A 55324-nucleotide genomic window follows, 5' to 3' on the forward strand; every position below is an offset into this window, starting at 1 on the left:
CGCCGATGCTCCGCATCGACTCCCTCCTCCGCCTTGCGATGCACGGCACCAGACGCCGCTCCCTGATCCGGCCTGATCGACGAGACACCCCCTAGCGGGCACTCCCCTTGCCGGGGACGTACGGCCCGAGCCTCGATGGCATGGTCCGAGCCTTTACGGCATGGTCCGAGCCTTGACCGAACGGTCCGAGCCGCGCCAGTACCGTCCCGCGCCAGTACCGTCCGACACCGAGGTCCGCGCCACCAGGCACCGGGGCCCCGCCCCTCCACAGCGACCCGCCCCCGCCCCCAGACCCAGTAATCCGTTCGGCCCACCCCACGACGCACACGAGTGCCTACAGGTGCGGGACCGTCGAGGAGAACAGACGCTGGAATCCGCAGCATCCGGCACGGACGGCGAGGGGCGATGATCGTAACGGTGGTGTCGATGCCGGAGGCGACGATCACGCGTGCGGATGTCGCGGAGGCGAGGGAGAGGCTGGCGACGGAGCGGTTCGTGCTCGTCGACATCGAGTTGCCGGGGGAGGGGCCGGAAGCCGGGTCGGTGGCCGAGGAGCTGGGGCTGGAGGCCGAGGGGCTGGACTGGTTCGGCAGGGCGGACGAGCCGCCACGGGCGGAGTATCTGGGGGACAGGGCGGGACTGGTCGTGCCGGTCGTCCAGGGGGAGCGGATCGCCCTCGTCCATGTGCTGGTGACCGAGCACTTCCTGGCCACCGTGCACCGGGGGCAGGCCGGGCTGGCGATTCCCATGACCCGGGCGCTGACGCACGAGCGGCCGTCCGACGCCGTGGCGGTGCTCTTCCTCATGCTCGGGGAGGCACTGGGCACGTTTCGCCGGGCGGCCGTGCAGGCACTGCTGGAGACCGAGGAGCTGGAGGACGACATGTTCGAGGAGCGGCTTCCCGAGCAGGTGCGCGAGCTGGCGCGGCTGCGACGCCGTTCCGCCCTCCTGCATCACTTCCTGCGGCCGTTCCTCGAACTGACCGACGAGATGCTCACCCGCCGGATGATGAGCCCCACCTTCCCCGAGCAGCGGCAGCGGCTCGCCCGGGAGTTCCAGACCAGCGGGCGACTGGTGCTCGCGGACCTCGAGTCGTTGCAGGAGGCCACGCGCCGGGCGTTCGCCAGTTACTCCTCGCTGGTGGCCGGTGAGCAGAACGGGGTGATCAACCGGCTGGCCATTGTGTCGGTGGTCTTTCTGCCGCTGTCGTTCCTGACCGGGTTCTTCGGCATGAACTTCACGTTCCTGACGGACAAGCTGGAGAGCCGGGACGAGTTCTGGCTGTTCGCCATCGGACTGCAGTTGCTCGTCCTGCTCCTCTCCCTCTACGTGCTGCACCGCACCAGGATCTGGCGCAGGCTGCGCGAGGGTGACTGACCGGACGGCGACGGACCGGACGGCCGTGCCCGGGTATGCCGAAGGCCCCGCCCGGCACCCTTGGGGAAGGGGTCGGACGGGGCCTTCGGTTGAAGATTCTGAACTCGCACCCGCGTGGCGAACGCAGGCCGCGTGCGAGTTCGGGGGCCGGTAGGGGGCGGATGAGAGAGGGCCCGCCCTGGGTCCCGCCGGCGTTCAGATCAGGTGAGAACTCAGCCCTTGAGGTCGGTGACCTTGGCGGCCAGCGCCGACTTCTTGTTGGCGGCCTGGTTCTTGTGGATGACGCCCTTCGAGACGGCCTTGTCGAGCTGACGCGCGGCAGCGCGCTGGTACTCGGTGGCCTTCTCGACGTCACCCGCGGCAGCGGCCTCACGGGCCTTGCGGATCGCGGTCTTCAGGGAGGACTTGACGGCCTTGTTGCGCAGGCGCGCCTTCTCGTTGGTCTTGATCCGCTTGATCTGGGACTTGATGTTCGCCACGAAAGGAGCCTTTTCAGGTTCAGGCACGGGACCGCTCGGGCCCCGGACCGGTGATCCAAGGATTTCAGTACGTGCCTCGCGCTGAGAGGGCATGAGGCACAGCCATCAACAGTACCAGTGGCCGCCTCGGCGGCCCAAAACGCCCCCCGGTCGCTCTCCGTGGGACCATGGAGACTACGTATCGATCCGACCCGAGGCATAAGGCGCCTCAAGAGACAGGACCCTGCGTGCCCGCGACCCCTAACCATGTGCCCGAGCCGAGCCGTACCGACCCGGCTCTGATCCGCAACTTCTGCATCATCGCGCACATCGACCACGGCAAGTCCACGCTCGCCGACCGGATGCTCCAGCTGACCGGTGTGGTCGAGCAGCGGCAGATGCGTGCTCAGTACCTCGACCGGATGGACATCGAGCGCGAGCGCGGCATCACGATCAAGTCCCAGGCGGTGCGTCTGCCCTGGGCCCCGACCGAGGGCCCCGACCAGGGCGCGACGCACATCCTCAACATGATCGACACCCCGGGGCACGTCGACTTCACCTATGAGGTCTCGCGGTCGCTGGCCGCCTGCGAGGGAACCGTCCTCCTCGTCGACGCCGCCCAGGGCATCGAGGCGCAGACCCTCGCCAACCTCTACCTGGCGATGGAGAACGACCTCACGATCATCCCGGTGCTCAACAAGATCGACCTGCCGGCCGCCCAGCCGGAGAAGTTCGCCGAGGAGCTGGCGAACCTCATCGGGTGCGACCCCGACGACGTGCTCAAGGTCTCCGCGAAGACCGGCATGGGCGTCGAGGCGCTCCTCGACCGGGTCGTCGAGCGGATCCCGGCACCGGTGGGCGTCAAGGACGCCCCCGCCCGCGCGATGATCTTCGACTCGGTCTACGACTCCTACCGGGGTGTCGTGACGTACGTCCGTGTCATCGACGGCCAGCTCAACAAGCGCGAGCGCATCAAGATGATGTCGACCGGCGCGACCCACGAGCTGCTGGAGATCGGCACCAACTCGCCCGAGATGCTCCCGGCCGACGGCCTGGGCGTCGGCGAGGTGGGCTATCTGATCACCGGTGTGAAGGACGTCCGCCAGTCCAAGGTCGGTGACACCGTCACCAGCCAGGTCAAGGGCGCGACCGAGGCCCTCGGTGGCTACAAGGACCCGAAGCCGATGGTGTTCTCGGGCCTGTACCCGCTGGACGGCTCGGACTACCCGGAGCTGCGTGAGGCCCTGGACAAGCTCCAGCTCAACGACGCCGCCCTGGTCTACGAGCCGGAGACCTCCGCCGCCCTCGGCTTCGGCTTCCGCGTCGGCTTCCTCGGCCTGCTGCACCTGGACGTGATCCGGGAGCGCCTGGAGCGCGAGTTCGGCCTCGACCTGATCGCCACCGCGCCCAACGTGGTCTACCGCGTGGTCATGGAGGACGGCAGCGAGCATGTCGTCACCAACCCGAGCGAGTTCCCCGAGGGGAAGATCAACGAGGTCTACGAGCCGGTCGTGCGGGCCACGATCCTCGCGCCCACCGAGTTCATCGGCTCGATCATGGAGCTGTGCCAGACCCGGCGCGGCACCCTGCTCGGCATGGACTACCTCTCCGAGGACCGGGTCGAGATCCGCTACACGCTGCCGCTCGCGGAGATCGTCTTCGACTTCTTCGACCAGCTGAAGTCCAAGACCCGCGGCTACGCCTCGCTGGACTACGAGCCCACGGGCGAGCAGACCTCCAGCCTGGTCAAGGTCGACATCCTGCTGCACGGCGACAAGGTGGACGCCTTCTCGGCGATCACCCACAAGGACGCCGCGTACGCGTACGGCGTGCGGCTCGTCGCCAAGCTGCGCGAGCTGATCCCCCGGCAGGCCTTCGAGGTGCCGATCCAGGCCGCCATCGGTTCGCGGGTCATCGCCCGCGAGACCATCCGCGCCATCCGCAAGGACGTCCTCGCCAAGTGCTACGGCGGTGACATCTCCCGTAAGCGGAAGCTGCTGGAGAAGCAGAAGGAAGGCAAGAAGCGGATGAAGATGGTGGGTTCCGTGGAGGTTCCGCAGGAAGCCTTCATCGCGGTCCTCTCCAGCGACGACAGCGCGGGATCGGGCAAGGGCAAGAAGTAACCGCGCGCGGTACCGGGCCGTACACGCAATTCCGGGCACATGGGGCTCGTCGCACACAAGTGCGGCGGGCCCCTGCGTGTACGGGGCGTCGCTCTGCGTGGACGTTCCGCGGGGTCCTGTGCGGAAGTCGCAGGCCGCGTCCCCTTACGCGACGGCCGGTAGCGCCTTACCCTGATCCCTGCCCATAGTTACTCGCGAGTTAAACAACAGGCCGTACCCGTTCGAACACCCACGTGAGTCAACCCAGCCGCACCGAGTCAGCCGCACCGTCGCGGGCCCCGGAGGATGTCGTGAGCGACACACAGACCCTGATCGAGAACCGACCGCCCTCCGTGGCGGCCCTCTTCCTGGAGCGCGTGGCGGCGACACCGGACGCCGAGGCGTACCGCTACCCCGTCCCGTCCGCCACGGGCACCGGTCCGGACGAGTGGAAGTCGCTGAGCTGGAGCCAGGCCGCCGAGCGCGTGTACGCCATCGCGGCCGGCCTCATCGAACTGGGCGTCGAGCCCGAGCAGCGTGTGGCGCTCGCCTCCTCGACCCGGGTCGAGTGGATCCTCGCCGACCTCGGCATCCTCTGCGCGGGCGGCGCCACCACGACCGTCTATCCGCAGACCAACTCCGACGAGTCGGCGTTCATCCTCTCCGACTCCGAGAGCCGGGTGCTGATCGCGGAGGACGCGGCCCAGGTCGCCAAGGCGGCCGAGCGGCGAGCCGAGCTGCCCGCGCTCACCAAGGTCGTCGTCATCGACCCCGAGGGCGTCGAGACCGACGACTGGGTGATCACCCTCGCCGAGCTGGAGAAGCGCGGCGCGGCCTATCTGGCGACCCACCCCGAGCTGATCAAGGAGCGGGTCGGCGCGATCACCGCCGACCAGCTCGCCACCCTGATCTACACCTCCGGCACCACCGGCCGCCCCAAGGGCGTGCGGCTGCCGCACGACAACTGGTCGTACATGGCGAAGGCCATCGCCGCGACCGGGCTGCTCGGTCCGGACGACACGCAGTACCTGTGGCTGCCACTCGCCCACGTCTTCGGCAAGGTGCTCACCTCCGGGCACATCGAGATCGGCAACGTCACCGCCGTGGACGGCCGCGTGGACAAGATCATCGAGAATCTGCCGGTCGTGCGGCCGACGTACATGGCCGCCGTGCCCCGCATCTTCGAGAAGGTCTACAACGGCGTGGCGGCCAAGGCCCGCGAGGGCGGCGCCGCCAAGTACAAGATCTTCCAGTGGGCCGCCGAGACCGCCCGCGAGTACGCCAAGGCGTCCCAGGACAGCTTCCGGCGCACCGGCACCGCCTCCGTGCCGTTCGCGCTCGCCGCCAAGCACAAGGTGGCCGACGCCCTCGTCTACGCCAAGATCCGCGAGGCGTTCGGCGGCCAACTGCGCGCCTGCGTCTCCGGCGCCTCCGCCCTCGCCCCCGAGATCGGCTACTTCTTCTCCGGCGCCGGCATCCACATCCTGGAGGGCTACGGCCTCACCGAGACCTCCGCCGCCTCCTTCGTCAACCCGGGCGAGGCGTACCGCACCGGCACGGTCGGCAAGCCGCTGCCCGGCTGCGAGGTGCGCATCGCGGACGACGGCGAGATCCTGCTGCGCGGCCCCGGTGTCATGCAGGGCTACCACCAGCAGCCCGAGAAGACCGCCGAGGTCCTTGAGTCCGACGGCTGGTTCCACACCGGGGACATCGGCGAGCTGTCGGCCGACGGCTATCTGCGCATCACCGACCGCAAGAAGGACCTCATCAAGACCTCCGGCGGCAAGTACGTCGCGCCCGCCGAGGTCGAGGGCCAGTTCAAGGCCGTGTGCCCGTACGTCTCCAACATCCTGGTCCACGGCGCCGACCGGAACTACTGCACCGCCCTCATTGCCCTGGACGAGCCCACCATCCTCCAGTGGGCCGCCGACAACGGCCTGGAGGGCAAGTCGTACGCCGAGGTCGTCGCCGCGCCGCAGACCGTCGAGCTGGTTGCCAGGTATGTGAAGCAGCTCAACGAGGGCCTGCAGCGCTGGCAGACGATCAAGAAGTTCCGGCTGCTGCCCCGCGACCTCGACGTGGAGCACGGCGAGATCACCCCGAGCCTGAAGCTGAAGCGGCCGGTGGTCGAGCGGGAGTACCGCGGGCTGATCGACGAGATGTACGCCGGGGCGCGCGAGAACTGACCGGGCCCCCGGACCTGGACCCGGACCCCGTACCTCCGTGGCCGTACCTCCACAGCCGCACGCACACGCACCCGCGGAACGGGCGTGAACCCCCCGAAGAGGGGAGTTCGCGCCCGTCTGCGCTCGAAAGTGTCCGTCTTCTGGCACACCAGTAGCACAGTTCCCCCGCACGACCGCTCATTTCGGTGACACCCCGCTTATGCGCGCCCCCTGTCTGTCACCCTGGCCGCATGGACATGGCGGCCATACCGACCCAGCGGGCGACCGACGCCCCCGTCGGTGACACGCCCGCGCACCCCGGCGCGGGTCCGCTCGGCGAAGGGCGGGCCACCCTCGCCGGGAGCCTCGCCGCGCCCGGCTCCGCCCGCACCCTGGTGCGCGGCGCCTTCGCCGAGTGGGCGGCCCTCGGACTGACCGGACCGGACGGCGACGCACGGCTGACCGACGACGCGATGGCCGTCGTCAGCGAACTCGTCACCAACGCGGTCGTCCACGCGGGCACCGAGGTCGAGATCGCCTGGCGCCTGGAGGCGACCGGCGCGTTCACCGTGGAGGTCCACGACCAGCACCCCGCGCGCGCCCCGCGCGACCCCTCCGACACCGACGCGCCCCCGGAGATGCCCGAGCACGGGCGCGGGCTGCGCCTGGTCGCCACCCTCGCGGAGACCTGGGGCGTCACCTACCACGCCCGCGGCAAGACCCTGTGGGCGCGGCTGCCGCCCGGCGGCAAGGAGGAACCCGAGGGCCCCGCGCCCGTACCCGCCCTGCGCTCCGCCGAGGCCCTGGCGCCGCAGCCGCAGCGCCCCGGCGGCGACCGGGACTGGCTGGGCCGGGGCGCGCTGTCCTTCCTCGCCGAGGCGTCCGACCTGCTCGCGGGCCAGCTCGACGAGAACCTGGTCGCCGCCCTCACCGGCCAGCTCCTGGTGCCCCGGCTCGCGGACTGGTGCGCGGTGTGGCTGGAGGACGAGGCGACCGTGCGCACCGGGTGCGGCTCCGGGCCCGTCCGGGTCTGGCACGCCCACGAGAGCCGCAGCGAGGAGCTGCTCCGCGCCCTGGAGAAGGACCCGCCGCGCCCCGACGGCGTGCGCTCGGGCCCGGAGCCGTACCCCTGGCCGGGTGCCGCGCTCGGCCCCGAGGGCACCCAGGGCACCGCGCTCGCCTACCGGCTCATCGCGGGCGGCCGCCCGCTGGGCACGCTGGTGATCGGCCGCTGCGGGCTGCTCCGCTTCCCCGACGAGGTGACCGGGCTGGTCGAGGACCTGGGGCGCCGGGTGGCGCTGGCCATCGGCGCGGCCCGGCAGTACGCCCGCCAGGCCACCATCAGCGCTGTCCTCCAGCGGGGTCTGCTGCCCGGCGCGGTCGCGGAGATCCCGGGCATGCGCAGCGCGCTCGTCTACGAGCCCCGCGACAAGGGCGGCCCCAGCGGCGACTTCTACGACCTGTTCCCGGCGGGCGACGGCCGCTGGTGCTTCGCCGTGGGCGACGTCCAGGGCAAGGGCCCGGAGGCGGCGGTGGTGATCGGCCTGGCCCGGCCGTGGATCAGGCTGCTGGCCCGCGAGGGCTACCCGGTCGCGGGCGTCCTCGACCGCCTCAACCAGCTCCTCCTGGACGACGCCACCGAGGCCGCCGACGCGGCCGCCCGCGCGCTGGTCGCGGCGGGCGGCGGCCCCATCGCGCCGGGGGAGGGCCCGCAGAGCCGTTTCCTCTCCCTGCTCTACGGCGAGCTGACCCCGCACGCGAACGGCGTCACCTGCGTCCTCGCCTCCGCCGGGCACCCGCTGCCGCTGGTGCTGAGCCCCGACGGCACGGTCCGCAGCGCCGCCCGGCCGCAGACCCTGCTCGGCGTGGTCGAGGACGAGACCTACACCAGCGAGAGCGTCGAGCTGGAGCCCGGCGACAGCCTGCTGTGCGTCACGGACGGGGTGACCGAGCGCCGCTCCGGCTCCCGCCAGTTCGACGACGAGGACGGCCTCGCGCTCGCCCTCGCGGACTGTGCGGGGCTCGACGCCGAGCGCATCGCGGAGCGCATCCACGACCTGGTGCTCGGCTTCGCCGCCGACCTGCCGGACGACGACCTGGCGCTGCTGGTGCTCCAGGCGGACTGAGGCCGGACGGGTGCCGTCCCGAGTACGGGACAATGGAGGACATGCCTTCCGCACTCCCCGACGGCGAGCCCGTCCCCACCGACGGCGCGCTGCCCGCCTCCGCGCTCGCCGGGGCCGCCGACCGGCCCCTCGGGTTCTATCTGCACGTCCCGTACTGCGCGACCCGCTGCGGCTACTGCGACTTCAACACCTACACCGCCACCGAACTGCGCGGCACCGGCGGCGTGCTCGCCTCCCGGGACAATTACGCGGACACCCTCACCGAGGAGGTCCGCCTGGCCCGCAAGGTGCTCGGCGACGACCCGCGCGAGATCCGCACGGTCTTCGTCGGCGGCGGCACGCCGACCCTGCTGGCCGCCGGGGACCTGGTACGGATGCTGGGCGCGATCCGCGACGAGTTCGGACTCGCGCCGGACGCGGAGATCACCACCGAGGCCAACCCGGAGACGATCACCCCCGCCTACCTCGCCGAGCTGCGCGAGGGCGGCTTCAACCGGATCTCCTTCGGCATGCAGAGCGCGAAGCCGCACGTCCTGAAGATCCTCGACCGCACCCACACCCCGGGCCGCCCCGAGGCGTGTGTCGCGGAGGCCCGCGCGGCCGGGTTCGAGCACGTCAACCTCGACCTGATCTACGGCACGCCCGGCGAGTCCGACGACGACTGGCGCGCCTCCCTGGAAGCGGCCCTCGGCGCGGGCCCCGACCACATCAGCGCGTACGCCCTGATCGTCGAGGAGGGCACCCAGCTCGCCCGCCGCATCCGCCGGGGCGAGGTCCCCATGACGGACGACGACGTCCACGCCGACCGCTATCTGATCGCCGAGGAACTGCTCTCCGCGGCGGGCCTCCACTGGTACGAGGTCTCCAACTGGGCCACCTCCGAAGCGGGCCGCTGCCTCCACAACGAGCTGTACTGGCGCGGCGCCGACTGGTGGGGCGCGGGGCCGGGCGCCCACAGCCACGTGGGCGGGGTGCGCTGGTGGAACGTGAAGCACCCGGGCGCGTACGCGGCTGCGCTGGCTTCGGGCCGCTCTCCGGGCGCCGGCCGCGAACTCCTCTCGGAGGAGGACCGCCGCGTGGAGCGCATCCTGCTTGAGCTCCGGCTGCGGGAGGGAGTCCCCCTGTCCCTCCTGAAGCCGGACGGGCTCGCGGCTTCCCGGCGGGCACTGGCGGACGGTCTGCTCGATTCTGGTCCGTACGACGAGGGGCGCGCGGTGCTCACGCTGCGGGGGCGGCTGCTGGCGGACGCGGTGGTGCGGGACCTGGTGGACTGAAGGACCGACCCCCGCAACGGCGGGGACCACGACTTGCTCGGCCGCGTGGACGAGCTGATCGACGGATCACCTCCGCATGCGCGGAGAGCAGCCCACCAGGCACGATTTGCTCAACGAACCGGCAGCGATCAGGGCACGGTCACGTGATCGATCAGCCGCTCGACCGAGCCCAGCAGCTCAGACTCCAGCTCCCGATAAGACGTCACCTTCGCCAGAATCGCCTGCCACACCGCCCCCGTGTTGTCCGAAGGCCAGCCCAGTGCCCGGCACACCCCCGTCTTCCAGTCCTGGCCGTGGGGAACCCGGGGCCACGCGGAGATGCCGAGGGCGGACGGCTTCACCGCCTCCCAGATGTCGATGTACGGGTGGCCGACCACCAGGGCGTGGTCGCTGGTCACCGACTGGGCGATGCGCCACTCCTTGGTGCCGGGGACCAGGTGGTCCACCAGGACGCCCAGGCGGGCGTCGGGGCCGGGGGCGAACTCCGCGACCACGGAAGGCAGATCGTCCACGCCCTCCAGGTACTCCACCACCACCCCCTCGATGCGCAGGTCGTCGCCCCAGACCTTCTCGACCAGTTCGGCGTCGTGGCGGCCCTCGACGTAGATGCGGCCGGCGCGGGCCACGCGGGCGCGGGCGCCGGGGACGGCCACGGAGCCGGAGGCGGTGCGGGTGGGGCGGAGTGGGGTGGCGGAGGGGCGTACGAGGGTCACCGGGCGCCCCTCGAGCAGGAAGCCGCGCGGCTCCAGGGGGAAGACGCGGTGCTTGCCGAAGCGGTCCTCCAGCGTCACCGTGCCCGCCTCGCAGCGGATCACCGCCCCGCAGAACCCGGTGCCGGGCTCCTCCACCACCAGACCCGGCTCGGCGGCGACCTCGGGCACCGGCTGCGGCTTCTTCCAGGGGGCGGTCAGATCGGGGGAGTACTCACGCATTCTGATGACGATAGGAGAACTCGCCCCAGCCCCCTCACGACACGCCGAAACGGGCTGCCAGGGCGTCGCGTTGGCGTCGTACGAAGTCCGCGTCGACCACCGCTCCATGACCGGGGACGTACAGCGCGTCCTCGCCGCCGAGGGCGAGCAGCCGGTCCAGGGCGGCGGGCCAGCGGGCGGGTACGGCGTCCGGGCCCGCCTGGGGTTCGCCGGACTCCTCGACCAGGTCGCCGCAGAAGACCACCTCCGGCGAGCCGGGGACCAGGACCGCGAGATCGTGGGCGGTGTGGCCGGGGCCGACGTTGGCGAGCAGCACTTGACGGCCGCCGCCGAGGTCGAGGGTCAGTTCCCCGGAGACGGGATGGAGCGGCACGGGCAGCGAGGCCGCGGACTCGTCCGCGTCGGCGACCGGCAGCCCCTGCTTGATCGCGTCCAGCCGCAGTTCCCCGGCCTCGTGCGCGAGCAGCGCGTCCATGCCGACCGGCGCGTACGCCTCGGCCCCGCCGAACGCGGCCGCGCCCAGCACATGATCGAAATGCGGGTGGGTCAGCGCGAGATGGGTCACATCGTGGCCGGTCAGCTCCCGCACCGCCGCCTTCAGCCGCGCCCCCTCCGCGAGGCTCGCCCCCGCCTCCACGAGCAGTGCCGTACCCGCCCCGACGACCAGCCCCGCCGTACAGTCCCAGCCCGGCAGCCGGCACCGTCCGACGCCCTCGGCAAGTCGCTCCCACCCCAGGTCTTCCCAAGTCACGCTCATACCGGGACGCTATCGGCAAGAAGCCGGTGCAGTACCGCTGACCTTGCCCGGGCGGTACCCCGCGGCCGTACACTGGGCCGGGGAAGTCTGGCACTCGCATGAGCAGAGTGCCAGGGGAAACAAGCCGAGTGCCGTGGGGCGACAAGATGGAGGTGCGCGCCGAATGCTGAGTGAACGCAGGCTTCAGGTGCTGCGCGCCATCGTGCAGGACTACGTGGGCACCGAGGAGCCGGTCGGGTCGAAGGCGCTCACCGAGCGGCACAACCTCGGCGTCTCCCCGGCCACCGTGCGCAACGACATGGCCGCCCTGGAGGACGAGGGCTTCATCGCCCAGCCGCACACCAGCGCGGGCCGCATCCCCACCGACAAGGGGTACCGCCTCTTCGTCGACAAGCTCGCGGGCGTCAAGCCGATGTCCGCGCCCGAGCGGCGCGCGATCCAGAACTTCCTGGACGGCGCCGTCGACCTGGACGACGTGGTGGCCCGTACGGTCCGGCTGCTCGCGCAGCTGACCCGGCAGGTCGCCGTCGTGCAGTACCCCTCGCTCACCCGCTCGACCGTGCGGCACGTGGAACTGCTCTCGCTCGCCCCCGCGCGCCTGATGCTCGTGCTGATCACGGACACCGGCCGGGTCGAGCAGCGCATGGTCGACTGTCCGGCGCCGTTCGGCGAGTCCTCGCTCGCCGATCTGCGCGCCCGGCTCAACAGCCGGGTCGCCGGACGCCGGTTCTCCGACGTGCCGCGACTGGTCGAGGACCTCCCCGATGCGTTCGAGGCCGACGATCGCGGTACCGTCTCCACAGTGCTCTCCACACTGCTGGAGACACTGGTCGAGGAGAACGAGGAACGGCTGATGATCGGCGGCACCGCCAATCTCACCCGTTTCGGACATGACTTCCCCCTGGTGATCCGGCCCGTTCTGGAGGCACTTGAGGAGCAGGTCGTGCTGCTCAAACTCCTCGGCGAGGCCAAAGATCCGGGCGTCACCGTGCGTATCGGGCACGAGAACGCCCACGAAGGACTCAACTCCACGTCCGTCGTGTCGGTCGGCTACGGTTCGGGCGGCGAGGCGGTTGCCAAGCTCGGCGTGGTCGGACCGACCCGCATGGACTACCCGGGAACGATGGGAGCGGTACGCGCAGTGGCACGGTACGTCGGACAGATCCTGGCGGAGTCGTAAGTGGCCACGGATTACTACGCCGTTCTCGGCGTGCGCCGCGACGCGTCGCAGGATGAGATCAAGAAGGCGTTCCGCAGGCTCGCACGCGAGCTGCATCCGGACGTCAACCCCGATCCGAAGACCCAGGAGCGGTTCAAGGAGATCAACGCCGCCTACGAGGTGCTGTCGGACCCGCAGAAGAAGCAGGTCTACGACCTCGGCGGCGACCCGCTCTCCCAGGCGGGCGGTGCGGGTGCGGGCGCGGCCGGCGGCTTCGGCGCCGGTGGCTTCGGCAACTTCTCCGACATCATGGACGCGTTCTTCGGCACGGCGTCGCAGCGCGGCCCGCGCTCGCGCACGCGGCGCGGCCAGGACGCCATGATCCGGATCGAGGTCGAGCTGGACGAGGCCGCCTTCGGTACGACCAAGGACATCCAGGTCGACACCGCGGTCGTCTGCAACACCTGCAGCGGCGAGGGCGCGGCCCCCGGCACCACCGCGCAGACCTGTGACATGTGCCGCGGCCGCGGCGAGGTCTCCCAGGTCACCCGGTCCTTCCTGGGCCAGGTCATGACCTCGCGGCCCTGCCCCCAGTGCCAGGGCTTCGGCACCGTGGTCCCGACCCCGTGCCCCGAATGCGCGGGCGACGGCCGGGTCCGCTCCCGGCGCACCCTGACGGTGAAGATCCCGGCCGGTGTCGACAACGGCACCCGCATCCAGCTCGCGGGCGAGGGCGAGGTCGGCCCCGGCGGCGGCCCCGCCGGTGACCTGTACGTCGAGATCCACGAGCTGCCGCACTCCACCTTCCAGCGGCGCGGTGACGACCTGCACTGCACGGTCACCATCCCGATGACGGCGGCGGCCCTCGGCACCAAGGTGCCGCTGGAGACGCTGGACGGCATGGAGGAGGTCGACATACGGCCCGGCACCCAGTCCGGCCAGTCGATCCCGCTGCACAACCGGGGCGTCACGCACCTGCGCGGCGGCGGCCGGGGCGACCTGATCGTGCACGTCGAGGTCATGACCCCGACCAAGCTCGACCCCGAGCAGGAGCGGCTGCTGCGCGAACTGGCCAAGCTGCGCGGCGAGGAGCGGCCCACGGGCCAGTTCCAGCCCGGCCAGCAGGGTCTGTTCTCGCGGCTGAAGGACGCGTTCAACGGCCGCTGACCGCGAGCGTCGGTGGGGAGGGGGGTGCCCGGCACCCCCCTCCCTCCGTTTCCGGGACCCTCCCTCCGTTTGCGGGGCAGGGAGCCCGGCCCGATTCGGACTCGCGCGGCGGACGTGACACGATGCGGACATGCCCCGCACCCTCGCCGATCTCCTCGTGCTTCCGATCGTGCAGGCACCCATGGCGGGCGGCGTCTCCACGCCGGAACTGGCCGCCGCCGTCTGCGAGGCGGGCGGCCTCGGCTTCCTCGCCGGGGGCTACCGGACGCCGGACGCGCTGCGCGCGGACATCGAGCGGCTGCGCTCACTGACCGGCCGCCCCTTCGGCGTCAACCTCTTCCTGCCCCAGCCGCAGCCCGCCGACCCCGCCGCCGTCGAGCCGTACGCCGCCGGCCTCGCCGGGGAGCGCGAGCGCTACGGCACCGCGACCGGCGACCCGTACGGCCCGGGCGAGGACGGCTACGACGCCAAGCTGGCCTTTCTCCTCGCCGACCCGGTCCCCGCCGTCTCCTTCCACTTCGGCGTGCCCGAACCCGAGGTCCTGGCAGCGCTGCGCCGGGCCGGGACGGTCACGCTGGTCACCGCCACCACCGCCGAGGAGGCCCGCGCGGTCCAGGCTGCCGGGGCCGCCGCCGTCATCGCGCAGGGCGTGGAGGCGGGCGGCCACCAGGGCACCCACCGGGACGACCCCGCGCGCGACGGCGCCGGACTCGGACTCCTCGCGCTGCTCGCGGAGGTCACCGAGGCCGTGGACATCCCGGTCGTCGCGGCCGGCGGACTCATGCGCGGCGCACAGATCGCCGCCGTGCTCGCCGCCGGGGCCAGTGCCGCCCAGCTCGGTACGGCCTTCCTCGCGACCCCCGAGTCCGGCGCCCCCGAGGTGCACAAGCGGGCGCTGACCGACCCCGGCTTCCCGCACACCGAGCCGACCCGCGCCTTCACCGGACGCCCCGCGCGCGCCCTGGTCAACCGCTTCCTGCGCGAACACGGCGCGGACGCCCCCGCCGCCTACCCGGCCGTCCACCACCTGACCGCCCCGCTGCGCCGGGCCGCCGCCGGGGCCGGGGACGCGCAGGGCATGGCGCTGTGGGCGGGACAAGGACACCGGCTGGCCCGCGCGCTGCCGGCCGGACGCCTTGTGGAGGTACTGGCCGCCGAACTGCGCGCGGCGACAACAGAGTTGGCTGACGGAGGTGGTGCGGGATGACCGCTCCCGTGTTCGTGGTGGAGGACTTCGGCCCGGAGGGCGGACCGTTCGTCCTGGACGGGCCCGAGGGACGGCACGCCGTCTCCGTGAAGCGGCTCCAGGCGGGCGAGGAGGTCGTCCTCACCGACGGCGCCGGACGCCATGCCGTGGCCGAGGTGACCGGGACCGAGGGCAAGGACCGGCTGCTCGTGCGCCTCGGCGCGGTGATCCGGGAGCCGGAGCCCGCCCCGCGCATCACCGTGGTCCAGGCACTGCCCAAGGGCGACCGGGGCGAACTCGCCGTCGAGACCATGACCGAGGTCGGCGTCGACCGGATCGTGCCCTGGCAGGCCGCCCGCTGCATCACCCAGTGGAAGGGCGACCGGGGTCTGAAGGCGCTCGGCAAGTGGCGCTCCACCGCGCGCGAGGCGGGGAAGCAGTCCCGCCGGGTCCGCTTTCCCGAGGTCGCCGAGGCGGCCACCACCAAGCAGGTCGCCGCACTGCTCGCCGAGGCCGACTTCGCCGCCGTGCTGCACTCCGACTTCGAGCACGAGAGCGCGCCGCTGGCCACCGTCGACCTCCCCGCGACCGGCGACATCGTGCTCGTCGTCGGACCCGAAGGCGGCGTCTCCCGCGACGAGTTGGCCCTCTTCGAGGAGGCCGGCGCCCGCGCCTGCGTCCTCGGCCCGTCAGTCCTGCGCACCTCCACCGCCGGAACGGCGGCCGCCGCCCTCCTGCTGGGCCGCACCGGCCGCTGGTCCTGACCCGACGGCGGCGGGGAGCAGTTCCCAGCCGTCCAACTCCCCGGCGGTGACCCCGCGTCGGCGTACCTCGTCCACGAAGGCCCGTACGACGGCGGGCCGGTGCAGATTCGCGCTGTGGCCGTGCTCGTCGCACACCAGCCCGGAGTGGGCGTAGGCCGCGCCGGTGCCCAGCACCCGTCCCGGACGGTCCCGGAAGACGATCCGCAGGACGGCACCGTCCCGGCTCAGGGTCAGCACCTCCTGGCAGCCCGTCTCCGGTGTGTGCCGGTGCCGCACGGTCCACCGGTACGCGGTGCCGTCGGGGAGGACCAGGCGTCTGCGTCTGCGGGCGTCGCGCATCGGGGGAAGGTAGCACGCACCGCGGGCGGGGGAACCGGCGTGCGCCGCACGTTCGGGTGACGGGGCGGAGGCGGTCTTTCGCCGGGCCGGAGTCGGTGGCACGCTGAGAGGCATGGGGGCTTCGAGGTGGAATCGCCGCTCCGTACGGCTGTTGGCCGTGAGCGGGCTCGCGGCTTTGGGATTCGGCACGGTGACGGCGTGCCAGCCGACCGACCTGGGCTCCGCGACCGTCGCCTACACCACCGACTCGACCGCCACCGCCGAGCTGAACCGGCGCCATGTGGACGTGAGTTGGCTGACCTGCGTCGGGCAGCAGGGCGACAGTGCCACTGCGTCCAGGGCGAGTTCACCCTCCACGGCCACCGTCGTCGGCGTGGACTGCCAGGGCCGCACCAAGGACGGCAAGAAGATAGCCGTCACCGGTGAGGTGACCCGCGCGGTCAACGGCGCCTGCGTACGCGGCAACCTGACCGCCACCGTGGACGGCCGCCGGGTCTTCCGGCTCAGCGGACTCGGCGACTGCGACGCCACGCCCAGCCCCGTCTTCCCCCCGCCCGCCACCTACCGCCCGCCGGGACAGCCCCGGCCCACCGTGACGGTCACCGTCACCCGGACCCTGTGGTGCAAGGGCGATCCGACCTGCTGGCCCGTCGAAGGAAAGTGATCCAAATCCGGCGCCACGACGCCGGACCGCGCGTAAGGTGACCGCGTGACTCAGGGTGCTGGCAAGGACATCACGGCAGACACGACGACCACGACGACCTCGGGGTATCTCCGATTCCCGCACATCCACGGGGACTTGGTGACCTTCACCGCCGAGGACGACGTCTGGGTGGCCCCGCTCGACGGCGGCCGCGCCTGGCGGGTGAGCGCGGACAACGTCCCCGTGAACCACCCCCGCATATCCCCCGACGGCACCACCCTCGCCTGGACCTCGACCCGCGACGGCGCCCCCGAGGTGCACATCGCCCCGGTCGACGGCGGACCCGCCAAGCGGCTGACGTACTGGGGCAGTTGGAAGACCCAGGTGCTCGGCTGGACCCCGGAGGGAGAGGTCCTCGCCGTCAGCACCCAGGGCCAGGCCAGCCTGCGCCGCACCTGGGCCCGCGCGATCCCGCTCGACGGCGGCCCCGCCACCACCCTGCCGTACGGCCCGGTCGGCGACATCGCGTACGGCCCGCACACCGTCCTGCTCTCCGCCCCCATGGGCCGCGAGGCCGCCTGGTGGAAGCGCTACCGGGGCGGTACGGCGGGCAAGTTGTGGATCGACCGGGACGGCGACGGCGAGTTCGTCCGGCTCCACGAGGACCTGGACGGCAACATCGAGGCCCCCCTGTGGGTCGGCGACCGCATCGCCTTCCTCTCCGACCACGAGGGCACCGGCGCCCTCTACTCCTCCCTCGCCGACGGCACCGACCTGCGCCGCCACACCCCCCTCGGGGGCTTCTACGCCCGCCAGGCCGCCACCGACGGCACCCGTGTCGTCTGGTCCAGCGCGGGCGAACTCTGGCTCCTGGACGACCTCGACGGCGCCGAACCCCGCCGCCTGGACATCCGCCTCGGCGGCGCCCGCGTCGACCTCCAGCCCCACCAGGTCGGCACCGCCCGCTGGTTCGGCTCCGCCTCCCCGGACCACACCGGACGCGGCAGCGCCGTCGGCGTGCGCGGCACCGTCCACTGGGTCACCCACCGCGGCGGCCCCGCCCGCGCCCTCGCCGCCGAGCCCGGCGTGCGCGCCCGGCTGCCGCGCACCTTCCGCGCCGACGGCGAGGAGTGGGTGGTCTGGGTGACCGACGCCGAGGGCGAGGACGCCCTGGAGTTCGCCCCCGCCACCGGCCTCGCCCCCGGCGCCGTACCCCGCCGGATCGCCGCCGGACAGCTCGGCCGTGTCCTCGCCCTCGCCATGTCGCCCGACGGCAGCCGGGCCGCCGTCGCCTCCCACGACGGACGGCTGCTGCTGGTCGAGCGGGAGACCGGCGAGGTCCGCGAGGTCGACCGCAGCGAACACGGCGACGTCCACGGCCTGGCCTTCTCACCCGACTCCGGCTGGCTCGCCTGGGCCCACCCCGGCCCGCGCCCGCTCTCCCAGATCCGTATCGCCAGTACGACCGACCTCACGGTCACCGAGGCGACCCCGCTGCGCTTCCAGGACTACGCGCCCGCCTTCACCCTGGACGGCAAGCACCTCGCCTTCCTCTCCAGCCGCTCCTTCGACCCCATCTACGACCGGCACGTCTTCGACCTGGCCTTCGTCGACAGCGTCCGCCCGCACCTGATCACCCTCGCCGCGACCACGCCGTCCCCCTTCGGACCGCAGCGCCACGGCCGCCCCTTCGGCACCCCGGACAAGGACGAGACCCCGGAGAGCGAGGGCGCCCCGGTCACCCGGATCGACCTCGAAGGCCTGGCCGACCGCATCGTGCCCTTCCCGGTCGAGGCCGCCAGCTACACCAACCTGCGCGCCGCCCGCGACGGCGTCCTCTGGCTGCGCCACCCGATGCGCGGTGTCCTCGGCGCCGCCCGCGCCACGCCCGACGCCCCCGACCCCAAGACCGAGCTGGAGCGGTACGACCTCGCCCAGCAGCGCCTGGAGCACCTGGCCGCCGACGCCGACCACTTCCGGGTCAGCGGCGACGGCAAGCGCGTACTGCTCTGGAGCGAGGGGCGGCTGCGCGTCGTACCCGCCGACCGGCGCGCCTCCGACGACGAGGAGAGCGACTCCAACATCGTCGTGGACCTCGGCCGCATCCGGCACACCGTCGACCCGGTCGCCGAGTGGCGCCAGATGTACGAAGAGACCGGCCGCGTCATGCGGGACAACTTCTGGCGCCCCGACATGAGCGGCGTCGACTGGGACGGCGTACTCGACCGCTACCGCCCGATCCTCGCCCGCCTCGCCACCCACGACGACCTGGTCGACCTCCTCTGGGAGGTGCACGGCGAACTCGGCACCTCGCACGCCTACGTCACCCCCGGCGGCGGCTTCGGCGGCGGACCCCGGCAGGGTCTGCTCGGCGCCGACATCTCCCGTCACGAGGACGGCAGTTGGCGCGTGGACCGCATCCTGCCCTCCGAGACCTCCGACCCCGAGGCCCGCTCCCCGCTCGCCGCGCCCGGTGTCGCCGTACGCCCCGGCGACGCGCTCGTGGCCATCGGCGGCCGCCCCGTCGACCCGGTCACCGGTCCCGGCCCGCTGCTCACCGGCACCGCCGGAAAGCCCGTCGAGCTGACGATCTCCCCGGCGGGCGGCGGCGAACCCCGGCACGCCGTGGTCGTCCCCCTCTCCGACGAGGAGCCGCTGCGCTACCACGCCTGGGTCGCCGACCGGCGCGCCTACGTCCACGAGAAGTCCGGCGGCCGCCTCGGCTACCTCCACGTCCCCGACATGCAGGCCCCCGGCTGGGCCCAGATCCACCGCGACCTGCGCGTCGAGGTCGCCCGCGAGGGCCTCGTCGTGGACGTCCGCGAGAACCGCGGCGGCCACACCTCCCAGCTCGTCGTCGAGAAACTGGCCCGCCGCGTCATCGGCTGGGACCTCCCGCGCGGCATGCGCCCCGAGAGCTACCCCCAGGACGCCCCGCGCGGCCCGGTCGTCGCCGTCGCCAACGAGTTCTCCGGCTCCGACGGCGACATCGTCAACGCCGCCATCCGCGCCCTGAACATCGGCCCCGTCGTCGGCACCCGCACCTGGGGCGGCGTCATCGGCATCGACAGCCGCTACCACCTGGTCGACGGCACGCTCATCACCCAGCCGAAGTACGCCTTCTGGCTGGAGGGCTACGGGTGGGGAGTCGAGAACCACGGGGTGGACCCCGACGTAGAGGTCATCCAGAAGCCCCAGGACCACGCGGCGGGCAGGGACACCCAGTTGGACGAGGCGATAAGGCTGGCGCTGGAGGCACTGGAGAGGGAGCCGGCGAAAACTCCCCCAGGCCTGCCCAGCTAAAGGGACGTGGGGCGCCGCGAAAACACCCTGGACCCTGCCAACCTGAAGGGGCGCGGGGAACTGCGCGACCAGCCCAAACGGCGCCGCACCAAACCGACTACGATGCCCAAGACCACCCAACCGGCGAAAGCGAGCGCAGCGAAATGGCGGGAGAGCCGCAGGAAGACTGCCTGTTCTGCAAGATCGTCGCAGGCCAGATCCCCGCGACCGTGGTCCGAGAGACGGACACCACCGTGGCGTTCCGGGACATCAACCCCCAGGCCCCGACGCACATCCTGGTGATCCCCAAGGCGCACTACAAGAACGCCGCCACCCTCGCGGCAGAGGCCCCGCAGCTAGCAGCCGACGTGCTCGCCGAGACGCAGGTCATCGCCGACGAGGAAAAACTGGAGAGCTACCGCACGGTCTTCAACACCGGCGCCGGCGCCGGTCAGACCGTCTGGCACGCCCACGCGCACGTCCTCGGCGGCCGCGGCCTCGAATGGCCCCCCGGCTAGGCCAAGGCCCGTAAAAACATGTCCGTACGCGAACTCGTCGTCCTCGGCACCGCCAGCCAGGTCCCGACCCGGCACCGCAACCACAACGGCTATCTGCTCCGCTGGGACGGCGAGGGCATCCTGTTCGACCCCGGCGAGGGCACCCAGCGGCAGATGCTGCGCGCCGGGGTCGCCGCGCACGACCTGAACCGGATCTGCGTCACCCACTTCCACGGCGACCACAGCCTCGGCCTCGCCGGGGTGATCCAGCGGATCAACCTCGACCGGGTGCCGCACGAGATCACCGCGCACTACCCGCGCTCCGGGCAGCGCTTCTTCGACCGGCTGCGGTACGCCACCGCCTACCGCGAGACCGTCGCCCTCACCGAGGCCCCCGCCGACACCGACGGCGTCCTGGCCGAGACCCCCGCCTACACGCTGGAGGCCCGCCGCCTCTCCCACCCCGTGGAGTCCTACGGCTACCGGCTGACCGAGCCCGACGCCGTGCGGATGCTGCCCGACCGGCTCGCCGCGCACGGTATCGCGGGCCCGGACGTGGGCCGCCTCCGTCGTGAGGGCTCCCTCGGCGGGGTGACGCTGGAGGAGGTCAGCGAGATCCGGCGCGGGCAGCGGTTCGCGTTCGTCATGGACACCCGGCTCTGCGAGGGCGTCCACGCGCTGGCCGAGGGCTGCGACCTGCTCGTCATCGAGTCGACCTTCCTGGACGAGGATGTACAACTCGCCGAGGAACACGGCCACTTGACCGCAGGGCAGGCCGCGGCCGTGGCCCGGGACGCGGGCGTGCGGCACCTGGTCCTCACCCACTTCAGCCAGCGCTACTCCGACCCCGAGGTCTTCGAACGGCAGGCCCGCGCGGCGGGCTTCACCGGCGAGCTGACCGTGGCCCGCGACCTCCAGCGGGTACCCGTACCCAAACGCCGCTGAGCGCCACTCCCGCGCCCGGATGAATGGGCGGGTAAAGGGCCGTACGATGCTCTGATGCCCCTCCCCAAAGCTGAACTGCACCTGCACATCGAAGGCACCCTGGAGCCCGAGCTAGCCTTCCGGCTGGCCGGGCGCAACGGCGTGACGCTGCCCTACGCGGACACCGAGGCGCTGCGCGAGGCGTACCGGTTCGAGGACCTCCAGTCCTTCCTGAACCTGTACTACGAGCTGATGGCCGTCCTGCGCACTGAGCAGGACTTCGAGGACCTCGCCAACGCCTACCTCGCCCGCGCCGCCGCGCAGGGTGTCCGGCACGCCGAGATCTTCTTCGACCCGCAGGCGCATCTGGCCCGGGGCGTGGACATGGGCACCGTGGTCGAGGGGCTGTGGCGGGCGCTCGGCTCCAGTGTGGAGAACCACGGCGTCTCCACCCGGCTGATCATGTGCTTCCTGCGCGACGAGTCCGCCGAGTCCGCGCTCGCCACCCTGGACGCCGCCAAGCCGTACCTGGACCGGATCACCGGCGTGGGCCTGGACTCCGCCGAGGTCGGCCACCCGCCGGTGAAGTTCCGCGAGGTGTACGAGGCCGCCGCCGCGCTCGGGCTGCGACGCGTGGCGCACGCCGGTGAGGAGGGGCCGCCGGAGTACATCACCGAGGCCCTCGACGTGCTCGGGGTCGAGCGCGTGGACCACGGGCTGCGCTGCATGGAGGACCCGGCGCTGGTCGAGCGGCTGGTCCGCGACCGGGTGCCGCTCACCCTGTGCCCGCTGTCCAACGTGCGCCTTCGCACCGTCGACACCCTGGCCGACCACCCGCTCCCGGCGATGCTGGAAGCGGGCCTGATGTGCACGGTCAACTCCGACGACCCCGCCTACTTCGGCGGTTACGCGGGCGACAACTTCGCCGCGGTCCACGAGACCCTCGACCTGTCCCAGGACCGCCTGCGCGAGCTGGCCCGCAACTCCTTCCTCGCCTCCTTCCTGGAGGACGACGAGGAGCTGCGCGCCCGCTACCTCGCCGAGGTGGAGGCGTACGAGTTCGACTGACCGGGGAGCGCGCGGACCGGGAGGCCGGGGGCGGTTTCCGCCAGGAGGGGTTCCAGTAGCGGTTCCCTGAGGGGCGGCTCCAGGAGGGGCACCCGGTCCGCGAGCACCGAGTCCGGGATCTCCGCGAAAGCGACTTCCGCGTGCGGGAGTTCCGTGAGCGGGATCTCCACCACCGGCAGGTCCGCGACCCGTGTCGTACGGCGGGCCGGGGCGGTCGCGCGCAGGGCCGCCGCCGTCATCGGCACCGCTGAGGCCAGCAGGACGAGGGCGAGTATCCGGCCCATCGCCGGGTAGCCCGCCCAGGCCGAGAGCAGGCTGCCGGCCAGCGGTCCGGCCGCCGTGCCGAGCGAGCCCGCCGAGCCGACCAGCACCGCCCAGCGCCCGCGCGGGTCGAGGGAGGCGGCGAGCCCGATGACGTACGACAGCACGAGCGGGTAGCAGGCGTTCCAGGCGATCTCCCCGCCCGCGAACGACACCGGCCCCGAGGCCGACGCGCTGACCACGACGCAGGCCGCGATGAGTGCCGTACCGGCGCCGATCGGCACCGCGCGGCCCATGCGCGGTCCGAGCGCGCCCGCGCCGAGGGTGCCGAGCAGTCCGGCGCCGAGCGCGGCGGCGAACACCGCGCCGACGGTGACCTCGGTGAGATGCGCCTGGGTCAGACCGATCCGGCCGCTCACTCCCCACAGGGAGTTCTGCGCGAGGGACCAGCAGGGCATGGCGGCGGCCAGCAGGAGCCCGGTGCTCCGGTGGGGGAGCGGGGCGGGTGCGGCGGTGGCCGTGGTGACGGTCGTACGGGCGGGCAGGCGGCTGGTGAGGGGGAGGACCGCGAGCGCGGTCAGGGCGATCGCGGCGAGCGGCAGGCCGTGGCCAGGGCCGAGGTGCGGGATCGTCAGATAGAGGGCGCCCGCGAGGGCGGAGACGCTGAGCAGTCCGAGTGTGGTGACCCGGTGCGGGTCGGGGCGGCCCGCTATCCCGCTCGCGGCGACGGCCGTGACCGTGCCTGAGCCGAGGCCGCCGACGATCACACCCGCGACGACCGCCGGGACGGAGCCGGTGAGGGCGGCGGCGCCGTAGCCGAGGACGGCGAGGGTGAGGCCGACGCGGGCGAGGGCGCGCGCCCCGGCCCGTCCGCCGCGCGCGGCCAGCAGGAAGCCGGCCGTGGCGGAACTCAGCAGCAGGACGCTGCCGGTGGCCCCGGCCTCGGTGGTGGTGAGCGGAAGCCCGGTGTCGAGTCTGCCGACGGTGGTGGGCAGCAGATACGGCGCGAGATACCCGGCCGTGAAAAGGGCGACGAGGGGCCAGGGGGTGGTGCGGGGGGCGGACACGGGCGTTCCCAGGGCAGGCGAGAGCGACAGCTCGAAAGGATGCGGGAGAGGGGAGAGAGACGCCGGTGGTCCGGGGGACGGGAGGGCGCGAGCAAGTTGTATCAAGCACGTGGTTTCGAGCAGAAGTTGAGTGACTGTGATCTGAGTCACATTTGGTTTGGGGTGCGCGATCGCGGGTATTTCTCTGCACTCCCCCGGGTGGGTGACCGGGTGGGTGGTCGGTTTGTGATCTTGGGTGATCACAAACGGCCGTGGATGCGCTATGGTTGATCACGTCGCGGTCGCCGGAACTCCCGGTGGCGGACAGTGCGTTGGTGGTCCAAGGAAAGACGCCCCGCTTCCTGCGGGGAAATGCAGGTGCAAGGCCTGCCCGGCGCTCGATCGAGCCCCATCCCGCCGTTCGGCGGGGTGGGGCTCTTTGCTGTGCGCCCGTCCCCTTTCCTGCCGCGCCTCTTCTCGTCGCACCCCCTCCCGATGCGCCATTGACGGTGTCGTGTACGTGTACCTAGCCTCTGTTCTCATACGTGATCGGCATTCACAAGGGGAGATGATGGCCGATGAGCGACGACCCGGACCCGCGCGATGTGGCACGACGACTGAGGGAGGGCATGGCGCACGGCGTGCTGTCCTTCCCGCTCACCGCGTTCCACGACGACGGCTCCCTCGACCCCGACGGCTTCCGCACCCATGTGGCCTCCCGGCTCACGGCCGGACCCGGCGCCCTCTTCCCGGCCTGCGGCACGGGTGAGTTCTTCTCCCTGGACGAGGACGAGTACCGGCAGGTCGTCACCATCGCCGTCGAGGAGGCGGCCGGGCGGGTGCCGGTGGTCGCCGGGACCGGGTACGGCTGGGCGCAGGCCGCCCGCTTCGCCCGGATCGCCGAGGACGCCGGGGCCGACGCCCTGCTCGTCCTCCCGCACTACCTCACCGCCGCCCCGCAGGCCGGCCTAGTCGCCCAGCTGGAGCAGCTCGCCGCCCGCACTCGGCTGCCGCTGATCACCTACCAGCGCGGCCAAGTCGCCTACACCACCGAGTCGTTGCGACGCCTGACGCGCATCCCCGGCGTCATCGGCCTCAAGGACGGACACGGCGACCTCGACCGCCTGAGGCGCCTCACCCTCGCCGCCCCCGAGGACTTCCTCTTCTTCAACGGCGCCGCCACCGCCGAACTCCAGGCCCGCGCCTACGCCGCCGTCGGCGTCCCCGCCTACTCCTCCGCCGTGCACGCCTTCGCCCCCGAGATCGCCGGGGCCTTCTTCACCGCCCTGCGCGGCGGCGACCACGGCACCACGGAGAAGCTGCTCCGGGAGTTCTACGGCCCCCTCGCCGACCTCCGCGACCGGGTGCCCGGGTACGCGGTCTCCCTGGTCAAGGCGGCGGCGAGGCTGCGCGGACAACGGGTCGGACCCGTGCGCGCCCCGCTCGTCGACCCGTCGGACACCGACCTCGCCGCGCTGCGGGAGCTGCTGGCCACCGGACTCGACCTGGTGGGGGCCGCGCTGTGAACCGCGAACTGACCGTGGTGGACGTCCGGTTGACCCCCGTCCTGGTGGCCGACCCGCCGCTGCTCAACGCCCAGGGCGTGCACCAGCCGTACACCCCGCGCCTGATCGTGGAGGTGGTCACGGCGGGCGGGGCGACCGGGCTCGGGGAGACCTACGGGGACACCGACTACCTGGAGCTGGCGCGTCCGCTGGCCGACCATCTCGTCGGCCGCTCGGTCACGGATGTGAACGCGCTCTTCGGTCTCGGACTCGACGTGGACGAGGACCGGGTGCGCGGAGCGCTGGACGCGGGCGGGCTGCGCGGGGTGCGCAGCGCCGACAAACTCCGCCTCTCCGTGCTCTCCGCCTTCGAGGTCGCCTGCCTGGACGCGCAGGGGCGGGCGCTCGGGCTTCCCGTGCACGCGCTGCTCGGGGGGCGGGTGCGGGACTCGGTGGAGTACAGCGCGTACCTCTTCTACAAGTGGGGCGCCCACCCGGACGGCGTGCGGTGCGAGCCGGACGACTGGGGTGCGGCGCTGGACCCGGCGGGGATCGTCGCGCAGGCCCGCCTCCTTGCCGAGCGGTACGGGTTCACCTCCTTCAAGCTCAAGGGCGGGGTCTTCCCGCCGGAGCAGGAGGTCGCCGCCGTGCACGCCCTCGCCGAGGCGTTCCCCGGGCAGCCGCTCCGGCTCGACCCCAACGGCGCCTGGTCCGTGCCGACCTCGCTGAAGGTGGCGGCCGAACTCGCGGACGTACTGGAGTACTTGGAGGACCCGACGCTGGGCACTCCCGCGATGGCCGAGGTGGCCGCCGGGAGCGGGGTGCCGCTCGCGACCAACATGTGCGTGACCACCTTCGGGGAGATCAGGGAGGCGTTCCTGCGCGACGCCGTGCAGGTCGTCCTCTCCGACCACCACTACTGGGGCGGGCTGCGCAACACCCGTCACCTCGCGGCGATATGCGCCGCCTTCGGGGTCGGGGTGTCCATGCACTCCAACACCCATCTCGGCATCAGCCTGGCCGCGATGACCCAGGTCGCGGCGACCGTGCCGAACCTCCACCACGCGTGCGACTCGCACTATCCCTGGCAGTCGGAGGACGTGCTCACGTCGCGGATCGCCTTCACCGAGGGCCGGGTGGCGGTGTCCGAACGACCCGGCCTGGGCGTCGAGTTGGACCGCGACGAGCTGGCCCGGCTGCACCGGCGCTGGCTCGACGACGACGGGCGGCTGCGCGAACGGGACGACGCGGCGGCGATGCGCGTGGCCGAACCGGGGTGGCGGACACCGGTGATGCCGCGCTGGTGACGGGGCGGTCCCGGTGCGGCTCGGCTCCGGGTACCACCTGGGGCTGACGTCGTACGGGACCTTCCCGGTACGCGGCCGACGTGGTGCACACTGGCCAGATCCGCACCACGACAGGGAGCTCGCCGTGACCCCGTCCCCCGCGATCGCCGGAGAGGAAGCCGGAGGAGAACCGGAACACCTCACCCAGGCAGCGCGCCGCCAGGCCCAGGTCGACCCGCTGGCCGCCCTGCGCGCGCCCGGCGATCCGCCCTTCGACGTCTATCTCACCGGCACGGTCTTCCTGGACATCGTCTTCACCGGCCTGGACTCGGCGCCGGTGCGGGGTACGGAGTCATGGGCGCGGGGGATGGGGTCCAGCCCCGGCGGTGTCGCCAACATGGCCGCCGCGCTGGCCCGGCTCGGCCTGCGTACGTCGCTCGCGGCGGCCTTCGGGGACGACCACTACGGGGAGTACTGCTGGGACGCGCTCGCCCGGGGCGAGGGCATCGACCTCACGCCGTCCCGCACGGTGCGGGGGTGGCACTCGCCGGTGACGGTCTCCATGGCGTACGAGGGCGAGCGGACGATGATCTCCCACGGCCACGAGCCCCCGCCGGAGGAACCGGCCCCCGACTGCCCGCCGCCCGCCCGCGCCGCCGTCGCCTCCCTGACCCCCGGCACCCGCGCCCCCTGGATCGCCCAGGCCGCCCGGCGCGGCACCCGCATCTTCGCGGACGTCGGCTGGGACGACACGGGCGCGTGGGACCTCGCCGGTCTGGCCGACCTCGAACACTGCGAGGCGTTCCTCCCCAACGCGGAGGAGGCGATGCGGTACACCGGCGCGACCTGCCCCCGGGCCGCCGCCCACGCCCTCACCGCACACGTCCCGCTGGCGGTGGTCACCCTCGGCGCGGAGGGCGCCTACGCGGTGGACCGCCGCACGGGGGAGACGGCCGAGGTCCCCGCGATCGAGGTGGAGGCGTTGGACCCCACGGGGGCGGGCGACGTCTTCGTGGCCGGCTTCGTGACGGCCACCCTGGCGGGCTGGCCCCTGGCGGACCGCCTCGCCCTCGCCGGGCTCACGGCCGCCCTCTCCGTCCAGGAGTTCGGCGGCTCCCTCTCGGCCCCCGGCTGGTCCGAGATCGGCGCCTGGTGGCGCCGCGTCCAGTCCGTCCCCGGCCAGAACCCCACCGCCCTCCACCGCTACGCCTTCCTCGACCGGATGGTCCCACCCCGCCTGGACCGCCCCTGGCCGTTGCGCCGAGCGGTCCCGACGATCGGGTTCGGCCGGTCGGCGTAGTGAGAAGGGGGGCGGACACCCCGCAAAGGACGGCCTTCCGCCGACACCGGACCCCGCCCCCCGACCGGAGGAAAACCGCTGCCGCCTTGTCGGGGCCGCGTCGTACTCTGGACAGTGCGAGGCCGCCCTCAGGGGTGCGGCCGTGATGAGGAGGATTCGCAGGCCCTGAGCGCCGGCCCATGACTCAGACACCCACAGCTCAGACTTCCGCGCAGCGGGCGCGAGCACAGATCAGCATTCCCGCCCAGCACCCCATGGTGACCGTGCTGGGGTCCGGAGACTCCCTGCTGCGCGTGATCGAGAGGGCCTTCCCGGCGGCCGACATCCATGTCCGGGGCAATGAGATCAGCGCGACGGGCGACTCGGCGGAAGTGGCCCTCATCCAGCGCGTGTTCGACGAGATGATGCTCGTGCTCCGCACCGGGCAGCCGATGACGGAGGACGCAGTGGAACGCTCGATCGCCATGCTCAAGGCGAGCGACAACGGTACGAGCGACGGCCCGGAGACCCCGGCCGAGGTGCTGACGCAGAACATCCTGTCCTCGCGGGGCCGCACGATCCGCCCCAAGACGCTCAACCAGAAGCGTTACGTGGACGCGATCGACAAGCACACGATCGTCTTCGGCATCGGCCCCGCCGGCACCGGCAAGACCTACCTCGCCATGGCCAAGGCGGTCCAGGCGCTCCAGTCCAAGCAGGTCAACCGGATCATCCTCACCCGCCCCGCGGTGGAGGCCGGCGAACGCCTCGGCTTCCTCCCCGGCACGCTCTACGAGAAGATCGACCCCTACCTGCGCCCGCTCTACGACGCCCTGCACGACATGCTCGACCCGGACTCGATTCCGAGGCTGATGGCGGCGGGAACCATCGAGGTCGCTCCGCTGGCGTACATGCGTGGCCGGGCCCAGCCGGTCTTCACCAACGTCCTCACCCCGGACGGGTGGCGCCCCATCGGCGACCTCCAGGTCGGTGACCTGGTCATCGGTTCCAACGGTGAACCGACGCCGGTGCTGGGTGTCTATCCGCAGGGCGAGAAGGACATCTACCGTGTCACGGCCCAGGACGGCTCCTGGACGCTGTGCTGCGGCGAGCACCTGTGGACGGTCCGTACGGCGTCCGACAAGCGCCGCGACAAGCCCTGGCGTGTCCTGGAGACCAAGGAGATGATCGGCAACCTGCGGGCGGCGCACGCCCGCCGGTACGAGCTGCCTCTCCTCACGGCGCCGGTCTGCTTCCCCGAGCGCCCGGTCCCCATGGACCCGTACGCGCTGGGTCTGCTGCTGGGCGACGGTTGCCTGACCGGCTCGACCACTCCCTCCTTCGCGACGGAGGATCCGGAACTGGCCGAGGCTCTGGAAGGCGCCCTGCCCGGCGTGGCCGTACGCCACAAGAGCGGACCCGACTACGTCCTCAACCGCGTCAAGTCGCCGGGCGACGTGGTCACACTGGAGAACCCGGTCACGCGTGTCCTGCGTGAACTGGACCTCCTGCGTACCCGCTCGCACTCCAAGTTTGTTCCGGACGACTACCTGCACAACTCGCCCGAAGTCCGGCTGGCCGTCCTTCAGGGCCTGCTCGACTCCGACGGAGGTCCCGTCACCCAGCGGGATCGCACCTGCCGGATCCAGTACACGACCACGTCGATCATGCTCCGCGACGATGTGATCGCGCTGGTCCAGTCGCTGGGCGGTGTCGCGTACACCCGCCGCAGGCCCGCCGAGGGCCGCAGGCCGGGCCTCGCCAAGGGGCGTGAGGTCGCGTACCGGTACGACGCGCACGTGATCGACATTCGCCTGCCGGAAGGCGTCGAGCCCTTCCGTCTCGCCCGTAAGCGCGACACGTACCACGCGGCCGGAGGCGGCGGTCGGCCGATGCGGTTCATCGACAGCATCGAGCCTGCGGGCCGCGAGGAGTGTGTCTGCATCCAGGTGGCCGCCGAGGACTCCCTCTACGTCACCCAGGACCACCTGCTGACGCACAACACGCTCAACGACGCTTTCATCATCCTGGACGAGGCCCAGAACACCAGCCCCGAGCAGATGAAGATGTTCCTCACCCGGCTCGGGTTCGACTCGAAGATCGTCATCACCGGTGACGTCACCCAGGTCGACCTGCCGAACGGCACCAAGTCCGGCCTGCGGCAGGTGCAGGAGATCCTGGAGGGCGTCGAGGACGTGCACTTCTCGCGGCTGTCGTCGCAGGATGTCGTCCGGCACAAGCTCGTGGGCCGTATCGTCGACGCGTACGAGCAGTACGACAGCACGCACGGCACCGAGAACGGCGCCCGCAAGGGACACAGCCGCGGCAAGGCCGGACCCAAGGGGAAGTAGAGCCAGCACGACCATGTCGATCGACGTCAACAACGAGTCCGGCACCGAGGTAGACGAGCAGGCGATCCTCGACATCGCCCGCTACGCGCTCGCGCGGATGCGCATCCACCCGCTCTCCGAGCTCTCGGTGATCGTCGTGGACGCCGACGCCATGGAGCAGCTGCACATCCAGTGGATGGACCTGCCGGGGCCGACGGATGTCATGTCCTTCCCGATGGACGAGCTGCGTCCGCCGGGCAAGGAGGACGAGGAGCCCCCGCAGGGCCTCCTCGGCGACATCGTGCTCTGCCCCGAGGTCGCCACCCAGCAGGGCGCCGACGCGCCGACCCAGCACTCCATGGACGAGGAGCTCCAGCTGCTCACCGTCCACGGAGTGCTGCACCTCCTCGGCTACGACCACGAGGAGCCCGACGAGAAGGCCGAGATGTTCGGGCTCCAGGCCGCCATCGTGGACGGCTGGCGGGCCGAGCGCGGGCTGACCGGGCCGTCCCCGGCGCCGACCGTCTCGTAAGAGGGGTCGCATGAGTCCGCAGATCGTGGTCGGCGCGGTCGCGCTGATCGTCGTGGCCTGGCTCGCCGCCTGTGCGGAGGCGGGCCTCGCCCGTGTCTCCAGCTTCCGCGCCGAGGAGGCCGTCAAGTCCGGCCGCCGGGGCAGCGCCAAGCTCGCCCAGGTCGCCGCCGACCCCACCCGCTATCTGAACGTCGCCCTGCTGGTCCGCGTCGCCTGCGAGATGGCGGCGGCCGCGCTGGTGACGTACGCCTGCCTGCGGGAGTTCCCGGACACCTGGGAAGCCCTGCTGATCGCCATCGCGGTCATGGTGCTCGTGTCGTACGTCGCCGTCGGCGTCTCCCCGCGCACCATCGGCCGCCAGCACCCGCTGAACACGGCCACGGTCGCGGCGTACGTGCTGCTGCCGCTGGCCAGGATCATGGGCCCGATCCCCTCGCTGCTGATCCTCATCGGCAACGCGCTCACCCCCGGCAAGGGCTTCCGGCGCGGCCCGTTCGCCTCCGAGGCGGAGCTGCGCGCGATGGTCGACCTCGCGGAGCAGGAGTCGCTGATCGAGGACGACGAGCGCCGCATGGTGCACTCCGTCTTCGAGCTGGGCGACACCCTGGTGCGCGAGGTGATGGTGCCGCGCACCGACCTGATCGTCATCGAGCGGTACAAGACCATCCGCCAGGCCCTCACCCTCGCCCTGCGCTCCGGGTTCTCCCGCATCCCGGTCACCGGCGAGAACGAGGACGACATCGTCGGGATCGTGTATCTCAAGGACCTGGTCCGCAAGACGCACATCAACCGCGACGCGGAGAACGACCTCGTCTCCACCGCGATGCGCCCCGCCGTCTTCGTGCCCGACACCAAGAACGCGGGCGACCTGCTGCGCGAGATGCAGAAGGACCGCAACCACGTCGCCGTCGTCATCGACGAGTACGGCGGCACGGCCGGGATCGTCACCATCGAGGACATCCTGGAGGAGATCGTCGGCGAGATCACCGACGAGTACGACCGCGAGCTGCCGCCCGTCGAGGAGCTGGGCGACGGCCGTTTCCGGGTCACCGCCCGTCTGGACATCACCGACCTCGGCGAGCTGTACGGCCTGGAGGAGTACGACGACGAGGACGTGGAGACCGTCGGCGGGCTGCTCGCCAAGGCGCTGGGCCGCGTGCCCATCGCGGGCGCCTCGGCCGAGGTCGAACTCCCCGACGAGCGCCGCCTGAAGCTCACGGCGGAGGCGGCGGCCGGACGCCGGAACAAGATCGTGACGGTACTGGTCGAGCCCGCCGGGAGTACGGCGCGGGAGGAGAAACCCGAGTGAGGCCCCAGGAGCTGCGCGCCCTCTGTCTGTCCTTCAACGCGGTCGTGGAGGACTTCCCCTTCAACCCCGAGACCTCGGTCTTCAAGGTGCTGGGCAAGATGTTCGCGCTGACGAACCTGGGCGCGCGGCCCCTGACGGTCAACCTCAAGTGCGACCCGGAGGACGCGGTCCGGCTCCGCGCCGAGCACGAGGACCTGATCGTCCCCGGCTGGCACATGAACAAGCGCCACTGGAACACGGTGACGGCGGACGGCGCCCTCCCGGACGCCCTGCTCCGCGAACTGGTCGAGGATTCCTACGACTTGGTCGTGGCGGGCCTGCCACGGGCGGAGCGGCTGCGGCTCGACCGCCCGTGACGGTACGGCGTACGGCCGTCAGGGGCGCGTCCGGCCCCGGCGCAGCCCCACCCCGACCAGCGCGGCGGCGGCCAGCACGATCGCCGCGTCCAGGCCCAGCACCGTGTGGACGCCGGAGAGCAGGTCGGGGGAGGCGGCGGCGAGGCTGCCGAGCAGGGGGATGCCGACGGTGATGCCGACCTGTTGGGTGGAGGTCACCAGGCCGGTGGCCAGGCCCTGTTCGGTGTCGGGGACGCCCGAGGTGGCGGTGAGGCCGTACGAGACGATCGCGCCCAGGTGGCACACGCTCGCCAGGGACACGGCGGCGGTGGCGAGCCAGGCCGACCAGGAGCCGGTGTCGAGCAGGGGCAGGGTCGCCACCAGCGCACCCTGACCGGCCAGCGAGACGACCAGGGTGCGGGGGGCGCCGAGGCGGCCGATGACCTTCGGGGCGAGGGTGCCCGCGACGACCGACAGGACGCCCTGCACGCCGAAGACGAGCCCGGTCTCGAACGCGGACAGGCCCAGGATCTCCTGGAGGTACAGGGTCAGGACGAAGACGACCGCGGACATCATCGAGAAGGTGACCAGACCGCCCAGGTTGCCCCACGCCACCGTGCGGCGGCGCAGCATCGGCAGGGAGACCAGGGGTGCGGGGGTACGGGACTCGATCACGGTGAACCCGGCCAGCAGGGCGAGCCCCGCGACCAGGCAGACGAGCACGTCGGCGTGGCCGAAGCCGCGGTCGGCGGCGCTGGAGAGGGCGTAGATCAGGGACAGCAGGCCGCCGGTGACGGTGACCGCGCCGGGCACGTCCAGGCGCCGGTGCGTGGCGGTGCGGGACTCCGGCAGCAGAGCGGGGGCCAGCGGCAGTACGAGCAGCGTGACGAGCGTGAGCAGGGCCATCGTGGAGCGCCAGCCGAGGGTGTCGGTGAGGACGCCGCCCGCGATCATGCCGGTGGTGAAGCCGAGGGAGAGCAGGGCGCCGGAGACGCCGAGCGCGCGGTCGCGGGCCGGGCCCTCCGCGAAGGTGGTCGTCAGCAGGGACATGCCGGTCGGCACGATGGCCGCCGCTCCGAGCCCCTGGAGCGCGCGGGCGGCGAGGAAGATCTCGGGGTTCCAGGCCAGCGTCGCCAGCAGCGAGGCCGCGCCGAACAGGCCGAGCCCGCCGAGGAACAGCCTGCGGCGGCCGTAGAGGTCGCCGACCCGGCCGAACAGCAGCAGGAAGCCGCCGGAGGGCAGCGCGAAGGCGGTGACCGCCCACTGGAGCGCGGTACGGCTCATGCCGAGGTCGTCCCCGAGCTGGGGCAGGGCCACGTTCAGGACGGAGAAGTCCAGGGCGACCATGAACTGGGCGGCGCACAGGACGAAGAGGACGAGCCTGTCGCGGGTGGACAGCTTTACGGGGTCTGCGGGGCTTACGGGAGTGGGTAGTTCGCTTGAGGTGGGGTTCGGTTCGGTGGTCGTGTCGATCGCCATGGCACGAGCCTGCGGGCGCGGGAAGAAACGCGGGGAGTCGGAACTTATGGTGGTGGTGGCACCACCAGACACGGCGACGACGGGGGAGCGGCACGTGGCGTCTGCGGGTACGGCGAGAAGTGAACGGCGCACCGAGCTGCGGGAGTTCCTGATGAGCAGGCGCGCCCGGGTGAGCCCCGAGGAGGTGGGGCTGCCGGCGGGCGGGGTGCGGCGCCGTACGCCGGGGCTGCGGCGCGAGGAGGTGGCCGTGCTCGCGGGCGTGGGCGCCTCCTGGTACCAGTGGCTGGAGCAGGGGCGGGACATCTCCGTCTCCCCGCAGGTGCTCGACGCGGTCGCGCGGGTGCTGCGGCTCAGCGACGCCGAGCGGCGGCACCTCTATCTGCTCGCCGGGCTGAACCCGCCCGCGCCCCAAGTCACCCCGGACCGAAGGGACATGTGCGACGGGCTGCGGCGGCTGATCGACACCTGGATGCCGTATCCGGCGCACATCATGGACCGCTACTACAACTGCGTCATGTTCAACCACGCGGCCGTCGTGGTGCTCGGGATGGGGCGCGGGGGTGTTCCCGGGAACTGCCTGGTCGACTTCTTCACCGATCCGCTCTACCAGCTGCGCAGCCGGAGCTGGGAGCAGAACGCGCGTATCGTCGTCGCGCAGTTCCGGGCGATGTACGCCGCCTCCCCCGACGACGAGGGCTTTCAGGCCGTCCTCGCCGAAGCCAGCGACGCGAGCCCCGAGTTCCGCCGGATCTGGGCCGAGCGGGACATCGAGGACCAGGGGCAGATCCGCAAGGAACTGGAACACCCCGTGGCCGGGCGGCTGGTCGTCGAGTCCACGGCGATGCAGGTGCCCGCGCGGCCCGATCTCCTGGTGGTGCTGCACACCCCGCTGGACGAGGCGGACACGGCGGCGAAGCTGGAGTGGCTGGCGGGGGAGGGTTCCGCTGTTCGTATGCTCGGGGCATGAGCGAGAACGAGCTTGATCCTGAGGACCGGAAGATCGTGACGCTGGCGCGGTCGGTACGGGCGCGGAACGGCGTCGCCGAGGGGGCGGCGGTACGGGACGAGACGGGGCGGACGTACGCGGCGGGGTCCGTGGAGCTGCCGTCCCTGTCCTTGAGCGCGCTGCGTACGGCTGTCGCGATGGCGGTGGCTTCCGGGGCGAGGTCTCTTGAGGCGGCGGCGGTGGTGTCGGAGGCGGGGGCGCTGGCCGCCTCGGACTTGGCCGCGGTGGCCGACCTGGGAGGCGCGGGCACGCCGGTGTTGCTCGCTGCCTCCGACGGAGTCGTCCACCTGACCGTCTCCGCCGGCTGAGGCCCCCAGGGGGCTCCGCCCCCTGGACCCCCGCCTCGCCCACCACACCCACCCGTCTCGGGAGACTGGGAAGGCACCGTGCTGTAGCAGGAGCAGGTATCGAGCTTGAGGTGACGCCGAGTAAGAGCGGGCGGGTGGGCAGACTTGGTCAGAGCGCCGCAGGCCCCCGCTCGCCCGTCCGCACCCGCACCACCGTCTCCACCGGTACCGCCCACACCTTGCCGTCGCCGATGCGCCCGGTCCGTGCCGCCTCCACCACCGCAGAGATCGCGTCGTCGGACACCGCGTCCTCGACCAGGACTTCGAGGCGGACCTTGGGGACGAGGTCGACCTGGTACTCCGCGCCGCGGTAGACCTCGGTGTGGCCGCGCTGGCGGCCGTAGCCGCTGGCCTCGGTGACGGTGAGGCCGTGGATGCCGAGGGCGCGGAGCGCCTCTTTGACCTCGTCGAGGCGGTGGGGCTTCACGACGGCGGTGATGAGCTTCATGCGGGGGTGCCGGCCTTCCGGACGGGGGCGCCATGGCCCAGGACCCCGTGATCGTAGGCGGTCTCGGCGTGCACCGTAAGGTCCAGGCCGGTCCGTTCGTGGTCCTCGCTCGCGCGCAGGCCCATCAGGCGGTCGAGGAGCTTCCCGAGGGCGTACGTCATCGTGAAGGCGTAGGCGCCCACGGCGAGGACGGCCACCGACTGCCGGCCGAGGAGCGCGAGACCGCCCCCGTGGAGCAGACCTTCCGCCCCGCCGGTCAGCGCCCGGTCCGCGAACAGCCCGATCAGCAGCGTGCCGATGATCCCGCCGACCAGGTGGACACCGACCACGTCCAGGGAGTCGTCGTAGTTCAGCCGGAACTTCCAGCTCACGGCGTACGAGCAGACGACCCCCGCCGCGAGCCCGACCACCAGCGCGCCCAGCAGGGAGACGACCCCGCAGGCGGGGGTGATGGCGACAAGGCCCGCCACCGCGCCCGAGGCCGCGCCGAGTGTCGTCGGGTGGCCGTCCCGCTTCTGCTCGACCAGGAGCCAGCCGAGGAGCCCGGTGCAGCCGGCGGCGAGGGTGTTGAGGAAGGCCGCCGCGGCGAGGCCGTTCGCGCCGAGCGCGGAGCCCGCGTTGAAGCCGAACCAGCCGAACCAGAGCAGACCGGCGCCGAGCACCACGAGCGGGAGGTTGTGCGGGCGCATCGCGTCCTTCTTGAAGCCCAGCCGCGGGCCGAGGACCAGGCACAGCGCGAGCCCCGAGGCGCCCGACGTGATCTCCACCGGCAGCCCGCCCGCGAAGTCCAGCGCGCCCAGGCCGCCGCTGCCTATCCAGCCGCCGGGACCCCATACCCAGTGCGCGACCGGAACGTATACGAGCAGGGTCCACAGCGGGACGAACACCAGCCACGCCGGGAACCGGGTCCGGTCCGCCACCGCCCCGCTGATCAGCGCCGCCGTGATGATCGCGAAGGTGAGCTGGAAGGTGGCGAAGAGAAGGGTGGGGACCGTGCCGTGGAGGGAGGAGGGGCCGATGTGGGCCATGCCCGCCTCGTGGAGGTCGCCCAGCAGGCCCGCGCCCAGGTCCGCGCCGAAGGCGAGCGAGTAGCCTCCCGCCAGCCACACCACCGTGACCAGGGCGATGGACACGAAGCTCATCATCAGCATGTTGAGCACGCTCTTCGCGCGCACCATGCCGCCGTAGAAGAGGGCCAGGCCCGGGGTCATCAGCAGGACCAGGGCGGTGGCGGCGAGCAGCCAGGCGGTGTCGCCGGAGTCGGCGTGCGCGGCGGCGAGGGTCACGGGCGTCACGGGCGTCTCCGGCGGGTCGGGGAGGGGGCGGGGGCTCGTCAGAGGGTCACCGGTCCGCGTTTCCGGGCGCCTACGAGGGCGTTACCGTGATGTTTCGGAGCGTGACGTCGGCGGTTCAGGACGGTGCCGCCCGGGACGTACCGCGGTGTTCCACCGCATCCCCACACCCGTCCGTGCGGCGCCGCTCCGAGGATCAGGGAGAATGGTCGGCATGAGCGTTCGTACCCAGTCATCCGAGCGGTCGGGCGACAGCGTCCACCGTGCAGGCTTCGCGTGCTTCGTGGGCCGCCCCAACGCGGGCAAGTCCACCCTCACGAACGCTCTCGTCGGGCAGAAGGTCGCGATCACCGCGAACCAGCCGCAGACGACGCGGCACACGGTGCGCGGCATCGTCCACCGCGACGACGCCCAGCTGATCCTGGTCGACACCCCCGGCCTGCACAAGCCGCGCACGCTGCTCGGCGAGCGGCTGAACGACGTGGTGCGCACCACCTGGGCCGAGGTCGACGTGATCGGCTTCTGCCTCCCGGCGAACGAGAAGCTCGGCCCCGGCGACCGGTTCATCGCCAAGGAGCTGGCCGGGATCAAGAAGACCCCCAAGGTCGCGATCGTCACCAAGACCGACCTGGTCGACTCCAAGGCCCTGGCCGAACAGCTCATCGCCATCGACCAGCTCGGCAAGGAGCTGGGCTTCGAGTGGGCCGAGATCGTGCCGGTCTCGGCGGTCGGCGACAAGCAGGTGGGTCTGCTGGCCGACCTGATCGTCCCGCTGCTGCCCGAGGGCCCGGCGCTCTACCCCGAGGGCGACCTCACCGACGAGCCCGAGCAGGTCATGATCGCGGAGCTGATCCGCGAGGCCGCCCTGGAGGGCGTGCGCGACGAGCTGCCGCACTCCATCGCCGTGGTCGTCGAGGAGATGCTGCCCCGCGAGGACCGCCCGGCCGACAAGCCGCTGCTCGACATCCACGCGAACGTCTACATCGAGCGCCCCAGCCAGAAGGGCATCATCATCGGCCCCAAGGGCAAGCGCCTGAAGGACGTGGGCATCAAGTCCCGCAAGCAGATCGAGGCGCTGCTCGGCACGCCGGTCTTCCTCGACCTGCACGTGAAGGTCGCCAAGGACTGGCAGCGCGACCCCAAGCAGCTCCGCAAGCTCGGCTTCTGACGCGCCGTCACCTTTCACGTCGCTCCTTGGGTCAACACCCCCGCCGGACTCCGCGCCGCCTCCCGCAGCCGTGCCGCGTCCCGGCTCGGCGGGGCCCCGAACCGACGCCGGTACTCCCGGCTGAACTGCGACGGGTTGTCGTAGCCCACGCGCCGCCCGACCCCGGTGATGTCACCGGGGCGGGTCGCGAGGAGCAGCCGGGCCTCCTGGAGCCGGATCTGCTTCTGGAACTGGATGGGGCTCATCGCCGTCACCGCCTGGAAGTTGCGGTAGAACGCCGAGACGCTCATCCCGGACAGCCGCGCCACGTCCGCCACCCGGAAGGGTTCCGCGTAGTGCTCGCGAATCCAGCCGACGGCCCGTGAGACATGGCTGAGCCCGCTGTCCGGCAGCCCCAGCTGGCGGACCGTCGCGCCCTGCTCCCCGGTGATCAGCCGCCACAGGATCTCCCGCTTGACCAGCGGCGCCAGTACGGCCCGGTCGCGGGGCTCGTCCAGCAGACGCAGCAGCCGTACGACCGCGTCCAGCAGCGCGGTGGGCGCGTCGCTGACGGCGATGCCCGAGGGCGTCCCCTGGGGCGTGCGCGGGAGGTCTCCGGGGGCGGCCCCGAGCAGCAGTTCGGCGACCGCCGAGGGGTCCAGGGTGAGGCCGAAGCCGAGGGCCGGGTGCTCGGGGTCCGCGTGGACGAAATGCCCCGTCACCGGCAGGTCGACCGACGCCACCAGATACTGCCCGGCGCCGTACGTGAACACCCGGTCACCCAGGGCCAGTTGCTTCGCGCCCTGCGCGATCACCGCCAGCACCGTCCCCGACATCGAGGGCTGCGGGGGATCGGGGCGGTCGACCCGTGAGATGAGCACGCCGTCGATGGCCGTGGTCCAGTCGGGCCGCACATGCCGCTCCAGCAGGGCGCGCAGCTCCTCCAGCCGGGAGTCCGTTCGCTCGTCACGCATATCTCCATTGCAGCACCTCCCGGCGTCCCGGCTCCCGCGCACGCGAGGATCGTGCAGGTACGGAGGAGGATCGCTCTACGTTTCCGCAGGTGAGAGGCGCCTAATGGAGGAAGGAAGTCCATCGGCCCTCACTCCTGGAGGAATCCCATGCAGGTCGCCATCGTCACCGGAGCCAGCTCCGGCATCGGGCGCGGTGCCGCCGTCGAGATCGCCAAGCGCGGTATCGGTGTCATCCTCACCTACGGCCGCAACCGGCAGGGCGGGCTCGACACCGTGGCCGCCGTCGAGAAGGAGGGCGGCATGGCCGTCGCGCTGCCGCTGGACCTCGGGGCGTCCGGCACCTTCGACGCCTTCCGGGACACCGTGGCCGGCGTGCTGCGGGACACCTGGCAGCGGGACACGTTCGACCACCTGGTGAACAACGCGGGGCTCGCCCAGTCCGCGCTGATCGAGGACATGACCGAGGACACCTTCGACCTGATGGCGCGGGTGCTGCTGAAGGGGCCGTACTTCCTGACCCAGAAGCTTCTGCCGCTGATGGCCGACGGGGGTGCGATCGTCAACACGAGCAGCAGCTCGGCGACGGCCTCCCCGGAGCCCGGCTACTCCGCCTACGCGGCCCTGAAGGGCGGCATCGACGTGCTCACCCGCTACATGGCCAAGGAGTTCGCCCCGCGCGGCATCCGCGTCAACGCCGTCTCGCCGGGGCCGACCCGCACCCGCCTCGGCGACGACGGCTTCACCCGCTTCCCGGAGGTGATCCCGGCCCTCGCCGCGCGCACCGCGTTCGGCCGGGTCGGCGAGCCCGAGGACGTCGGCGCGCTGATCGCCACCCTGGTCTCCGACGAGAGCCGCTGGGTCACCGCGCAGAACATCGAGGTGTCGGGCGGGTACGACCTCTAGTCCCTGAGGCTGCGCAGCAGTTCGCGGTACCAGCGGTACGACGCCTTCGGGGTGCGTTCCCGCGTCGCGAAGTCCACGTGGACCAGACCGAAGCGGCGGGCGTACCCCTCGGCCCACTCGAAGTTGTCCATCAACGACCACACGAAGTACCCGCGCACGTCGACCCCGGCGGTCAACGCGCCGTGCAGGGCGCGGACATGGGCGTCCAGGTAGGTGATGCGGTCCTGGTCGTCGAGACCCTCGTACGAGCAGCCGTTCTCGGTGATGACGACAGGCGGGAGCCGGTCGCCGTAGCGGTCGCGGAAGCCGGTGAGCAGCTCGGTCAGGCTCTCGGGTACGACGGGCCAGCCGAAGTCGGTGACCGGGTAGCCCTCGATCTCCTTGAGGGAGAAGGGGAGTTCGGCCGGGACGGTGACTCCGCCGAACTCGGTGTCGGTGCCCTCCGGGGCGCCCACCCGGGTCGGCGCGTAGTAGTTGATCCCGTACCAGTCCACCGGCTCCCCGATGATCCGGGCGTCCGCGTCGGGGTCGCCCGGCATCAACTCCCCGATACCCTCCGGATACTGGCCCAGGATGACCGGCTCCGCGAACATCCGGTTCAGCAGGAGGTCGTAGAAGGCGGCGGCCTCCTGGTCGGCCGGGTCGGCGGAGGCGGGCCAGGTGGGGCCGTGGGAGTTGGCGATGCCGACGCTCGTCGCCCCGGCCGCGCGCAGGGCGCGTACCGCGAGGCCGTGGCCCAGGAGTTGGTGGTGGGCGGCCGGGAGCGCGTCGAACAGCAGCCGCTTGCCGGGGGCGTGGATGCCGAGCGCGTGGCCCAACAGGGTGTGTTCGGCGGGCTCGTTGAGCGTGATCCACTGCACCACCCGGTCCCCGAGCCGCTCCGCGACCCGGGCCGCGTGGTCCGCGAACCGGTATGCCGTGTCCCGCTCCAGCCAGTCCAGTGAGGCGGGCAGATCCCAGTGGAACAGCGTCGGCACCGGCCGCACGCCCGCCGCGCACAGTGCGTCCACCAGCCGGTCGTAGAAGTCCAGCCCGCCCGGTGACTCGACACGCGGCCAGGAGACGGAGAAGCGGTACGCGTCCACGCCGAGGTCCGCGAGCAGTGCCACGTCCTCCGGCCACCGGTGGAAGTGGTCGCACGCGACCGCCGCCGTGGACCCGTCCTTCACCCGCCCCGGCTCGGCCGTGAACACGTCCCACACCGACGGCTCCCGCAGCCCGACGGCCCCCTCGATCTGATGCGCCGAGGTGGACACCCCCCACAGAAACCCCTCGGGAAACCGGGGCACAGGACCGCGCGCGTCAGTCGCCATGCGGGGATCATCCGTACGCCGCGCCCGCGAAGTCAACGCTCGCGCAGGGGAGTTCGGTGTCCCAGTGCGGCCGCGAGGCGATCACGCGTCTCGGTCTGGGCCGCGATGCGCGCCTCCAGGACGGCGAGCCGTTCCCGGGCGACCCTCAGGCCCTTCTCCGAGGGCCGTGCCGTGGCCAGGTCGCCGTCCAGGCAAGGCAGGAAGACCCGTACGTCGTCCAGAGTGAGCCCGGCGGCAAGCAGCTGGCGGATGTTGCGGACGCGGGTCACCGCCCCGGTGCCGTAGACGCGGTAGCCGTTGGGCGCGCGTTCGGAGGAGATGAGCCCGGCCTGCTCGTAGTGGCGCAGCGCGCGGGCGGTCGTCCCGGTCTTCTCCGCCAGCTCACCGATCCGCACCCGCGTCACCTCCGGGCCCACTCCTACCACGCGACGGCTCAGGCCCACCACGTGTGCGTCACGCCCACCACGCGACGGCTCACGCCACGACCGCGCCGCCGTCCACGGGGAGGACGGCCCCGGTGACGAACGAGGCGTCGGGAGAGGCGAGCCGGGTGATCGCCCAGGCCACCTCCTCCGGCCGTCCGACGCGGCCGAGCGGGGTGTGGGCGAGCTGCCACTCCCGTACGGCGGCCATCCGCTCCGGGCTGAGGCCCTGGTGCACGCCGATGGGGGTGTCGATCGCACCCGGGGCGACCGCGACCACCCGCACCCCGCGCGGTGCCAGCTCCACCGCCCAGCTCCGGGTGAGGGTCTCCAGGGCGGCCTTGGTCGCGGCGTACACCGAGTTCCCGGGCCACGCCCGCTGACCGACCGACGTGCTGACGTTGACGATCACCCCGCGCGCCTCTTCCAGCGCGGGGAGCGCGGCCTGGGTGAGACGGACGGGGGCGGTGAGGTTCGTGGCGAGCTGGGCGGTGACCGCGTCCGGTGTGAGCGTGCCGAGGGCGCCGCCGCGCACGACGGCCGCGTTGTTCACCAGCACGTCCAGCCGCCCGTGTACCTCGAGGACGGCCCGGACGATCCGCTCGGGGCCGTCCTCGGCGGTGATGTCGGCGGGCAGCGGGGCGATCCGGGCGTCCCCGGCGGCGGTGTCGTCGAGCGGTCCGGGCCGCCGCCCCACGGCGACCACCCGGGCCCCCTCGGCGGCGAAGGCACGGGCCGTGGCCCGCCCGATGCCGGTACCCGCCCCGGTGACGACGACGATCCTGTGGCGTGTGGTGTCCCTCATGCCGCACATCGTCCGACCCTGCCGCCAACGACAAGGTCAAGCGGTCCCGAGCCGCCCGCTCAGGCGCCCTCCTTCAGCACCCGCGACACCAACTCCCGCTGTGCGTCGGTCAGTCGGGGGTCGGCGGTGTGGATCGTGCGGCCGTCGACCGTGATCTCGTAGTGGAAGCCGTCGGGGACGCCCTGGGGCGGGGTGGTGGGCGCGGAGGCCAGGGCGCGTTCGGCGAGGGAGCGCAGCTCCGTGCCGTCGGGGCGGGCCGAGGTGTCGATCTCGGCCCGCCGCTCGATGCCCGCGAAGCCGCCCGTGCGCCGTACTTGGATACGCATGGGGACCTGTCTAGTACGGAACTAGAGCGTGTGCACCCCGACTTCCTCCCACGCCTTCTCCACGGCCTGGAGTTCCGCCCCCGCGCCGAACCGCTCGCGGGCCGCCTTCACGGTGAGGGTGGCGAAGTCGGTGAACTGGGCGTCCTGTTCGAGGGCGCCGCCGGTCAGCACGTCGTACCAGATGTGGCCGGCCTTCTCCCAGGCGTAGCCGCCGATGGCGGAGGCGACGAGGTAGAAGGCGCGGTTGGGGATGCCGGAGTTGATGTGGACGCCGCCGTTGTCCCGGCCGGTGTGGACGTAGTGCTCCATGTCGGCGGGCTGGGGGTCCTTGCCGAGGACGTCGTCGTCGTAGGCGGTGCCCGGCTCCTTCATGGAGCGCAGCGCCTTGCCGGTGACGCGCGGGGCGAGCAGGCCCGCGCCGATCAGCCAGTCGGCGTCGGCGGCGGTCTGGCCGAGGGTGTACTGCTTGATCAGCGAGCCGAAGACATCGGAGAGCGACTCGTTGAGCGCGCCGGACTGGCCGAAGTAGGCGAGGTTGGCGGTGTACTGCGTGACGCCGTGGGTGAGTTCGTGGCCGATGACGTCGACCGGGATGGTGAAGTCGAGGAAGATCTCGCCGTCCCCGTCGCCGAACACCATCTGGTCGCCGTTCCAGAAGGCGTTGTCGTAGTCCTTGTCGAAGTGCACGGTCGCCTTCAGGGGCAGGCCGCTGTCGTCGATGGAGTGGCGGCCGAACGCCTTCAGGTACAGCTCGAAGGTGGCGCCGAGTCCCGCGTACGCGCGGTTGACGGTGGCGTCGGAGCCGGGCTCGGAGCCCTCCGTGCGGACCCGGTGTCCGGGCAGGTGCTGGGTGTGCCGGGCGTCGTAGATCGTGCGGTGCGGCTTGTCGGCGGCGGCGCCGTGCGGCTCGACGGCGGCCGCGCCGATCACGGTGGTCAGCCGCCGCCGGGTGCGCTCGAACGCGTCGCGCTCCAGGGAGCGGCGGGCGGGGTCCGCCACGGCCGGGTCGGAGTCCTGGGCGAGCTTGTCGAGGACGTGCGGCGGGACGATCGTGCAGAAGACGGGCTCGAAGCCCCCGTGGGTACTCATACCTGGAAATGCTTGCACTGCGTGACATCAAAGTCACTAGTTGCCACCGCGATTGATGAAATGCGGGGATATCTCTCGTCACTCCGCGTCACGAGATGCTATGGGCCGGTTCCGCATGCTGATACGCCCCGGCGCCTCCGGGACGGCTCGGCTAGGCTGCCCAGCATCATGCGATTCGGGCTGCTTCTCCTTAGCTGCCGCGGCGAGGGCCTGTAGACAAGGCCGACCCCCTCCCCGCGGTGCTCTGGCGTTGCGTCGTCGGCCGTCCATCCGGACCTTTCCGAGGAGCCCCCGCGATCATGGCCAACCGCCAGCAGCCCAGCCCCATGCCGACCCACAAGTACGGCCGGTACGACCAGGTCGACATCTCCGATCGCACCTGGCCGCAGCAGCGGATCACCACCGCACCCCGCTGGCTCTCCACCGACCTGCGCGACGGCAACCAGGCGCTGATCGACCCGATGTCCCCCGAGCGCAAGCGCCGGATGTTCGACCAGCTGGTCAGGATGGGCTACAAGGAGATCGAGGTCGGCTTCCCGGCCTCCGGCCAGACCGACTTCGACTTCGTGCGCTCCATCATCGAGGAGGAGGGCGCGATCCCCGAGGACGTCACGATCTCCGTCCTGACCCAGGCCCGCGAGGACCTGATCGAGCGGACCGTGGAGTCCCTGAAGGGCGCCCGTCGCGCGACCGTCCACCTGTACAACGCGACCGCCCCGGTCTTCCGCCGGGTCGTCTTCCGCGGCTCCAAGGACGACATCAAGCAGATCGCCGTCGACGGCACCCGTCTGGTGATGGAGTACGCGGAGAAGCTGCTGGGCCCCGAGACGGAGTTCGGCTACCAGTACAGCCCGGAGATCTTCACCGACACCGAGCTGGACTTCGCGCTGGAGGTCTGCGAGGCGGTGATGGACGTCTACCAGCCGGGTCCGGGCCGCGAGATCATCCTCAACCTGCCCGCCACCGTGGAGCGTTCGACCCCGTCCACGCACGCGGACCGCTTCGAGTGGATGGGCCGCAACCTCTCCCGCCGCGAGCACGTCGTCCTGTCCGTTCACCCGCACAACGACCGGGGTACGGCGGTGGCGGCGGCCGAGCTGGCGCTGATGGCCGGTGCCGACCGCGTCGAGGGCTGTCTGTTCGGGCAGGGCGAGCGCACCGGCAACGTCGACCTGGTGACCCTGGGCATGAACCTGTTCTCGCAGGGCGTCGACCCGCAGATCGACTTCTCCGACATCGACGAGATCCGTCGTACGTGGGAGTACTGCAACCAGATGGAGGTCCACCCGCGCCACCCGTACGTGGGCGACCTGGTCTACACGTCCTTCTCCGGCTCCCACCAGGACGCCATCAAGAAGGGCTTCGACGCCATGGAGGCCGACGCGAAGGCGAAGGGCGTAACGGTCGACGACATCGAGTGGGCGGTGCCGTACCTGCCCATCGACCCCAAGGACGTGGGCCGCTCCTACGAGGCCGTGATCCGGGTCAACTCGCAGTCCGGCAAGGGCGGTGTGTCGTACGTCCTGAAGAACGACCACAAGCTGGAACTGCCGCGCCGGATGCAGATCGAGTTCTCGAAGATCATCCAGGCGAAGACGGACGCCGAGGGCGGGGAGATCACGCCGCGCGACATCTGGGCGGTCTTCCAGGACGAGTACCTGCCGAACCCGGAGAACCCGTGGGGCCGCATCCAGGTGCGCACGGGCCAGTCGACCACGGACACCGACGGCGTGGACACGCTGACCGTCGAGGCGACCGTGGACGGCGCGGACACGGTCCTGACCGGCTCGGGCAACGGTCCGATCTCGGCCTTCTTCGACGCCCTGCAGTCCATCGGCGTGGACGTACGCCTGCTGGACTACCAGGAGCACACGATGAGCGAGGGCGCCTCCGCGCAGGCCGCCTCCTACATCGAGTGCGCGGTGGGCGACAAGGTTCTGTGGGGAATCGGCATCGACGCGAACACGACACGTGCGTCGCTGAAGGCGGTCGTCTCCGCGGTGAACCGCGCGACCCGCTGACCCGCCGCTGACCGGGACTTTCGGTGCCCGGGCCGTCGTATACGACCTGTGTACGGCGGCCCGGGCACCCTCGTTTATCAGCCGTACCTCACGCGGCGTAATGGGCCGGTCTCGTTCGAGGTGCTGACTCGGGCTCCGCAGTGTGGCTAACATCACGCCAGCGCGGCGATGTTGCCGCGTCGTTACGCGCGGAGGTGCGACGTGCTGCCAGTACGGGGACGAGACGGCCGTGCCGCCAGGGCTGCGCGCATTCTGGGCACCCGCACCACCTGGACTCCGGCCGGGGACGGCGAGTTCTTCTGCCCCGGCTGCGGGGGCGACCGCAACTACCAGCGGATGACGGGCCACGTCCGCCTGACCCTGCTCGGCGTACCGGTCCGCTCGCGGGGCGAGACCGGCCCGGTGGTGGAGTGTGCGGCCTGCCAGCGGCACTACGGCCTGGACGCCCTGGACCACCCCACCTCGCGCCGCCTCTCCACGATGCTGCGGGACGCGGTCCACACGGTCGCCCTCGCGGTCCTGGTGGCCGGCGGCACCGCCTCCCGCGCCCCCGTCGCCAAGGCCGCCGCCACCGTCCGCGCGGGCGGCGTCGAGGACTGCGCGGAAGAGGAACTCGCCGCCCTGGCCGACGCGGCGGGCCCCTACGGCGCGGGCCTCGCCCTCGAACTCCACACCACCCTCGACCCCCTGGCCCCCCACCTCGCCGCCCCCGGCCGCGAGGCCCTCTTCCTGGACGCGGCCCGCATCGCCCTGGCGGACGGCCCGTACACCCCGGCGGAGCGGGCGGCCCTGACGGCGATCGGGGTGGCGCTGCTGCTGAGCGGCTCCGAGGTGAGCGGGCTGCTGGAGGAGGCGCGGTGGCGGTTCTGAGGGGGGAAGGGTTCTCCCCATCGCCGCGCGACTGCCCCGTGACGCCACGCCTTTGTCGCCGTTGAGTATCGCGGCTCCACGTCCGTGGGCCGGGAACAGCGATGACAGGGCGGTAGGACGATGACGACGGTGGACCAGAGCCTGGCGGACCGGCTGGGCATTCGGCCGGGGCAGATCGTGCAGGAGATCGGCTGGGACGAGGACAGCGACGACGAGTTGCGCGCGGCCGTGAAGGAGCGCACCGGCAGCGAACTGACCGACGAGGACAGCGAGGACGTCGCGGACGTGGTGCTGCTGTGGTGGCGCGAGGGCGACGGCGACCTGGTGGACGCCCTCTCCGACGCGCAGGCCGTTCTCGCGGACGGCGGCACCATCTGGCTCCTCACCCCGAAGCCGGGCCGCGACGGCCATGTGGAAGCCGGCGACATCGGCGAGGACGTGACGACGGCCGGACTCGCCCACGGCTCCTCCGTCGCGGTGGCGGAGAACTGGAGCGCCACCCGCCTGACGGGCCCGCGCGACCGCCGCTGAGGTCAGCCCCGCTTCAACAGGCGGGCGAGCCATCCTTCGCGAGGGTGGCTCTCCTCGTCGAGGAACCGGCGTGCCGTCTCCGGCGGGTCGAGCGGGGGATGACCGGCCTGGTGGCGCTGCCAGGAGCGGGTGACCCTCCGCTCCAGCCCGGCGGTGTCGAACTCCTCCGTGCGGGCCAGGACGACCGGACCCCGCCATCCGTCGGGCGCGGTGAGGGCCAGTACGCGGCCGTCGGGGGCGTAGGCGGTGTACTCGCCCTCCGCCACGTCGATCGCCTCCAGGTCTTTCGTGACGTGCGCGAAGGACGCGTAGACGTGCAGCCAGTCGTCGCGGTCGAGGACGAGTACGGTCTCGGGAGGCAGGGGGGCCGCGCCGCTCACTGGTCGCCCCGGAGGAACGCCTGGTAGGAGTCGGCGGCGTCGGGCTCCACGGTCGGTGCGTCCGGGCCGTACCGGGTGTCGGTGCGGTCGCGCTTCGGGCCGGAGAGCCAGAACGTGTCGTCCGTGTCGACGTCGTAGAAGTTCGCGTCGGACAGGCCGAGACCGGTGCCGCGGCGCAGGGTCCGCCCTTGGAAGTAGGCCGTCTTCCAGGTCTTCGAGAAGTCCACCCAGCCGATCCAGGACGGTCCGCGGTCGGTGTCGTAACCCGTCTTGAGCTGCACGAACATGAGTTTGCGGGACATGGCACCAGCTTGACGGGGAGGGGGCACGCCGTAAAGCGGATTTAGGTGGCCACCAGGTCCGAGGCTCTCCTTGAGGGAGCATTGTCCACATGCTGTGGGAGAAGCAGGAGATCGTCGGTGTGAAGTCGCTGGGCAGCAACCGGGTACTCGGTCCGGCCGAGCTGGACCGGTGCGTGTTCAACGGCTCGGCCCTGGCGCAGTTCGACGATCCACACCTGGGGCTGGTCGTCAGAGATGTCACCGCCAGACGCTGTCGGGTGATTCGGTCCCTGGCGCAGGGAGTGCGGTTCGAGGACGTGCGCATCGACGGCCTTGCCGTCGCTTCGCAACTGAACCTGAACGGCTGCGTGTTCAAGCATGTGACGCTGGCGGGGAACATCGGCCCACTGATGGCGACGCCGCCGAACCCTTCCCTGCCGCAGGACGTGCGGGAACGGTTCACCGCCGGGATCGTCGCCTACTACGCCGACGTCGACTGGGCTCTGGACATCTCCGCGGCCGCGTTCTCCGCCGCCTCGTTCTACTACGTTCCCGGGCACCTGGTCCGACGCGACGAGGAGACCCAGTTCCTGCTGTACCGCGACCGGCTGGAACGGTTCGGCGACCTGGCGCGACTGCCCTTGTTCGCACAGATCGCGGCGCGCCGCTTCGAGGCGACTCCCTTCGACACGGTGGTGGCCATCGCCCCCAGGCGGTCGAAGCATTTCGCGACCTACCTGGCCGAACTCGAGGTACTCCGCGCGGAGGGCCTTGCCGACTGAAGGCCACCGGCGGAGTGCCGGGCGGCCGGGTGCTGAGCGGCCGGGTGCCGAGGGCTCAGTCGGCGCACCGCGCGTGCGACGGGGAGTCCCCGGCTGGAACGGGAGCGTGCGATGGTCGTCCGGACTGCGCGACGGGGCCGGGTCGGCGGTCCGCGCTCCTGGCACTCGGCCGATGCCTGGACGCCGGTTGGGCCGAGACCGCCCTCCCGAGGCTGAACAGCAAGCTCAGACGCGCCGCGCCCGCCACAGCCACGCCGCCGTACCGGCCAGCAGCACGAACACCGTCAGGTTGGCCAGGAGGGCCGGGGTGCCGGTCGCCGGGCCGGTGCCGGAGAGGTTGGCGGTGGCGAAGACGGCGCTGGGGAGGACGGCGGTGAGCAGGACGCCGGTGGTCTTCTGGACGGTGGTCCAGTGGACCGAGGTGCACAGGAGCACCGCGCCGACGATGCGGAACAGGACGCCGAAGGCGGGCCCGGGCAGGTCGGGGAAGATCATCATGAAGGGCAGCGAGAGGGTCAGCATCAGGAGCGGGACCAGGGGGTGCACCTTGCCGCGCCGGGCGGGTGCGTCCTCAACGCCCTTTCCCAAAAGGACCGTTGACCCGACCCCCGCCTCGGCCAGCGCGGTCGCCGCGATCGTACGGGGGTCGCCCAGCCCCGCCAGGATCTCGCCGATCGCCGTGTCGGGGCGCTCGGCGCGCGTCACCTCTATGTGCTCGGCCAGGTCGGCGAGGAGTTCCTGACGGCGCTCGGCGGGAAGCGCGGACGCCTCGCGCTCGACGGCGGAGAGGTAGTCGCGGACGAGATCGGCGGAAGTCTTCACGTGAGGTCTCCGGTCGAGGAGGGCGGGGTGTCCAGGAAGGTGTCGACGGCGTCGCGGAAGCCGGGCCAGACGCGGGTGAACTCGTCCAGCGCGGCCCGGCCGCTGTCGGTGAGCGCGTAGTAGCGGCGGGGCGGTCCCGAGGGGGACTCCTGCCAGTCGGTGGTGACCAGGTCGTCGCGGCGGAGCCGGGAGAGCAGCGGGTAGACCGTGCCCTGACTGGTCGCCAGGGCGCCGGAGTCCTCCAGGGCCTGGAGGAGTTCCACCCCGTAACGGGGGCGGTCCCGCATCAGCGCCAGCACGCAGTACTCCAGCACCCCCTTGCGCAGTTGGGCGGCTGCCCGAGCCTGCTTGGTCGAATCACCTGGTTCCATGCGATGCAAGATACCCGGCGAGACAAGTCCAGGGAAGGGGGTTGGTGTCGGCGCCGCCCGCTCCGCGCCTCCGCCGAAATAATCACGGGCATGAGTGACGACCCGTCGACCCCTCCCTGGAACGAGGACGCCCCCGGCGTGCTCCGGCTGCCCTCCGGACGCCTGGTGCGCGGCCGGGGACTGCGCAAACCGCTGGACCCCGCCGCACCCCCGCCCACCTACGGCGTCTACCTCCTCGGCAAGCAACCGCCCCCGGTCTCCTGGGAGTTCCAGTGGCTGCGCTGGCCCGACTTCCGCCTCCCGGCCGACCACGTGGCCGCCCGCGCGGTCCTCACCGACGCGTGGGAGCGGACGGCCGGCGACCGCGTGGAGTTCGCCTGCGGGGGCGGCCGGGGCCGCACGGGCACGGCGCTCGCCTGCGTGGCGGTCCTGGACGGCGTACCGGCGGGGGAGGCCGTGGGGTTCGTCCGGCGGCACTACGACCGGCACGCGGTGGAGACGCCGTGGCAGCGGCGGTATGTACGGCGGTTCGCGTCCCGCTGAGCCGAGGGGGCGACGCGTCGGCGGCTGAGCCCGGAAGAGCGCAGTGGGAGAGCCTGTGTGGCGGTGTCCCTGGTGCGGGTGTCGAGAGGGACACCGGTGGCCGCAGCGATTGTCAATGACTCAGTGGTGAACGGGCGTTGCGTCGAACGATGCGCTGTCCGAGGGCAGACCCAGGCGGCCACGGGTGGAGATGATCACGACGAGGGCCGCGGTCACCGAACTCAGGAGGAAGGCGTGGGTGATGTCCCTTGTCGAGAGGGACGGGAACATGCCGCTCCAGGCGATGGAGATGAAGTTGTTGACGCTGGTGTGGCACAGCATGGCCAGTGGCAGGCTCTCGTTGGTGCGGTTGAAGACCCAGGTCATCACGAAGCTGAAGGCGACCGTGGTGACGACGAACTCCAGCGGCAGGTCCCAGCTCACGTCCGGCCAGCCGCCCCAGTCGCTGAGATACAGCGGCAGGTGCCACAGACCCCACAGCACACCGACGGTCAGGGTGGCGACGACGGGGCTGTGGCGGCGCTGCATGCGCGGCATCGCGAAGTCGCGCCAGCCGGGCTCCTCGGCGAGGCCGGTGGTGACCATCTGCACGACGAGGCCGGGAACGTAGGCGAGGAGGACCGCTGTGGACGGCCATGCGGGGGTGCGGCCCGCCAGGGCGACGGAGCTGAGGGTGAGGACGGCGGGGACGGACAGGGCGACCGCCGCGTACCAGCGCCAGCCGACCCGCCAGTGGCCCATCCGGCGCAGCCAGACGCGCAGGCCCGGACGGCCGTCGGTGGCGGCGGTGACGACGAAGGCGGACGTGATCGGGCCGAGGTAGGCGCCGGGGAGCACCCCGAGCAGCTGGCTCGCCCCGCCGCTGCCGGGGAACGCGAAGTGCCATACGGCCAGGCCGTTCTCGGAGAGCACGTACGGTGTCCACGCCAGCCAGCTCAGGGCGAAGGCCAGGAGGAAGAACCAGGTGAGCGGCCGTCGCCGGATGCGGGCACGTGGGCCGGTGGGCAGGGGTGGGATGTCGGTGGACGGCGGTCCGCCAGAAGGCGAGGGCGGGACGGAGGGGCTGACGGAATGTTCGGCACGCACAGAGCTGTCCTTCAAGTCCGTTGCTGATGGGGTCACTTGAGTCCATCAGCCACAGACCGGAAGGTCATTGCCGTGCGCTTCCCGAGTCGCGGTGCAGCAGGCTGTACCGGCCTGCGCGGGCCCTCAGCGGTGGCGGGCGTTCTCCAGGTAGTGCAGGACCGCGGCAACGCGCCGGTCCACCTGCGGGTGTGGCGCCAGGTCGAGCTTGGCGAAGATGCTGCGGATGTGTTTGTGAACGGCGCCGTCGGTGACGACGAGCCGTTCGGCGATGGCGCTGTTGCCCAGCCCCTGTGCCATCAGGGCCAGTACGTCCCGCTCGCGGGGGGTGAGCCGTTCCAGCCGGGTGTCCTGGCGCGAGCGGGTGAAGAGCTGCGCGACCACTTCGGGGTCGACGGCCGTACCGCCGTCCGCCACTCGTCGCAGCGCGTCGAGGAACTCCTCGACGCGGCCGACCCGTTCCTTCAGCAGATAGCCGAGACCGGCCACACCGGTGGTCAGCAACTCGGTGGCGAAGGTCTGCTCGACGTAGGCGGACAGGACGAGGATGGCGAGTCCGGGGTGGCGCTTGCGGGCCTCGATGGCGGCACGGATGCCCTCGTCGGTGTGGGTGGGGGGCATCCGCACGTCGAGGACGGCTATGTCGGGCCGGTGGATGTCGATGGCTTCGAGCGCCTCGTCGGCCGTTCCGGCCTTGGCGACCACGTCGAGTGACTCCGCACGCAGCAGCAGGGCGAGTCCCTCGCGCAGCAAGGGGTCGTCCTCCGCTATCACGATCCGCATGGGAGATCCACCTCGAGCACTGTCGGTCCACCGTCCGGGCTGGTCAGGCGAAGGCTACCGTCGTGAGCCGCGACACGGCGGCGAATCCCGGTAAGGCCGGAGCCGCCCGCCTCGCCCGCGCCGCCCCGTCCGTTGTCCTCGATCCGGAGCAGCAGTCGGCTGCCCCGAACGCACACGGTGACGGTGGCCTGAGTGGCGGCGCTGTGTTTGGCGACATTGGAGAGCGCTTCGGCCACCACGAAATAGGCGGTGGCCTCGACGGAGGCGGCACACCGCTGCGCCAGGTCGACGTCGATGCGGCACGGTACGGCGCTCTGCACGGCCAGACCGGAGAGGGCACCGGCCAGACCCCGTTCGCTCAGCACGGGCGGCAGAATGCCGCGGGCGATCACCCGGAGTTCGGCAAGCGCCAACTCGGCTGCTGTCTGGGCGCGTTCGAGGAGTTCCTCGGCCCCCGCCGGATCCCGGGTCACCATGCGGCGGGCGGCGCCGAGCAGCAGGGTGACGGTGACGATGCGGTTCTGGGTGCCGTCGTGCAGGGAGCGTTCGATACGGCGCAGTTCGGTGGCGTGGGCGTCCAGGGCGGCGGCCCGTGTCGCGGTGAGTTCGGCGATCCGCAGCGAGAGATCAGCGTGTGGCCCGGCCGCGAGCAGGCGCAGAGCGGGCCGCGCCTGGAGCCGGGCCATACCGGGGCCGAACCCGAGGAGAACGGCGATCCACCCCAGGCCGAGCAAGGACACGGCTGCGGCCTGTGGCCAGGAGTGAGCCGTGCCGAATCCCAAAGAGGTGCTGGTGGCGTCCGGTGCCACCGGCCACAGCAGCGGGAAGGCCATGTCGCGGACGGCCGCGATCGGCAGCAGCACCCCGAGCAGGCCCAGGGCCAGCCCGTACGTCGCATGCACCGCCAGCCAGCCCACCTCACGCCGGGTGGTGGGATCGACGACCGCCGACCGCAATCGCACGGGCGGCGGGTCGGGCGCGACGATCTCGAACCCGTGCCGGGCAAGCCGGTCCCGTTCCCGCGCGGCGAGCGCGTGCAGAACGCGCAGCGCGGCCGGCACCATGAGCAGGCCGACGCCCACCAGACAGGCCACGGCCGACAGAGCGAGCCAGCCGAGGACGACCAGGGCGAGCAGAGCGGTACCGAGTCCGCCCGCGAGCTGCCCCAGCGCGGTCAGCGTGGCAGCGACGACGCCTGCGGCCTCTTGCGCGGGGCGCGTCGTACCAGGTCCGTCCCCGCCGTCGACGCTCTCGTGCTGCCGGGTCCTCACCTGTCCGCCTCCCACCGGCCCGCTGGTGCGTCCGACACCCTATGCCCGTGCGTCAAGGTCGGACGGACCGTACAGGCTGCTGTACCAGGGGCCGGGGCGCCCACGGGATCGCTCCGCCGGTCCGACGGCTCGTAGCGTCGACAACGTCGCGCCACGCAGAGCGGAGTTCCCCTGATGAACACGAACCTTCACCGTCCCGCATCGCCCCACGGCCGGAACGGGACCCGGGCGGCCAACAGCGGTACGAACGTGCTCCGCGGTTTGCTCTGGCTGGTCCTGGCGGTCAGTGTCGTCTGCAACACCGTGGCCTCGTTCACGGGGGCGGGCATCGACATCCACCTGGCCTCCGGCGGGGTGACGACGCTGTGCGTTGCCGCGCTTGTCGTACTCCGCCTGCGGAACCGTTGATGAGCGACGAGGGGGAGTGCGGGGCCGTTCTGCTTCAGGGTCGGACCCAGGTGTAGTTCTCGTCGGTGACGGCGTCCAGAGCCGCGTTGGCGACGGTGGCCCGGGGGTGGGGTGGGGCCGGGACGGGTGACGCGCTGGTCGACTACCCACAGCAGGTCCCCGCCTTCTGCCTGTGTCGTGTCCAGGCCGAGTTCCTCGGCGAGTTCGCAGGGAGTCCCCTCAGAGGTTTGCTGCTCCGACCGCGTTGATGAAGTGGGCCCAGGCGGGGGTGCCGACGACGACTACGGCGCCCTCGGTGACCTTGCTGTCCCGTACGGGGATGACACCGGGGACTCCGTCGGCTACCTCGATGCAGTTGCCACCCTCGCCGTTGCTGTAGGTGCTCTTATGCCAGCGGGCGTTGGTCAGGTCGTACTCGCGCATCGTCTGAAGTCCTCCGCCGCCGATTCGATCAGGGTCAGGGACGCCTCCGGCGACAGCGTGGCGACCCTGAGTAGATCGTATGCGCGCTGGGCTCGCTTCACCACGGCCGGAACGTCCACCAGCGTTCCGGAAAACGAGGTCTCTGTATAGGCGACAGGTGGCGCGTCGTCGAACTCCATGAGCCGGAGGTCTCCGTTCATCGCGGCGTGTGCTCCAGCCGTGTACGGCATCACCGTCACAATGGCCGTTCGATCCCGGATCAGGCGCTTGATGTGTTCCAGTTGGCCTGCCATGGCCGCCGGGCCGCCCACGGGGTTGCGCAGCACGTTTTCGTGCAGAGCCACCCAATACTCGGGCCTTGTAGCGTCGTTCAGGATTCGCGACCGCTCCAGTCGGGCGCAGACGATCTCGTCCACGTATTCGTCGGTCTTGAACGGGTTGGCCGCGATGGTCACCGCGCGGGCGTACGGCTCCGTCTGGAGCAGCCCCGGAACCACCGTCGGGGCGAACTCGCAGATCCGCATGGCCAGACGCTCCAGATCCACCACTTCGGCGAAGTAATCCGCGTACCTCGGATCATCGATCAGCTTCTTGCACAGCCGCTCGAAGATGCCGTCCGTCTCCAGAACCTCGTCGATCCGCCGCGCCACGTCCAGCTGAGGTTTCCGGATCGCCTGCTCGAACTGGCCGATGTATCCGCCGGAGACGAACACCCGCAAACCCAGCTCCGATTGCGTGAGACCCGCGTTCTCCCGACGCCTCTTCAGCTCCGTGCCGAAGAACTCCCAGACCGCCTGACGTGAAACGTTGGCCACAACCAACCCCCTTGTGCTGCCACGCGCTTGTAGGGCCCGAGCCCCTTCCGAGGATAGGGGCGATCGCGTCACCGTGAGGACACGAAGCGTGAAGGCGTAAAGAAAGCGAAGGGATGCGAACCATGGGAACACCGCACGCGTCGGCCTGTGTCGAGGAAGCGGAGCGAACCCTCGTCGAATTGCGCGACGCACTCGCGAAGGCCGGGATCAAGCTGCCCTCGCTGGGGATCGACCCGGTGTCGGTGGTGCGCGAGGCCCCGTGCCCGCTGGTGGAGTTGGGCCGGTG

Annotated in this window: 55 protein-coding genes (1 of these 55 cut by a window edge); 32 read left to right on the top strand and 23 right to left on the bottom strand. The window is 71.7% G+C overall.

Features of this window, described 5'->3' with window-relative positions:
* Positions 1-405: 405 nt before the first annotated feature.
* Positions 406-1377, top strand: coding sequence for a CorA family divalent cation transporter (locus AB0E91_RS29520; protein WP_361788129.1), 972 nt, complete (start codon positions 406-408; stop codon positions 1375-1377).
* Between the two features lie 212 nt (positions 1378-1589).
* On the opposite strand, the gene rpsT is transcribed toward AB0E91_RS29520, so the two are convergent.
* The gene (gene rpsT / locus AB0E91_RS29525; protein WP_161178162.1) at positions 1590-1856 is read right to left on the bottom strand and encodes a 30S ribosomal protein S20; all 267 of its coding nucleotides are present in this window, start codon (positions 1854-1856) and stop codon (positions 1590-1592) included.
* A 227-nt stretch (positions 1857-2083) separates the two neighbouring features.
* Between rpsT and lepA the strand changes: the two genes are divergently transcribed.
* From lepA to hemW, 4 genes are all read left to right on the top strand, one after another.
* Positions 2084-3958, top strand: a complete 1875-nt coding sequence (gene lepA / locus AB0E91_RS29530; RefSeq protein ID WP_361788131.1) for a translation elongation factor 4 — start codon at positions 2084-2086, stop codon at positions 3956-3958.
* A 290-nt stretch (positions 3959-4248) separates the two neighbouring features.
* Positions 4249-6123: a long-chain fatty acid--CoA ligase gene (locus AB0E91_RS29535; RefSeq protein WP_361788133.1), complete on the top strand. Its 1875-nt coding sequence runs from the start codon at positions 4249-4251 to the stop codon at positions 6121-6123.
* 236 nt (positions 6124-6359) lie between these two features.
* Entirely contained in the window at positions 6360-8228 is a 1869-nt protein-coding gene (locus tag AB0E91_RS29540; RefSeq protein WP_361788307.1) for a SpoIIE family protein phosphatase, read from the top strand.
* A 41-nt stretch (positions 8229-8269) separates the two neighbouring features.
* Positions 8270-9502, top strand: coding sequence for a radical SAM family heme chaperone HemW (gene hemW / locus AB0E91_RS29545; protein WP_361788135.1), 1233 nt, complete (start codon positions 8270-8272; stop codon positions 9500-9502).
* A gap of 128 nt (positions 9503-9630) precedes the next feature.
* On the opposite strand, the gene AB0E91_RS29550 is transcribed toward hemW, so the two are convergent.
* Together AB0E91_RS29550 and AB0E91_RS29555 are read right to left on the bottom strand one after the other, a co-directional pair.
* Positions 9631-10434 (bottom strand): DUF3097 domain-containing protein, encoded by an 804-nt coding sequence (locus AB0E91_RS29550; RefSeq protein ID WP_361788137.1) that lies wholly within the window; start codon positions 10432-10434, stop codon positions 9631-9633.
* A 34-nt stretch (positions 10435-10468) separates the two neighbouring features.
* Positions 10469-11191 (bottom strand): MBL fold metallo-hydrolase, encoded by a 723-nt coding sequence (locus AB0E91_RS29555; RefSeq protein WP_361788139.1) that lies wholly within the window; start codon positions 11189-11191, stop codon positions 10469-10471.
* Between the two features lie 163 nt (positions 11192-11354).
* On the opposite strand from AB0E91_RS29555, the gene hrcA reads away from it, so the two are divergent.
* From hrcA to AB0E91_RS29575, 4 genes are all read left to right on the top strand, one after another.
* Positions 11355-12371, top strand: coding sequence for a heat-inducible transcriptional repressor HrcA (gene hrcA, locus AB0E91_RS29560; RefSeq protein WP_161181839.1), 1017 nt, complete (start codon positions 11355-11357; stop codon positions 12369-12371).
* Positions 12372-13517 (top strand): molecular chaperone DnaJ, encoded by a 1146-nt coding sequence (gene dnaJ, locus AB0E91_RS29565; protein WP_361107201.1) that lies wholly within the window; start codon positions 12372-12374, stop codon positions 13515-13517. It abuts the gene before it with no gap.
* Positions 13518-13647: 130 nt separating this feature from the next.
* Positions 13648-14724 (top strand): nitronate monooxygenase, encoded by a 1077-nt coding sequence (locus AB0E91_RS29570; RefSeq protein WP_361788142.1) that lies wholly within the window; start codon positions 13648-13650, stop codon positions 14722-14724.
* Entirely contained in the window at positions 14721-15467 is a 747-nt protein-coding gene (locus AB0E91_RS29575) for a 16S rRNA (uracil(1498)-N(3))-methyltransferase (RefSeq protein WP_361788144.1), read from the top strand. The genes AB0E91_RS29570 and AB0E91_RS29575 overlap by 4 nt, the downstream gene beginning before the upstream one ends.
* Here the strand turns inward: AB0E91_RS29575 and AB0E91_RS29580 are convergent.
* Positions 15393-15806, bottom strand: coding sequence for a hypothetical protein (locus tag AB0E91_RS29580; RefSeq protein ID WP_361788146.1), 414 nt, complete (start codon positions 15804-15806; stop codon positions 15393-15395). The genes AB0E91_RS29575 and AB0E91_RS29580 overlap by 75 nt on opposite strands.
* Before the next feature lie 112 nt (positions 15807-15918).
* On the opposite strand from AB0E91_RS29580, the gene AB0E91_RS29585 reads away from it, so the two are divergent.
* The 5 genes from AB0E91_RS29585 (at position 15919) to AB0E91_RS29605 (ending at position 22220) form a co-directional block, all read left to right on the top strand.
* Positions 15919-16470 (top strand): hypothetical protein, encoded by a 552-nt coding sequence (locus AB0E91_RS29585; protein WP_361788148.1) that lies wholly within the window; start codon positions 15919-15921, stop codon positions 16468-16470.
* 135 nt (positions 16471-16605) lie between these two features.
* Positions 16606-19752 (top strand): S41 family peptidase, encoded by a 3147-nt coding sequence (locus tag AB0E91_RS29590; protein WP_361788309.1) that lies wholly within the window; start codon positions 16606-16608, stop codon positions 19750-19752.
* Between the two features lie 143 nt (positions 19753-19895).
* Positions 19896-20249 carry a histidine triad nucleotide-binding protein gene (locus AB0E91_RS29595; RefSeq protein ID WP_161180888.1) on the top strand — a complete coding sequence of 118 codons (354 nt, stop codon included), beginning with the start codon at positions 19896-19898 and terminating at the stop codon, positions 20247-20249.
* 18 nt (positions 20250-20267) lie between these two features.
* Positions 20268-21173: a ribonuclease Z gene (locus AB0E91_RS29600; protein WP_361788150.1), complete on the top strand. Its 906-nt coding sequence runs from the start codon at positions 20268-20270 to the stop codon at positions 21171-21173.
* A gap of 54 nt (positions 21174-21227) precedes the next feature.
* Complete coding sequence (locus AB0E91_RS29605; protein ID WP_361788152.1) at positions 21228-22220, top strand: adenosine deaminase; 993 nt, start codon at positions 21228-21230, stop codon at positions 22218-22220.
* On the opposite strand, the gene AB0E91_RS29610 is transcribed toward AB0E91_RS29605, so the two are convergent.
* Positions 22184-23548, bottom strand: a complete 1365-nt coding sequence (locus tag AB0E91_RS29610; RefSeq protein ID WP_361788154.1) for an MFS transporter — start codon at positions 23546-23548, stop codon at positions 22184-22186. The two genes, AB0E91_RS29605 and AB0E91_RS29610, sit on opposite strands and share 37 nt — an antisense overlap.
* A gap of 557 nt (positions 23549-24105) precedes the next feature.
* Here AB0E91_RS29610 and AB0E91_RS29615 point away from each other — a divergent pair.
* The 7 genes from AB0E91_RS29615 (at position 24106) to AB0E91_RS29645 (ending at position 32124) form a co-directional block, all read left to right on the top strand.
* Positions 24106-25053: a 5-dehydro-4-deoxyglucarate dehydratase gene (locus tag AB0E91_RS29615; protein ID WP_361788156.1), complete on the top strand. Its 948-nt coding sequence runs from the start codon at positions 24106-24108 to the stop codon at positions 25051-25053.
* Complete coding sequence (locus AB0E91_RS29620) at positions 25050-26339, top strand: glucarate dehydratase family protein (RefSeq protein WP_361788158.1); 1290 nt, start codon at positions 25050-25052, stop codon at positions 26337-26339. Before AB0E91_RS29615 ends, AB0E91_RS29620 begins: the two co-directional genes overlap by 4 nt.
* A 142-nt stretch (positions 26340-26481) precedes the next feature.
* Positions 26482-27618: a PfkB family carbohydrate kinase gene (locus AB0E91_RS29625; RefSeq protein WP_361788311.1), complete on the top strand. Its 1137-nt coding sequence runs from the start codon at positions 26482-26484 to the stop codon at positions 27616-27618.
* A gap of 179 nt (positions 27619-27797) precedes the next feature.
* Positions 27798-29948 carry a PhoH family protein gene (locus tag AB0E91_RS29630; protein WP_361788160.1) on the top strand — a complete coding sequence of 717 codons (2151 nt, stop codon included), beginning with the start codon at positions 27798-27800 and terminating at the stop codon, positions 29946-29948.
* 13 nt (positions 29949-29961) lie between these two features.
* Entirely contained in the window at positions 29962-30459 is a 498-nt protein-coding gene (ybeY, locus tag AB0E91_RS29635; protein WP_361788162.1) for an rRNA maturation RNase YbeY, read from the top strand.
* 10 nt (positions 30460-30469) lie between these two features.
* The gene (locus tag AB0E91_RS29640; protein ID WP_361788164.1) at positions 30470-31768 is read left to right on the top strand and encodes a hemolysin family protein; all 1299 of its coding nucleotides are present in this window, start codon (positions 30470-30472) and stop codon (positions 31766-31768) included.
* The gene (locus AB0E91_RS29645; protein WP_361788166.1) at positions 31765-32124 is read left to right on the top strand and encodes an MmcQ/YjbR family DNA-binding protein; all 360 of its coding nucleotides are present in this window, start codon (positions 31765-31767) and stop codon (positions 32122-32124) included. The genes AB0E91_RS29640 and AB0E91_RS29645 overlap by 4 nt, the downstream gene beginning before the upstream one ends.
* Before the next feature lie 18 nt (positions 32125-32142).
* Here the strand turns inward: AB0E91_RS29645 and AB0E91_RS29650 are convergent, their stop codons facing one another.
* Positions 32143-33582, bottom strand: a complete 1440-nt coding sequence (locus AB0E91_RS29650) for an MFS transporter (RefSeq protein WP_361788168.1) — start codon at positions 33580-33582, stop codon at positions 32143-32145.
* Positions 33583-33733: 151 nt separating this feature from the next.
* Between AB0E91_RS29650 and AB0E91_RS29655 the strand changes: the two genes are divergently transcribed.
* A complete protein-coding gene (locus tag AB0E91_RS29655) occupies positions 33734-34549 on the top strand; it encodes a helix-turn-helix transcriptional regulator (protein WP_361788170.1) in 816 nt (271 codons plus the stop codon).
* A complete protein-coding gene (locus AB0E91_RS29660) occupies positions 34546-34896 on the top strand; it encodes a cytidine deaminase (protein WP_361788172.1) in 351 nt (116 codons plus the stop codon). Before AB0E91_RS29655 ends, AB0E91_RS29660 begins: the two co-directional genes overlap by 4 nt.
* 148 nt (positions 34897-35044) lie before the next feature.
* Here AB0E91_RS29660 and AB0E91_RS29665 read toward each other — a convergent pair whose 3' ends face one another.
* Together AB0E91_RS29665 and AB0E91_RS29670 are read right to left on the bottom strand one after the other, a co-directional pair.
* Positions 35045-35383, bottom strand: coding sequence for a P-II family nitrogen regulator (locus AB0E91_RS29665; RefSeq protein WP_361107238.1), 339 nt, complete (start codon positions 35381-35383; stop codon positions 35045-35047).
* Positions 35380-36669 carry an ammonium transporter gene (locus tag AB0E91_RS29670; protein WP_361788313.1) on the bottom strand — a complete coding sequence of 430 codons (1290 nt, stop codon included), beginning with the start codon at positions 36667-36669 and terminating at the stop codon, positions 35380-35382. Before AB0E91_RS29670 ends, AB0E91_RS29665 begins: the two co-directional genes overlap by 4 nt.
* Positions 36670-36889: 220 nt before the next feature.
* Here AB0E91_RS29670 and era point away from each other — a divergent pair, with 220 nt between their 5' ends.
* Complete coding sequence (era, locus tag AB0E91_RS29675; RefSeq protein WP_018545209.1) at positions 36890-37843, top strand: GTPase Era; 954 nt, start codon at positions 36890-36892, stop codon at positions 37841-37843.
* A gap of 14 nt (positions 37844-37857) precedes the next feature.
* Here era and AB0E91_RS29680 read toward each other — a convergent pair whose 3' ends face one another.
* On the bottom strand, positions 37858-38796 hold the full coding sequence (locus AB0E91_RS29680) for an AraC family transcriptional regulator (protein WP_361788175.1): 939 nt from the start codon (positions 38794-38796) through the stop codon (positions 37858-37860).
* A 147-nt stretch (positions 38797-38943) separates the two neighbouring features.
* Here AB0E91_RS29680 and AB0E91_RS29685 point away from each other — a divergent pair, with 147 nt between their 5' ends.
* On the top strand, positions 38944-39699 hold the full coding sequence (locus AB0E91_RS29685) for an SDR family oxidoreductase (protein ID WP_361788177.1): 756 nt from the start codon (positions 38944-38946) through the stop codon (positions 39697-39699).
* Here the strand turns inward: AB0E91_RS29685 and AB0E91_RS29690 are convergent.
* The 5 genes from AB0E91_RS29690 to AB0E91_RS29710 all read right to left on the bottom strand — a co-directional run bounded on the left by AB0E91_RS29690 (position 39696) and on the right by AB0E91_RS29710 (position 43654).
* Positions 39696-41012 carry a GH1 family beta-glucosidase gene (locus AB0E91_RS29690; RefSeq protein WP_361788179.1) on the bottom strand — a complete coding sequence of 439 codons (1317 nt, stop codon included), beginning with the start codon at positions 41010-41012 and terminating at the stop codon, positions 39696-39698. The genes AB0E91_RS29685 and AB0E91_RS29690 overlap by 4 nt on opposite strands.
* Before the next feature lie 32 nt (positions 41013-41044).
* Positions 41045-41407 carry a MerR family transcriptional regulator gene (locus AB0E91_RS29695; protein ID WP_361788314.1) on the bottom strand — a complete coding sequence of 121 codons (363 nt, stop codon included), beginning with the start codon at positions 41405-41407 and terminating at the stop codon, positions 41045-41047.
* Between the two features lie 79 nt (positions 41408-41486).
* The gene (locus AB0E91_RS29700; protein WP_361788181.1) at positions 41487-42239 is read right to left on the bottom strand and encodes an SDR family oxidoreductase; all 753 of its coding nucleotides are present in this window, start codon (positions 42237-42239) and stop codon (positions 41487-41489) included.
* 59 nt (positions 42240-42298) lie between these two features.
* Positions 42299-42565 (bottom strand): protealysin inhibitor emfourin, encoded by a 267-nt coding sequence (locus AB0E91_RS29705; protein WP_361788183.1) that lies wholly within the window; start codon positions 42563-42565, stop codon positions 42299-42301.
* Between the two features lie 21 nt (positions 42566-42586).
* Entirely contained in the window at positions 42587-43654 is a 1068-nt protein-coding gene (locus AB0E91_RS29710) for a M4 family metallopeptidase (protein ID WP_361788185.1), read from the bottom strand.
* A 299-nt stretch (positions 43655-43953) separates the two neighbouring features.
* On the opposite strand from AB0E91_RS29710, the gene leuA reads away from it, so the two are divergent.
* The 3 genes from leuA to AB0E91_RS29725 all read left to right on the top strand — a co-directional run bounded on the left by leuA (position 43954) and on the right by AB0E91_RS29725 (position 47076).
* The gene (gene leuA, locus AB0E91_RS29715; protein ID WP_361788187.1) at positions 43954-45675 is read left to right on the top strand and encodes a 2-isopropylmalate synthase; all 1722 of its coding nucleotides are present in this window, start codon (positions 43954-43956) and stop codon (positions 45673-45675) included.
* Positions 45676-45876: 201 nt separating this feature from the next.
* The gene (locus AB0E91_RS29720; protein ID WP_361788189.1) at positions 45877-46545 is read left to right on the top strand and encodes a TerB family tellurite resistance protein; all 669 of its coding nucleotides are present in this window, start codon (positions 45877-45879) and stop codon (positions 46543-46545) included.
* A gap of 129 nt (positions 46546-46674) precedes the next feature.
* Positions 46675-47076 carry a DUF3052 domain-containing protein gene (locus tag AB0E91_RS29725; RefSeq protein ID WP_361788191.1) on the top strand — a complete coding sequence of 134 codons (402 nt, stop codon included), beginning with the start codon at positions 46675-46677 and terminating at the stop codon, positions 47074-47076.
* A gap of 2 nt (positions 47077-47078) precedes the next feature.
* Here the strand turns inward: AB0E91_RS29725 and AB0E91_RS29730 are convergent, their stop codons facing one another.
* Together AB0E91_RS29730 and AB0E91_RS29735 are read right to left on the bottom strand one after the other, a co-directional pair.
* Entirely contained in the window at positions 47079-47456 is a 378-nt protein-coding gene (locus tag AB0E91_RS29730) for a hypothetical protein (protein WP_361788193.1), read from the bottom strand.
* On the bottom strand, positions 47453-47758 hold the full coding sequence (locus tag AB0E91_RS29735; RefSeq protein WP_361788195.1) for a hypothetical protein: 306 nt from the start codon (positions 47756-47758) through the stop codon (positions 47453-47455). Before AB0E91_RS29735 ends, AB0E91_RS29730 begins: the two co-directional genes overlap by 4 nt.
* A gap of 89 nt (positions 47759-47847) precedes the next feature.
* Between AB0E91_RS29735 and AB0E91_RS29740 the strand changes: the two genes are divergently transcribed.
* On the top strand, positions 47848-48519 hold the full coding sequence (locus tag AB0E91_RS29740) for a hypothetical protein (protein ID WP_361788197.1): 672 nt from the start codon (positions 47848-47850) through the stop codon (positions 48517-48519).
* Between the two features lie 225 nt (positions 48520-48744).
* Here the strand turns inward: AB0E91_RS29740 and AB0E91_RS29745 are convergent, their stop codons facing one another.
* Together AB0E91_RS29745 and AB0E91_RS29750 are read right to left on the bottom strand one after the other, a co-directional pair.
* Positions 48745-49341: a hypothetical protein gene (locus AB0E91_RS29745; protein WP_361788199.1), complete on the bottom strand. Its 597-nt coding sequence runs from the start codon at positions 49339-49341 to the stop codon at positions 48745-48747.
* A complete protein-coding gene (locus AB0E91_RS29750) occupies positions 49338-49712 on the bottom strand; it encodes a PadR family transcriptional regulator (RefSeq protein WP_361788201.1) in 375 nt (124 codons plus the stop codon). Before AB0E91_RS29750 ends, AB0E91_RS29745 begins: the two co-directional genes overlap by 4 nt.
* Before the next feature lie 90 nt (positions 49713-49802).
* Between AB0E91_RS29750 and AB0E91_RS29755 the strand changes: the two genes are divergently transcribed.
* Positions 49803-50255, top strand: coding sequence for a protein phosphatase (locus AB0E91_RS29755; RefSeq protein ID WP_361788203.1), 453 nt, complete (start codon positions 49803-49805; stop codon positions 50253-50255).
* Between the two features lie 120 nt (positions 50256-50375).
* Here AB0E91_RS29755 and AB0E91_RS29760 read toward each other — a convergent pair whose 3' ends face one another.
* From AB0E91_RS29760 to AB0E91_RS29770, 3 genes are all read right to left on the bottom strand, one after another.
* Positions 50376-51341: a type II CAAX endopeptidase family protein gene (locus AB0E91_RS29760; protein ID WP_361788205.1), complete on the bottom strand. Its 966-nt coding sequence runs from the start codon at positions 51339-51341 to the stop codon at positions 50376-50378.
* Positions 51342-51464: 123 nt separating this feature from the next.
* A complete protein-coding gene (locus tag AB0E91_RS29765) occupies positions 51465-52121 on the bottom strand; it encodes a response regulator transcription factor (protein ID WP_361788207.1) in 657 nt (218 codons plus the stop codon).
* Complete coding sequence (locus AB0E91_RS29770; RefSeq protein WP_361788316.1) at positions 52109-53299, bottom strand: sensor domain-containing protein; 1191 nt, start codon at positions 53297-53299, stop codon at positions 52109-52111. Before AB0E91_RS29770 ends, AB0E91_RS29765 begins: the two co-directional genes overlap by 13 nt.
* Before the next feature lie 267 nt (positions 53300-53566).
* On the opposite strand from AB0E91_RS29770, the gene AB0E91_RS29775 reads away from it, so the two are divergent.
* The gene (locus AB0E91_RS29775) at positions 53567-53800 is read left to right on the top strand and encodes a hypothetical protein (RefSeq protein ID WP_361788209.1); all 234 of its coding nucleotides are present in this window, start codon (positions 53567-53569) and stop codon (positions 53798-53800) included.
* Between the two features lie 219 nt (positions 53801-54019).
* On the opposite strand, the gene AB0E91_RS29780 is transcribed toward AB0E91_RS29775, so the two are convergent.
* The gene (locus AB0E91_RS29780) at positions 54020-54223 is read right to left on the bottom strand and encodes a DUF397 domain-containing protein (protein WP_361788211.1); all 204 of its coding nucleotides are present in this window, start codon (positions 54221-54223) and stop codon (positions 54020-54022) included.
* Entirely contained in the window at positions 54205-55038 is an 834-nt protein-coding gene (locus tag AB0E91_RS29785; RefSeq protein WP_361788213.1) for a helix-turn-helix transcriptional regulator, read from the bottom strand. The genes AB0E91_RS29780 and AB0E91_RS29785 overlap by 19 nt, the downstream gene beginning before the upstream one ends.
* A gap of 122 nt (positions 55039-55160) precedes the next feature.
* Between AB0E91_RS29785 and AB0E91_RS29790 the strand changes: the two genes are divergently transcribed.
* A protein-coding gene (locus AB0E91_RS29790; protein WP_361788215.1) for a hypothetical protein crosses the window boundary here: on the top strand, positions 55161-55324 show its 5' portion. Its footprint extends 43 nt past the window's final position; 164 of the gene's 207 nt are visible here — the first part of the coding sequence; the start codon lies at positions 55161-55163; its stop codon lies off the right edge, out of view.

The organism is Streptomyces sp. NPDC026659, from assembly GCF_040638245.1.
In the GTDB taxonomy this organism is placed as follows: Bacteria; Actinomycetota; Actinomycetes; order Streptomycetales; family Streptomycetaceae; genus Streptomyces.

Bases quoted from the DNA above. Each gene is read 5' to 3' on its own strand.
- AB0E91_RS29520 (WP_361788129.1), top strand. From the start codon at position 406: ATGATCGTAACGGTGGTGTCGATGCCGGAGGCGACGATCACGCGTGCG.
- AB0E91_RS29540 (WP_361788307.1), top strand. From the start codon at position 6,360: ATGGCGGCCATACCGACCCAGCGGGCGACCGACGCCCCCGTCGGTGAC.
- hemW (WP_361788135.1), top strand. From the start codon at position 8,270: ATGCCTTCCGCACTCCCCGACGGCGAGCCCGTCCCCACCGACGGCGCG.
- AB0E91_RS29550 (WP_361788137.1), bottom strand. From the start codon at position 10,434: ATGCGTGAGTACTCCCCCGATCTGACCGCCCCCTGGAAGAAGCCGCAG.
- AB0E91_RS29555 (WP_361788139.1), bottom strand. From the start codon at position 11,191: ATGAGCGTGACTTGGGAAGACCTGGGGTGGGAGCGACTTGCCGAGGGC.
- hrcA (WP_161181839.1), top strand. From the start codon at position 11,355: ATGCTGAGTGAACGCAGGCTTCAGGTGCTGCGCGCCATCGTGCAGGAC.
- AB0E91_RS29570 (WP_361788142.1), top strand. From the start codon at position 13,648: ATGCCCCGCACCCTCGCCGATCTCCTCGTGCTTCCGATCGTGCAGGCA.
- AB0E91_RS29575 (WP_361788144.1), top strand. From the start codon at position 14,721: ATGACCGCTCCCGTGTTCGTGGTGGAGGACTTCGGCCCGGAGGGCGGA.
- AB0E91_RS29580 (WP_361788146.1), bottom strand. From the start codon at position 15,806: ATGCGCGACGCCCGCAGACGCAGACGCCTGGTCCTCCCCGACGGCACC.
- AB0E91_RS29585 (WP_361788148.1), top strand. From the start codon at position 15,919: ATGGGGGCTTCGAGGTGGAATCGCCGCTCCGTACGGCTGTTGGCCGTG.
- AB0E91_RS29595 (WP_161180888.1), top strand. From the start codon at position 19,896: ATGGCGGGAGAGCCGCAGGAAGACTGCCTGTTCTGCAAGATCGTCGCA.
- AB0E91_RS29600 (WP_361788150.1), top strand. From the start codon at position 20,268: ATGTCCGTACGCGAACTCGTCGTCCTCGGCACCGCCAGCCAGGTCCCG.
- AB0E91_RS29605 (WP_361788152.1), top strand. From the start codon at position 21,228: ATGCCCCTCCCCAAAGCTGAACTGCACCTGCACATCGAAGGCACCCTG.
- AB0E91_RS29615 (WP_361788156.1), top strand. From the start codon at position 24,106: ATGAGCGACGACCCGGACCCGCGCGATGTGGCACGACGACTGAGGGAG.
- AB0E91_RS29630 (WP_361788160.1), top strand. From the start codon at position 27,798: ATGACTCAGACACCCACAGCTCAGACTTCCGCGCAGCGGGCGCGAGCA.
- ybeY (WP_361788162.1), top strand. From the start codon at position 29,962: ATGTCGATCGACGTCAACAACGAGTCCGGCACCGAGGTAGACGAGCAG.
- AB0E91_RS29640 (WP_361788164.1), top strand. From the start codon at position 30,470: ATGAGTCCGCAGATCGTGGTCGGCGCGGTCGCGCTGATCGTCGTGGCC.
- AB0E91_RS29650 (WP_361788168.1), bottom strand. From the start codon at position 33,582: ATGGCGATCGACACGACCACCGAACCGAACCCCACCTCAAGCGAACTA.
- AB0E91_RS29655 (WP_361788170.1), top strand. From the start codon at position 33,734: ATGAGCAGGCGCGCCCGGGTGAGCCCCGAGGAGGTGGGGCTGCCGGCG.
- AB0E91_RS29660 (WP_361788172.1), top strand. From the start codon at position 34,546: ATGAGCGAGAACGAGCTTGATCCTGAGGACCGGAAGATCGTGACGCTG.
- AB0E91_RS29665 (WP_361107238.1), bottom strand. From the start codon at position 35,383: ATGAAGCTCATCACCGCCGTCGTGAAGCCCCACCGCCTCGACGAGGTC.
- era (WP_018545209.1), top strand. From the start codon at position 36,890: ATGAGCGTTCGTACCCAGTCATCCGAGCGGTCGGGCGACAGCGTCCAC.
- AB0E91_RS29680 (WP_361788175.1), bottom strand. From the start codon at position 38,796: ATGCGTGACGAGCGAACGGACTCCCGGCTGGAGGAGCTGCGCGCCCTG.
- AB0E91_RS29685 (WP_361788177.1), top strand. From the start codon at position 38,944: ATGCAGGTCGCCATCGTCACCGGAGCCAGCTCCGGCATCGGGCGCGGT.
- AB0E91_RS29690 (WP_361788179.1), bottom strand. From the start codon at position 41,012: ATGGCGACTGACGCGCGCGGTCCTGTGCCCCGGTTTCCCGAGGGGTTT.
- AB0E91_RS29700 (WP_361788181.1), bottom strand. From the start codon at position 42,239: ATGAGGGACACCACACGCCACAGGATCGTCGTCGTCACCGGGGCGGGT.
- AB0E91_RS29705 (WP_361788183.1), bottom strand. From the start codon at position 42,565: ATGCGTATCCAAGTACGGCGCACGGGCGGCTTCGCGGGCATCGAGCGG.
- AB0E91_RS29710 (WP_361788185.1), bottom strand. From the start codon at position 43,654: ATGAGTACCCACGGGGGCTTCGAGCCCGTCTTCTGCACGATCGTCCCG.
- leuA (WP_361788187.1), top strand. From the start codon at position 43,954: ATGGCCAACCGCCAGCAGCCCAGCCCCATGCCGACCCACAAGTACGGC.
- AB0E91_RS29735 (WP_361788195.1), bottom strand. From the start codon at position 47,758: ATGTCCCGCAAACTCATGTTCGTGCAGCTCAAGACGGGTTACGACACC.
- AB0E91_RS29740 (WP_361788197.1), top strand. From the start codon at position 47,848: ATGCTGTGGGAGAAGCAGGAGATCGTCGGTGTGAAGTCGCTGGGCAGC.
- AB0E91_RS29750 (WP_361788201.1), bottom strand. From the start codon at position 49,712: ATGGAACCAGGTGATTCGACCAAGCAGGCTCGGGCAGCCGCCCAACTG.
- AB0E91_RS29755 (WP_361788203.1), top strand. From the start codon at position 49,803: ATGAGTGACGACCCGTCGACCCCTCCCTGGAACGAGGACGCCCCCGGC.
- AB0E91_RS29765 (WP_361788207.1), bottom strand. From the start codon at position 52,121: ATGCGGATCGTGATAGCGGAGGACGACCCCTTGCTGCGCGAGGGACTC.
- AB0E91_RS29775 (WP_361788209.1), top strand. From the start codon at position 53,567: ATGAACACGAACCTTCACCGTCCCGCATCGCCCCACGGCCGGAACGGG.
- AB0E91_RS29780 (WP_361788211.1), bottom strand. From the start codon at position 54,223: ATGCGCGAGTACGACCTGACCAACGCCCGCTGGCATAAGAGCACCTAC.